Genomic DNA, 56,319 nt, shown 5'->3' with positions numbered 1-56,319 from the left:
TGACTGGCACCTCGTAGGTGGCGAGCTTTTCCAGACGTTCCTTGGGAAGGTAGGAGCGGCCGGGGTCGCCGACGAGCACGTCAGCGCCGCGTTGGCGCAGGGCCGAAAACCACGGCACAAGACGGTCGGCGAAGGGCTTTTCGTAAAAGACATCGCCGGCGAGCACGACGTCCCAGCCATCGTTGCGCCCGACCTGGTCTGCGCCCATGAAATGGACTTCAACCGCGTTGGCATCGGCATTGAGCCTGATCGCGGCCTCGCAGAATGGGTCGATGTCGGCGCCGACGACTGAAGCAGCACCCGCCTGCATGGCGGCGATGGCGACAAGGCCGGAGCCCGAGGCGAAATCCAGCACGCGCTTGCCGGCAACCGTATCAGGCTGGTCGAGCACATAACGCGCCAGCCCCTGTCCGCCGGCCCAGGCAAAGGCCCAGAAGGGCGGCGGCAGGCCGATCTCGGCCAGCTGTTCTTCGGTGCGATGCCAGAGATCATGCGCCTCGTCGGCGAGATAGAGCGCAACTTCAGGCACATGCGGCGGCCGCATCAGTGCCGTGTTGGCGCGGATGAAGTTTTCCGCGCTCTCGGGTGTGAGTTTTGCCACGGAACCTGTCGTCACGGCGCCTTGTTGAGCCCGGCCATGCGGCAGACTTCCTGCCATTCGTCCGGGGTCACCGGCTGGACGGAAAGACGCATCGAGGTGACCAGCGCCATCTTCTCAAGCGCTGGATTGGCCTTGACGTCGACAAGGGTGACGGGTTGGGGAATGTCGCTGTGGTAGCGGATGTCGACGCATTCCCAGCGTGGATCGTCGGTGGTGGTGTCGTGATGCGCCAGTGCGCAGACTTCGGCGATGCCGACGACCTCCAGCCCCTCATTGGAGTGGTAGAAGAAGCCGAGATCGCCAATCTGCATGGCGCGCATGTTGTTGCGCGCGAGATAGTTGCGCACGCCGTCCCACTCTGTGCCTTCCTTGCCCTTGGCCTTCAGCATCTCCCAGGAGAATTTGAACGGCTCGGATTTGAACAGCCAGTAATTCTTGTCGCTCATTCGTTGCGTCCCCTCGATCTGCTCGGCTTGAATCAGGCGCTGGCCGGATTGTTGAAGACCCAGTTCCACGGCTTGATCTGGACGTTCTCAAACAGGCCGGCCTTGGCGTAGGGATCGGCGTCGGCGATCGCCTGGGCTGCTGATGCGTCGGCGGCCTCGATGACCACCAGGGATCCGTCCGGCTTACCATCGGCGTCGAGGAAGGGGCCGGCGAATTTGAGGGCGCCCTTGGCGTTCAGATCGTTGAGGAAGGCGACGTGATCGGGACGCGCATCGAGGCGAACCTGAAGATGGCCCGGCTTGTCCTTGCAGATCAGTGCGAAAAGCATGTTTGCATATCCTCTTTGGTTCAGGAGTTCAGTCGGCTTCGGCGCGCAGCGGCCTGGTCATCAGGCCGGCGACGGCCTCGTTGATGGTGATGGCGCGATCGAGCAGGGCAGCGACCGCTTCGACGATCGGCGCGTCGATGCCGCGCTCGCGGGTGAGGCGCGCGGCGATGTAGGCGGTGGCAACACCTTCGGCGAGCGGCCGGCCGGAAAGTTCCTCGCCTTTGCCGAGCGCCACGCCATAAGCGAAGTTGCGCGATTGCACCGACGAACAGGTGAGCATCAGGTCGCCGAGGCCGGACAGGCCCATCAGCGTTTCTGGACGGGCGCCGAAGGCCGCACCTATGCGGCGCAGTTCGACGAAGCCGCGCGTGACAAGCGCTGCCTGGGCGCTGGCGCCGAGGCCAGCACCCGTGACGGCACCGGCGGCGATGGCGAAGACATTCTTCAGCGCGCCGCCGATCTCGACGCCGATCAGGTCGTCAGTCGAATAGCAGCGCAGATTGGCGGCTGAGAAGCGCAAGGCGAGTGCCGAGGCCCGGGCTTCGTCTTCCGAAGCAACCACAACGGCCGTCGGCAGGCCCCGCGCCACGTCGGTGGCGAAGCTTGGACCGGACAATGCTGCGACGGGATTTTCAGGCAGGATCTCGGTTGCGATGGCCGACAGGAGCCTGCCGGTATCGCGCTCGATGCCCTTGGCGCAAAGCACCAGAGGCACGTGGGCTGCGACATGCGGCTTGACCTGGGTCAGCACGGCACGCAGCGCCTGCGCCGGGGTGACGACCAGCACGCAGTCGGTGCCGGCAAGGGCCACGGCGAGGTCCGTGGTGGTGGCGATGCCGGCTTCGAAGCTGATGCCGGGGAGATAGCGCGGGTTGGTTCCGCTGCGAATGGCTTCGACGCTTTCGCTGTCGCGGGCCCACAAGGTGACGGCATGGCCCGCGTGCAGCATGGCGAGCGCCAGGGCCGTGCCCCAGGCGCCACCGCCGAGAACAGTGGCCTTGTATGCGTTCATGCCTTGGCTCCTCGCCTGCCGGAGCCGACGACCGGTGCTGAGACGCTGTCCAGCGGCCAGCGCGATCGCGGCACAAAATCGAATGCGTCCGGTTCCACGAGATCGGCGCGCAGCCGCTCGATGCCGGCCCAGGCGATCATCGCTGCATTGTCGGTGCATAAGGCCATGGGTGGCGCGACAAAGCCAAAGCCGTGATCGGCGCAGAGCTTTTCCAAGAGAGTGCGGATCTGCTTGTTGGCGGCGACACCGCCGGCAACGACGAGGGCAGGTGCCTTGCTAACGGGGAATTCGTCGCGGAAACGCGCCAGTGCACGCTTGACGCGGTCGCCGAGTGCGTCGGCTACGGCCGCCTGGAACGAGGCGCAGATGTCGGCGACATCCTGATCGCTCAGAGGTGCCACGGCAGTCGCTGCCTGGCGCACGGCGGTCTTGAGGCCGGAAAACGAGAAATCGGGCTGAGCCGAACCCTTCATCGGGCGTGGGAAGATGAAGCGGGTGGCGTCGCCCGACTGGGCAGCCTTTTCGACATTGGGACCGCCGGGATAGGGCAGAGCCAGCATCTTGGCGGTCTTGTCGAATGCCTCGCCAAGCGCGTCGTCGATGGTGGTGGCCCAGCGCTGATAGTCGCCGACACCTTTGACCAGAACGATCTGGGTGTGGCCACCCGAGACCAGCAAGAGCAGATAGGGGAAGTCGAGCCCGTCGGTCAGCCGCGCGGTCAGCGCATGGCCTTCGAGATGGTTGATGGCAATCAGCGGCTTGCCGGCGGCTGCGGCAATCGCCTTGGCCGTCATCAGACCGACGATCAGCCCGCCGACGAGGCCCGGGCCGGCGGTCGCGGCAATCGCGTCGATGTCGGCAAGCGACAGGCCCGAATCCTCAAGGGCTGCCTCGACAATGCCGTCGAGCGCTTCGACATGGGCGCGCGCCGCGATCTCGGGAACGACGCCGCCAAAGGCCGCATGTTCCTCGATCTGGCTGAAGACCGTGCTCGACAAAATGCGCGGCGTTTTGCCTGCTTCAAGCGCAACGACGCTGGCCGCGGTTTCGTCGCAGCTCGTCTCGATGCCCAGAACACGGATCAATTGGTCGCTACCCTGCATGATTGCCCGGTGGTAAATTCCTAGATAGGAGGTACGGGACCGCCCCGCCAGCGCGGGGTTATCACGGACCAAGCGCTATGCAAACAAGAGCCTTGAGAATCGGAACACGCGGCAGCCTGCTGGCGCTCGCGCAAGCCCATGAGACGCGCGAGCGGCTGATGGCGGCGCACGCCTTGCCGGAAGAAGCGTTCGAGATCGTGACGATTTCGACCAGCGGCGATCGCATCCAGGACCGGCCGCTGTCGCTGGCCGGCGGCAAGGGCCTTTTCACCAAGGAACTGGAAGAAGCGCTGTATTCGGGCGAGATCGATTTCGCCGTGCATTCGTCCAAGGACATGCCGACGCAGCTGCCCGACGGACTCGAACTGTCGGCGTTTTTGCCGCGCGAGGACCCGCGCGATGCGTTCATCGGCCGCGCCGCACCCAAGATCATGGACCTTCCCGAGGGCGCAGTCGTCGGCTCGTCGTCGCTGAGGCGCCAGGCACTGATCCGGCGCATGCGGCCCGACCTTAACGTTGTGATGTTTCGCGGCAATGTGCAGACGCGGCTGCGCAAGCTCGATGAAGGCGTGGCGCAGGGCACCATCCTTGCCAATGCCGGCCTGCGGCGTCTCGGACTTGCCGAAATCATCACCGACCTGATGCCGCTGGACGTCTTCCCACCAGCACCGGGGCAGGGCGCGATCTGCATCGAAAGCCGCATCGGCGACACGGATGTCACCGCCAAGCTTGCTGCAATCGACCACAGGCCGACCGGCCAGGCGCTGGCCTGCGAGCGGGCCTTTCTCGCAGCGCTCGACGGCTCGTGCCGGACACCGATTGCCGGATACGCTATGATCGATGGCGACAGGCTGTCATTTTCCGGCCTGATCCTGACGCCTGATGGTACCTTGTGGCATGAGGCCAAGGCCGAGGGCGCTGCTGCCGATGCCGCAACGATCGGCCGCAAGGCTGGCGAAGACGTCAGGGCGCGAGCCGGCGAGAAATTTTTCGAGGGGTGGAGCTAGATGGCACGCCGTGTGCTGGTGACGAGGCCGGATCCCGGCGCCACCCGCACCGCGCGGCGCCTTGAAGCGCTCGGCTTCGAACCGGTGCTTCTGCCGTTATCCGAAACGCGTGCCTTGCCGGTGGTGCGCGGAATCGTTCCAACCGATGCGACGGCAGTGGCTGTGACCAGCGCCAATGCCTTGCGCCACGCGCCAAGCGGGCTGATCGAGCGGCTGCGGCAACTGCCATGCCATGCAGTGGGCGTACGGACCGCTGAGAGCGCGCGCAAAGCCGGCTTTTTCTCCGTCAACGAAGGCCCCGGCGATGCCGCCGCCCTTGCCGACATGATTGCAATCGAACTTGGCAAGGCAACGCTTGCCTATCTCTGCGGTCGCGTGCGGATGCCGGAGTTCGAACGCCGCCTTGGTTTGAATGGCACCAAGGTGGTGCCGATCGAGACCTACGACACGATCGCGCTCGCACCTGATCCGACTTACGTGCGCCAACAGCTTGGTGGGCAACCTATTGACGCGGTGCTGCTCTATTCGGCGCGCTCGGCTGCGGCCTTCGGCACCTTGATGGAAATGCATGCGGAGGCTGATCTGCTGATGCGCGGCGCAACCTGTTTTTGCCTGTCCGGGCGCATCGCCTCGGCGCTGGTCGAGGGCCTGCGCGTCGCGGTTGCGCCGGATCCCAACGAGGATGCGCTGCTTGATCTTCTCGGTGAGCCGGATTGACGTTGGAGTGACTGCGCCATCACGCGGCCTTTTTTCGCGGGACGGTGGGTGTTACTGATTTTGATCTTCGACCCCGCACCGCTTGCGGGACCTGTGCCAATGAAATCGCGGAGCCCCAAGCATGGTCAAGACGCCGAATACGCGCCATTCGAAGACGCATCGCGACCCGGTGACCATCGAGCTGGAGCCGGGCGCGGTTTCGCGCGTCGAAGACGCAGCCAAGACGGAAGCTGCGCACGAGCCCGTTTCGGAAGCGACGGGCGACGAGGCATTGGCGGCGGCGGACCAAGCGGCAAAGCCAGAGTCGAGCGAGACGGCTGCCAAGGCCGATTCGGGATACACGTCCTACGACTACAGCTTCGACAATGCACAGCCGACGCGACAGCCTGAGGCCGAAGCGCCGACCAATGCTGCGTCGTCGAGCGCCAGCAGTTCAAGCGCCTCACGCGCAGCATCTCCTGCGCCGGCGCCGCGGCAGTCCACTTCAGGCATGTTGCCCGGCCTGGCTGGTGGCCTGATCGCCCTTCTGGTGGCGGGCGGGCTGCAATATGCCGGCGTGCTTGGCGCGCCCGGTGGCTCAACCGGGCCGGCTGGCGGCGGCGAGCAGATGCAAAGCGAAATCGCCTCGCTGAAGTCACAGATTGCCGATCTCGGCGCTTCGAGCGTTGGCAGCGAGCTCAAGGGCGAGCTTGACGGGCTCAAGACCGAAGTCGGCCAGGTGAAAAGCGAAGTCGAGGCGCTGAAATCGTCAACCGGACAGGCCGGATCGAGCGACGCGCTTGCCGGGCTCGACGAGCGCATCAAGCAGATCGAGACGGCTATCTCGTCGCTGAGCCAGGCTGGGGCGACGTCCTCCGAGATGACCGCGCTGAATGAGCGCATTGCCGGGCTCGACGCGGCGATAAAGGCGACGACGGCCGACGATGGCAAGATCGCGACGCTGGAGCAGTCTATTTCTTCGCTTGAGACCAAGGTCGAGGCACAGGCGTCGCAGCCCAAGATCGCGATGGCGATTGCCGCCTCGGCGCTCAAGGCGGCGGTCGAGCGGGGAGCCGGATTCGGTGCCGAACTCGAAACTTTCGCTGCCATTTCGCCCGACGCGCCGGAACTGGCGGCACTCAGGGCGCAAGCCGAAAAGGGCGTGCCGACGCGCGCCGAGATCGTGGCTGCGACCGATGCGGCCGCCAATGCGATGATCGCCGCGGCCAAGCCTGTCAACGAGAACGCCGGCATCTTCGAACGGCTGGTTTCGAGCGCAGAGCAGCTGGTTCAGGTGCGCCCGATCGGCGCTGTCGAAGGCGCTGGCGTACCGGAAACGGTGGCGCGCTTGGAAGTGGCGGTCAATCAGGGCGATTTCGCCAAGGCGCTTGCCGAATACGACACGCTGCCGGAGACGGCGAAAGCCGCAGGCGCGGACTTCATTGCCAAGCTCAAGGCGCGGCTGGATGTCGAAACGCTGGTCGACAAGCTCGTCGCCGGCGCGATGAAGGCATGAGGGGCACCAGATGATCCGCATCCTGTTCTTCCTCGCCGTCGTCTTTGCGCTCGGGCTCGGCTTTGCCTGGCTGGCTGATCGCCCCGGCGACATGGTCGTGACCTTCAGCGGCTATCAGTACAAGGTCAGCCTGATGGTGGCGGCGGTGACGGTCACCGCCATCGTCGTGGCGGCGATGCTATTGTGGTGGCTGACCAAGTCGGTGTGGAACAGCCCCTATACGATTGCCCGGCATTTCCGCGCCCGTAGGCGTGATCGGGGCTATCAGGCGCTGTCGACCGGCATGATCGCGGCCGGTGCCGGCGACGCCGCCCTGGCGCGCAAGAAAAACAAGGAAGCGGCCAAGCTCATCCGTTCCGACCAGGAGCCGCTAATCCATCTGCTCGACGCCCAGGCCTCGCTGCTGGAAGGTGACCATGATGGTGCCCGCCAGAAGTTCGAGACGATGCTCGACGATCCCGAAATGCGCTTGCTTGGCCTGCGCGGGCTTTATCTTGAGGCCGAGAGGCTGGGCGACCGGGCAGCGGCGCGCCACTATGCCGGACGTGCTGCCGGGCTTGCGCCGCAGCTCGGCTGGGCGGCGGATTCGACGCTTGAGGAAAAGACCGAGCGCGGCGACTGGGACGGGGCGCTGGCTCTTGTCGATGCCCAGAAATCGACGCGCCAGATCGAGCGCGACGTGGCTAACAACAAGCGTTCGGTGCTTTTGACCGCCAAGGCGATGTCGCTGCTCGACAGCGACTTCAACACCGCGCGCACCGCGGCACTCGAAGCCAACCGCCTGCGGCCGGAATTTGGCCCGGCGGCGATCATTGCCGCCAAGACGCTGTTCCGCCAGAACGACGTTCGCAAGGGTTCTAAGGTGCTGGAGGCTGCGTGGAAAGCCGAGCCGCAGCCCGATATCGCCGAGCTCTACGTCCATGGCCGTTCCGGCGATGCCGTGCTTGACCGGCTGGCGCGGGCAAAGAAGCTGCAGTCGTTGAAGCAGAACCATCCCGAATCCTCGCTCGCCGTCGCACGGGCGGCATTGGAGGCGCAGGACTATGCGCTTGCCCGCAGCGAGGCCGAAGCAGCTGCGAGGATGCAGCCACGAGAGGGCGCCTATCTCTTGCTCGCCGACATCGAGGAAGCTCAGACCGGCGACCAGGGCAAGGTGCGGCAGTGGCTGTCGCGTGCCGTGCGGGCGCCGCGCGACCCGGCCTGGGTCGCCGACGGCGTGGTGTCAGAGCGCTGGGCACCGTTTTCGCCGGTTACCGGCAGGCTCGATGCCTTCGAATGGCGCGCACCCGAGGAGCGGCTTGGCCATCTGATCGAACAACATGACGATGAACCTGCCGAACGCGTCGCGATCCCGGCGATCCGGGCGGCGCAGCCCGCCGGCGACGATATCGTTGATGTGACGGTGGAAAGCGATATCGAGCCGGAAAAGAGCGCTGAAGCGGAGAAGGTTGTGGTGCCAGCGCCTAACCCTGTCGCAGGGCTCGTGGACGACGACAAGGCCGAACCGATCCGCCTGCCCGACGATCCGGGTGTCGATCCTGAGGTGGCGCGGGAAAACGCTCAGAAGCGGTTCCGTTTGTTTTGATGTTCCACCGAACCTAGATCTAGGCTTGCTCAAACAGGATTCGGCTATGTTCGAACGCATGATCTCGTTTCTGAAAGACCTGCCCGCCGCAGGTTCCAGGCATTCGCCCGACGACGATACGCGCGTGGCGGCAGCGGCGCTGATGTATCATGTCATGAATGCTGACGGCGACCGGCAGGACGTCGAGTGGGAGCGCGCCAAGCAGCTTCTGAGCCAGAGTTACGGCGTTTCGGGCGTTGAACTCGACCGGCTGATCAAAGCGGGTGAGCAGGCCGACAACGAGGCAATCGATCTCTACGCCTTCACCAGCGTGCTCAAGCGCAGCCTCGATGAGGAGGCGCGCAAGGACTTCATCGGCATGATGTGGGAGATCGTCTATGCCGATGGCGAATTGCATGAGATGGAAGACAACACCATTTGGCGCATCGCCGAATTGATCGGCGTCGACAGCCGCGACCGCATCGAGGCCAAGCGCCAGGCGGCGCGAAAGGCGGCGCTTCCCGGCGAATCTGAAACAGACGAGTAGGGGGTTCGATGCCGGGGAGGGCGAGGGCAAAGATCCTGGTGGTGCTGCATCAGGAGCATTCCAGCGCCGGTCGTGTCGGCCATGTGCTGATGGAGAACGGTTTCGACCTCGACATCCGCCGGCCGCCGCTCGGCGACCACCTTCCTGAAACGCTCGACGGACATGCCGGGGCTGTTGTGTTTGGCGGGCCGATGAGCGCCAACGATCACGACGAGTTCGTGCGCCGCGAAACCGACTGGCTGGCCGTGCCGCTTAGGGAAAACCGGCCGTTCCTCGGCATTTGCTTGGGTGCGCAGATGCTGGTCAACCATCTCGGCGGCAAGGTCGAGGGCCATGGCGAGGGGCTGGTCGAGATCGGCTGGTATCCGATCAAGGCGACCGAGGAAGGCCGCAAGCTGATGCACTGGCCCGAAATGGTCTATCAGTTCCACCGAGAGGGTTTTTCGCTGCCAAGCGATGCGGTCCTGCTGGCATCGTCCGACACCTATCCAAACCAGGCCTTCCGCTATGGCGACAACGCCTGGGGCATCCAGTTCCATGCCGAACTCACCCGCGTGATGATGCAGCGCTGGGTGGTGCGCGGGGCCGAGCGTTTCGTTTTGCCCGGTGCCCAACCCGGCCGCGACCATCTCGGTGGCCGGCTGATCTGGGATATGCATCTCAAGCGATGGCTTGATGAGTTTCTCGTTACGATATTTGGCAGGGGGGATGGCAGTGGGGCAAGGCAATAGGGCAGTGAAGGTTGCATACTGCCCTATTGCCTTACTCCCCTACTGCCCTCGTCACACCCTTCCGTCGAGACGCCTGACCTTCCGCAGCGCAGGGAACGTCCAGGCCCAGATTCCGGCGACAGCCACGGCGCCTATGCCGCCAAAGACGACGGCAGGCGCTGTGCCGATGAGTGCGGCCATGGTGCCGGCGCGGAATTCGCCAAGCTCGTTGGACGCGCCGACAAAGACGCCGTTGACCGCGTTGACGCGGCCGCGGACATGGTCGGGCGTCCAGAGCTGGATCAGCGTTTCGCGGATGTAGACGCTGACCATGTCGGTGGCGCCGATGAAGGCAAGGCAAACGATCGACAGCCACGGAGTTGTCGAAAAGCCGAATATCGCGGTGAAGACGCCAAACAAGGCGACGAAGAAAAACATGATCCGGCCGGCGTGGTCGCGGATCGGATGGCCTGCGAGCCAGACGGCGACCATGAGGGCGCCGACGCCCGGGGCCGCGCGCAAGAGGCCGAGGCCCCATGGCCCAAGCTCGAGGATATCGCGGGCGTAGATCGGCAACAGGGCGACAGCACCCGACAACAGCACCGCAAACAGGTCGAGCGAGATAGCGCCGAGCACGATCTTTTCGCCCCAGATGTAGCGGAAGCCGGCAAACAGCGTCTCGACCGATGGCTTGCTGGTCTCGCTGCGCTGCCTGGGCTTGGGGATCGAAAAGATCAGGACCGCCGAGGCGAGCATCAGGCAGGTGGCCGCACCATAAGCGGCGGAAGGCGAGATGCCGTAAAGCAGGCCACCGGCGACCGGGCCGACGATGGTGGCGGTCTGCCAGGCCGACGAATTCCAGGCAACGGCATTGGCGAAATCCTCAGTCGGCACAAGATTGGCAACCAGCGAGGCCGAGGCCGGGCCGAAGAAGGCGCGCGCAATGCCGAACACCGCGAGTACACCGAAAATCGGCAGCGGACTGGCAAGGCCGTGGTAGATCAGCGCGAGCAGGGCAGCAGCACAGGCTGTCTCGACAAGGGCTGCCAGACCCATGATGAGCCTGCGGCCGAAACGGTCGGCCACAACGCCGGTGACCAGCACCAAAAGAAGCGCTGGCGCGAACTGGATGACGCCGACAAGGCCGAGGTCGAAAGGGTTGCGGGTGAGGTCATAGACCTGCCAGCCGACACCGACCGAGATGATCTGGGTCGAGAAGGTGGCCAGGAAGCGCGCGATCCAGAAACGCGCGAACGCGCCATGGCGAAAGGCGGCGAAACGCTGTTCGGCTGCTGTTGCGGGCTGGGATGTCATGGGGGCGGGCAAAAGCACCTGTTGCAACGCCGGCCCAGATCGCTTCGAGCCGACGGCGCTGCAATAGCGCAGTTTCCAGCGCAGGGGGCGATTTTGTGTGGCTGGATCAAAGCTTTTGCCTTTCATAGCCAGAGACAGGACCCAGCCGCTGGATATGCCGGCGCGCTGCCGGCAAGAAAATTCCGGCTGCGCGTTACGGAATGGAGAGGCCGCAACGCCCCTGTTTGCAAGGTATCAGGGCTGATCGCCCGCCGGTCGGCATATTGCATTGCAACATAGTTTGAATTGTCCGGTCGCCTCACGTCACCGATCTTGCCGGCATGTTCAAAAGGCTCTCCGGTGAAGGCATCAGCGCATCCAACTCGACGTTTCGGCCCGATATCGAAGGCCTGCGCGCCATTGCCGTGGGCGGCGTGGTCGCCTTCCATTTCGGCATGTCCGACCTGCCTGGCGGCTTCATCGGCGTCGATATCTTCTTTGTCATCTCCGGCTACCTGATCACCAGGCATCTGATGCAGGAGATCGGCCGTAGCGGCACGGTTGACCTCTGGCGCTTCTATGGACGCCGGGCGCGCCGCCTGCTGCCGGCATCGCTTTTGGTGATCGCGGCAACGCTTGCGGCCGGCTATTTCATCCTGGCGCCATCGGAACAGCAACTTTATGCCAAGGGCGCGCTGTTTGCCTCCAGCTATGTCATCAATCTGTGGCTGCTGAGATGGTCGTTCGACTATTTCGCCGCCGATACCGCAAACAACCCGTTCCTGCATTTCTGGTCGCTGTCGGTCGAGGAGCAGTTCTACCTGTTGTGGCCGGCGTTGCTGCTTTTGGCCGCGCGGTTTCGACCGGGCGAAAAGGGCATGGTGCTTTTCCTTGGTGTGGCTGCGGTCGTGTCATTTGCGGCCAGTGCCTGGATGACCGTGGTTTCGCAGCCCTGGGCCTTCTATTTCTCGCCGCTGCGCGCCTGGGAATTCGCCGTCGGCGGCCTTGTCTCGCTCGCGGTCGCCCAACGATGGGCCTCGGGTTTTCGTTTCTCGCCTGCTATGGGCTGGGCCGGCATCGGGTTGATCGCAGCGACCTATCTGACGGTGTCGGAAACCGATCCCTTTCCAGGTTTCATTGCGTTTATTCCCGTTTCAGGCACGGCGATGCTGCTGCTTTCCGGCGCCCGCCAAAGTGCCGCCGGGCCGGCGGCACTCCTGTCGCTGCCACCGTTCCAATGGACCGGAAGGCTGTCTTATTCGCTGTATCTTTGGCATTGGCCCGTTATCGTCTATGCAACGATCCTTTGGCCCGACCTTTCGCTCGCCGGGCGGCTGACGTGCCTGCTGGTGACGGTTGCCTTGTCCTATCTCAGCTATCGTTTCGTCGAGAACCCGGTGAGGCTGAATGGCTGGCTTTCAGCCGGCTCGGTGCGCTCGCTGGGGCTTGCGGCACTGCTTACCTCTCTTGGCGTGACGTTGTCTTATGGCGCTTCCCAGCTCGCGGGACGAAGCATCGATCCAGACCAGAAGCTCATCGCGGACAGTGCGGCGCGCTCCTCGTCGGCGCGCCAGTTCGACGCGAGTTGCGTCGCCAGCCTGGAGCAAACCAAGCCGCGCAGCTGCAGTCTCGGCGCGTCGCAGCCACGAAAGACGATCGTTCTTTTCGGCGATTCGCATGCAGACCATTGGTCGACGCCGCTGGCAAAGATCGCCGAGGCGAACAACTGGCGCGTGGTGACGTACCTCAAATCCTCCTGTTCGGTCGCGGCGGTGCCGACATGGAACGTGCGCCTGATGCGGGCCTATGCCGAATGCGACGCGTGGCGGAAATCAGCGATGAAGGAAATCGCCGAACTGAAGCCCGACACGGTGATCGTTGCGCAGTTTTCGTACAGCTATGTCGAAAATGACGTGAATGGCGGTCTGGACCATCTGGTCAGCCGCAATGTCTGGGCCGAGGGCCTGCGGGCGTCGCTAAAAGCACTTCGCGACACAAACGCCGAGGTCGTTCTGCTCAGGGACGTTCCCGTACACAAGTCGTATCTCGACCGCTGCGTCGCCCGCTCGTTGTGGCAGGGCAGGCATTCGAGCGTCTGCGACACGCCGAGAGACGAAGCGATCGACGAACGGGTGTCCCAGGCCGAACAGGCGGCGACAGCCGGCCTGGCGGGCGTCAGATATGTCGATCTTACAGAACTATTCTGCAATGACGTCACCTGTCCGGCGATGATTGGCGGCAAGCTGACCTTCCGCGATCGGCACCACATCGCCACGCCCTATGCGGCGACGCTGGCCGGTTCGATGCAGCGCGCGATCTTCGGCAACCAGGTGGCGGCGCATTGGCGGTGAGCCTCGGCGCGCACGCCTTGATTGCAGCGTCAAATCGCTAGAGCTGGATGCCGGTGGTGGCGAGGCCCCGTGTGATGCTGCCGGTGGTCGGCAAAAGCGGGATCAGGCAGGCCTGGAGCGCGTGGTAGATGTCGGGCTTGCCGTAGAACGGGCCGGCATTCGGCTTGAGATCATTGTCGAGCTGGGCGTGCCAGCCGCCATTGGCGCGGTCGATGAAGCGGGTGGCGCAGAAACTCCAGATGCGCCGGTACCACTCCTCGTAGGCCTTGTCGCCGTCAATGGCGTTGAGCACGGAAGCCGCACCGATCGCCTCGCAGCATGGCCACCAGTAGCGGTCCTTGATGCGGGCCGAGCCGTCCCATTCGAGCGTGTAGTAAAAGCCGCCCTTTGCAACGTCCCAGCCATCTGATGTTGCCTGGCCGAACAGGTTCTTGGCGGCGTCGGGCAGCCAGGCGAGCTTGCGGCCGCCGAGTTCCCAAAGCTGCAGCAAAAGCCGCGCCCATTCGAGCGAGTGGCCGGGCGTGGTACCAAAGGGGCGGAACATCGGGTCGCCGGAATAATCGCGGTCGACTTTCCAGTCGGCGCTGAAATGTTCGGGCAGGCGCCAGCCGGCGGCGGCTGAATGGCGGCGGATGATGAGGTCGGCGATGCGCTCGGCCATCGACAAATAGGTGCTGTCGTCGGTTGCTTCGAACGCGGCCATCAGCGCCTCGGTCAGGTGCATGTTGGAGTTCTGGCCGCGATAGCTGTCGAAGGGTTTCCAGTCGCGGGTGAATTCTTCCGCCACCGCGCCATGCGCCTCTTCCCAGAATTTCTCGGAGAGGATTGTCGAGATGTCGGTCAGCAGGCGGTCGGCGTCGGGATGGCCGGCGACCTTGGCGCTCGAGGCGGCGAGCAGCACGAAGGCGTGGCCATAGGCCTGCTTGGTGTCGTTGGTCGGCCCGTCATAACCGACGCCCCAGAAATAGCCGCCATCGACCGCGTCGCGATGACCGTTCCACAGGAAATCCATGCCGTGGTCGACAAGTGTGTCGGCGCCGGGGCGGCCAAGCAAATGGGCGATGGAAAAGCAGTGGACCATGCGGGTGGTGACATGGATCTGGCGGCCGGCGAATTTGCCTGGAACTGCCCCCGGCGCCAGCGGGCGTCCGTGATCGTCGAGGTCATGGAAGCCGCCGAGCGGATTGAGGCTTTCGCGCTCAAAGAAGGAAAACAGCGCGTCGGCCTGCTGCATCAGCCACAGGCGATGGCTTTGGAGCGTCGTCCATTTGGCCGAGCCGGCGGATATTTCCAAAGAAGCCATGGATCAAGTTCCTCTGCGGCAGATGGTCCACCCTGACTGATACCTGCGACCTAAGACGTAATGGCTCAAGCACTCAACAGGAAAACGCCATGATTTGCGTGCAGCGGTGCATGGACGCTGGATTCAGCAAATATGCCACGGTGGTGCCACTAGCCATGGCGCTTGCCGCGCTTTATGGACAATTGGCGCGCTTGACCGAGTTGGCAGCGAGATTTCGGGGACTAAATGACGAAATTGATGTCGTCCACGGCGGACGACCTGCCTACAGGGTCTGCACAGGCTGCAGGTCATGCTGCTGAAAAAGCGCTGGTTCGCCGGCTTGCATCGCATTGCAATCGCTTTCGCGATCCAGACGACCGCCGTGCGGCGTTCGAATTGGCGGTGACACTGGTGCCGTTCCTGGCCATGGGCGCGGCCCTTGTCTGGCTCGCCGCTTATGCCGAGCCAGTGCTCGGCGGATGGCGTTGGCTTTTGCTGGCCCTTGTGTCGCCGGTCTGTGCCGCGTTCCTGGTCAGGCTGTTTGCGATCCAGCACGATTGCGGCCATGGCTCGTTCACCAGTTCGCGCGAAGCGAACCGGATGATCGGCCGGGTGCTGAGCGTCTTCACCTTCACACCTTACACGCTGTGGCAGAAGGCGCATGCCGTGCATCACGGCTCGTCGGGCAATCTCGACAAGCGCGGCATCGGCGACATCGATACGCGCACCGTGGCCGAATATGAGGCGATGACCACAAGCCAGCGGCTGATGTATCGCATCTACCGCAATCCGTTCATCCTGATCGTGATCGGCGTGCCGATCTATTTCCTGATCATGCACCGGCTGCCCTACAACGAAGCCATTCCGCGCGTCGAAGCCTGGCGCAGCGCTGGCGGGCTCAATGTGGCGCTGGTTGTCGTCTATGGCGGGCTTGTGCTTCTGGCCGGCTGGGCTGTGATGCTGGCGGTACTGCCGGTCGTGGTGATGGGTGCCTGGGTCGGCGGCTGGCTGTTTTATGTCCAGCATCAGTTCGAAGAGACGCGCTGGGATGCCGGCGATGCCTGGGACCTTCATGTCGCGGCATTTGGCGGCAGCTCGTGGTATGCCTTGCCCGCGGTGCCCCAGTGGCTGACCGGGTCGATCGGCCTGCACCACATCCATCATTTGTGCAGCCGCGTGCCGTTCTATCGCCTGCAGGCCTGCTTCGACAGCAACGCCGAGCTTCGCGATGCGAGCAAGACCGTCAAGCTGACCTTCTGGAAGAGCGTTGGCTGCATCAATCTCGCGCTTTGGTGCGAGAACCGCCGGCGCCTGGTCACCTTCGCTGAAGCGCGGGTGTAGGCTCAAGGCGCCTGCGCCAGCACTCTGCGGCCTGACGACGGGCATCGTCGAAGGCCAGCATCGGGCTTAACGTCACAAGAGCGGCAGCGGCGGTATCGACGACAATTCGTTCCGCCGTTTCGTCCCTTGCTTTTCCAAGCCATACCGCGCGCCAGTATTCGTAGCTGGTGAGGCCTGTCGGCAGCTCGGCCTTGGGCCGAAGTTGCGAGGCAATGAGTAATTCGCCGGCTTTGCCATTGTCGAGCGTAAACATGGTTGTCGCCCGAAAGGGCGTGGCCTGCGCCACATCGCGGCTGTTGCCCAGAATGCAGAGCCTTGGCCAGTCGAGCAAAGCGGCAGCATCCCGGTGAAGATCGCGGTAGTTGGGCCGGAATGCCGCAAGCAGGCTGGCGCGGGCGTTGAGCGGGTTGAGCAGGTGCACGACGGCACTGAGCGGTGAGCGCATCTCCAGAAGACTGTATATGCCGAGCAAACCATGAAGCTGCGCTGACATCGCTGCGAGCGGCAGATAGGCGATGCGCTGTGCCTGCAGGACTTCTTTCGCTTGGGTGATGTTTGCCGCGACAGGAATGCCAATGGCGCCTGCGGCCATCTGGATCGTGCCTCTTGCCGCCCCGTTGCCGCTGTTGCCGTGCAGGAGAACGCGGTAGCCAGCATCCGCCACAAGCCGGGCGGCCTGGAGAAACCAAGGGGCAGATCTCGACTTCGGCGACACATAGGCGGGCCAGTCGAGATCGGCAAAACTTGGTGGACTCGTGGAAGGATCGAGATGGCGCCGACTTGCCCTTGTCAGGCCCGCAAGTTCGACTGCCGTCAGTCCGCGATACTGCAAGACGACCAGCAGTGCCCCCACCTGGATGGGGTCGGCCTCGCCGGCAAGCAGCAGCGAGAACGCCTCGTCTGCCTCCGCAAGGGATAGCGGCCGGGCGCCACTGGAACCGGCGCCGATCGTTGCGATATGTCTGGCAAGCCTTTGCCGAGGGGCGGCGTCCTCGCCGATCGATGCCAGCTTGCGGGCAAAGTCGGCCGGCAGGGGCTCTCCTTCCAGATAGAGGCTGGGACGCATGGCGAGCGGCGGCGCATCGATGATCGTGGCATGGACCCAATCGGGCGCGCTTGAAGCCGCCACGCCAGTATCTGCGTCCCGTTTCGGGTCAAGCAGATGTTCGGTCTCCGCCGCCACCGCCCGCAGCCGCAGGCGCAGCGTTTCGGCGAAGGGCGTGGGCACCATGCCACGTGCGCTCCTGACCAGGATCGGATCGCCATAGAGCTCGCGAATCTGCTTCAGGAGCCGGCTCATGGCGGGAGCGCCAAGGCCCAGCCTTGCGGCGGCCTTGCCGACGCTGCCCTCAACCAAAAGCGCGTCCAGCGCCACCAGCAGGCGGAGCTGACCAAGACGCGGCTCGCTCGCGTCGGCGGTCGGTCTCGCCGACTTTTGCGGCAGGTCCTTATGCAGGTCGGTACTGTCCATGCCCACTCGTCATCGAACGCGAAGAACCCAGGCGAGATGCCCGCGCGGGTCCAAATTGCGTTTTTCTGAATTTGGAATCGCTCGCAAACACCGGAGTTGACCGTCCCTATTCGATAAATAAGAAGACTTTTACACTCAAGTTTAAGTGATGGGGCGCTTTCATGAATAATTTCAACCGTCTGGATGCGGTCCGGCCAGGCTGCATGGGCTTCGGTCGAGAGCGTGTCAGGCAGGCCAGGTCACCTCGGGTCCACATGCTGCTTGCCTGCACCTGCCTGTCGGGCATGGCATTGCTCGTGTCTTCCGCCGCCTTCGCGCAGACCTCGCAAAAGCGGGCTGCGGCCAGCGAAACCACGGTCCTGCCCCAGCTTGTGGTGACCGCGTCCGGCTTCGAGCAGAACGTCAAGGATGCCCCGGCGAGCATTACTGTTGTCTCGCGCGAGGAACTGGAGAGGGGTACGTTTCGCGACCTGACAGATGCCTTGCGCGACGTCCAAGGCGTCACCGTGACCGGTCCGGCCAACGAAAAGGATATTTTCATCCGGGGATTGCCGGGCCAGTACACGCTGATCCTCGTCGACGGCAAGCGCCAGAGCACACGTGAGGCGCGCGCCAATGGCAATGCCGGTTTCGAGCAGAGCTTCTTGCCGCCTCTTGCGGCGATCGAGCGGATCGAGGTCGTTCGCGGACCGATGTCGTCGCTTTACGGCTCGGACGCGATGGGCGGCGTCATCAACATCATCACCCGCAAGGTAGGCGAGACGTGGTCCGGCTCGTTCACGACCGACGGGACCGTGCAGCAGCACAGCGAGTTTGGCGATACCGGCCAGGGCACATTCTATCTCAACGGGCCTGTTCTCAAGGACACGCTTGGCCTGCAGGTCTGGGGCCAGGGACTGAAGCGCGGTGAGGATTCGCTGCTCGGCGGCATCACCGGCGCCAAGGAAGGCACGCTTGGCGGGCGGCTGACTTTCGTGCCGAACGAAAATCACGAGTTCCGGCTTGAGGGCGGCACGTCGCGGCTACGGCGCGAGGCAAACACCGGCCAGACAATCGCTGAAAACGGCATTTCGACATACAACAACAACGATCGTGATCACTGGTCGCTGACGCATATCGGCGACTGGGGCTGGACGACCTCAGAATTCTCGTTCCAGCAGGAATGGGCCGAGCGCAGCAACTTCAACTGGGACAAGAAGCGCCGTGACTTCGTGGAAAATCCGCGCTCGCCCGAAATCCGCAACTCCGTCCTCGACGGCAAGTTCACCACGCCGTTCGAGCTTCTCGGCTCGCACACGCTGGTGACGGGCGGCCAGATGTTCGACGCATTGCTGACCGACCAGAACCCCGGCCGCAGGACAAGCCGTGACGAGCAGTTTCAGATCCTGCAGTGGGCGCTGTTTGCCGAAGACGAATGGAGGCTCTCCGACAGCTTTGCCCTGACCGGCGGGCTCAGGCTGGACAATCACCAGGAATATGGCTCGCACCTGAGCCCACGGCTCTACGGTGTGTGGAATCCCACTGATCAGCTAACGCTGAAAGGCGGTGTCTCGACGGGCTTCCGCGCGCCCGATGTGCGGGCGATTTCGCCCGGCTATGCCTACACGACCGGTGGCGGCGGCTGCACCTATGGCCCGAACGGCTCCTGCGGCGTCATCATTGCCGACCCGAACCTCAGGGCGGAGACCAGCACCAGCTTTGAATTGGGCGCGCTGTGGGACAGCCATGATGGCATCACCTTGGGGGCGACGTATTTCTACACCGATTTCAAGGACAAGATCGCCAATGCGCCGGTGCTCGACAGCACCGGCAAGCCGGTGCGCTGGAGCGAAGACCCCAACTACCGGCTCTGGTACAATTACAACATCGACGACGCCATCATACAGGGGCTGGAACTGACAGCGGGCTGGGAGGCGACCGATGCGGTTTCGATCCGTGGCAGCTATACCTACACCCATTCCGAACAGCAGACAGGCGTCTATGCCGGCTTCCCGCTCTCCCGCACGCCTGAGCATACGGCCAATCTGCGCCTCGACTGGATAACGCCGATGGATGGGCTTTCGGCCTGGGCGGCAGCGAACTATCACGGCGCCGAGATCAATTCTGGCCCGCGCATCGGCACGATCGGCAAGCCGGTGGCGATCAAGGGGGTGGTTGGGCGCAAATATGATGCCTATGCCACCGTCGACCTGGGCGCCACCTACGCGTTCACCGAAAACTTCGTGATGAACGCCGCTGTCTACAACCTGCTGGACGAGAGGGTCGAGACCGCCGAACACAACGCGGTGATGGAAGGCAGGCGCTTGTGGGTGAGCCTGACCACGAGTTTCTGACCCTGTCGGCTCCTGTCGCGCCGCTTACTCGGCCCGAACAGGCGAGGGCACGCCGACGCGGATGAGCTGGGAAAATTCAGGGGTCAGCCCGGCAGCCAGCGCGCGCTCGGCGATATGGGCGCGCGCCCGCAGTTCCTGCATGGATAGCTGGCTATCGAGCGCGCCTTGATCATAGGCGTATTCGGGAAGGTAGCCGTTGACGATGAGGCGCCAGTCGAGCGGGATCATGTCGCCGACCGCGCGGATCATCTTGACGATGACGGTGGTGCAATTGGTGGTGATGGAATTGTAAAAACGCGGTGTCTCGGCCAGCTTGTTGGCATCAGCGACATATTCGAGCAGCAATGCCTTGGCGGCTTGCGGCGAAGCCCTGAGGCGATAAAGCTGGACGTCTTCGCCTCGGACGTTCGACCGGACGCCGACGACGTCGCGCTCATCGGCTGCGATGATGACAAGGGCATTGCTTTTGAACAGATCGGCGAGCGGCGAGAATGCGCCGCCGTTGAGCCGCCGCACTTCGATCGACCAGGCAAGATAATCGCCACCTTCGAAACCGAAGCTCATGATGACATGGGCCATTTCCGGCCCGGCCCAATAGGACATGAACAGGTCGAGCGTCTGAAGCTTGGTCAAATCGTAGGTTCTGGTCGTCCAGAGCTCGGTGAAGTCGGTTTTTGTCCGCCATTCGAAGTCGCGAACATTGGTCAGCGTCAGCATGTCGCCGTCGCGCGTTCCTGTTACCTGGCGCGCGACATCGGGCGCGAAATCGGCGTGTTCGGGCGGATGGATGGTACTCCACCACAACAGCATCGCGGCGAAGGCGACTGCGAAAGGCACAAGCGCACGAAGATGCCAGCGGCTGAACAGGGCAATGGCGGTGGCGATGCCGAGCAGGGCAAACAGGCATGCAGCGAGCCCTCGGACCAGTTCTGGCAGAGGCAGCCGGTACCACAGGGCGAGAGCGGCCCAGGCTGTCGCAACGACGATGACGAATACGAGAATGATCGCGGAAACGATCCGCAGGGTGCTTCGCAATCTCACGTCCAGCCAGCTTTCCATGTTTGACGGCGGCTCAGGGCAGCCGATCAAGCCCCTTCGCCAAGCGCTACCCGAGAGAAGTCGACGAGTCGAGAGTGGGTGGCCTGTCGAACATGACGCGAAGAGGGCATTGGGACGCTAGGCGCGCTTCCTCGACAGCGACATCAGTGTCCATCCGAACCCCATGCGTTCCTTCATCCTTTCGACGCGATTGCCAAAAACAGCGCGGACGGGCGCATTCAGCTTCCAGGAATGCGCTCGGGCGGTCGCGCAATGCTTTTGATTTTGGGAAAATCAGCCAATTGATCCGCTGGTGGAGCTGAGGAGGATCGAACTCCTGACCTCGTCATTGCGAACGACGCGCTCTCCCAGCTGAGCTACAGCCCCGTCCAGCGGATGGCCGCATTTATTGGCTGTGCGCGGCGTCTGTCAAGCGAGCAGTTGACGTAGGGGCGATATAGCGCTGGGGCGAAGGTGCTGACCGAGATGCCGGCTCTGCAGGCAGGTGCGGCCGCCAAATCTGAGAGGCGGTGCAAAAAAATCCGTGGCGTGTCCCCGTCGCGGCGCGTACGCAGGAGGCGGCGGGGCTTGCCGCTCAGGCGTGCAATGGCTAAATGTCGGAAATTCATTGGAGAACGGCATGCTCGCCCTCATTCAGACGATCGTTCTGGCCCTCGACCTGTATTGGTGGATCATCATCGCTTCGGCGATCTTCTCCTGGCTCTATGCTTTCAACGTGGTCAATCCGCGCAACCAGGTCGTCGGCACCATTGGCAACATGCTGTTCAGGCTGACCGAGCCGGCGCTGCGGCCGATTCGCCGCTTGATGCCCGATCTCGGCGGCATCGACATTTCGCCGATCATCCTGTTGCTGTTGCTGTTTTTCGTGCGCCAGTTCATCTTGACCACGGTGGCGCCGCTCGTCATCTGACGCGCCATGTCCGGCTTCTTCAGGGAGCGTGACGACGGCGTCGATCTGTTCGTACGGCTGACGCCGCGCTCCTCCAGGGATGCCGTCGAGGGCGTTGAAATGACGGCCGACGGGCGCCGTCATCTGGCAGCACGGGTGCGCGCCGTTCCCGAAAAGGGCGAAGCAAACGCGGCGCTCGAAAAGCTGCTCGCTGCGGCACTCGGCATTCCCAAAAAGTCGATCTCGGTGGTTGCCGGCGGCACCTCGCGGCTCAAGACCGTGCGCATCGCAGGCGATGCCGGCGAGCTGGGCAGGCTGGTGGCGGGGCTGGCCAAGGGCTGAGCGTGCACGCTGCCGGCGAGCCGCCGTTCAATTAGGTCGATGAGACACAAAATGAGGGCGCGGCCAGCTGAGCCGACCGCGCCCCGTGTCGATTGAACCTGTCAGTTCGAAAGGACTCAGGCCTTGAGCTGCTTGGCGCGCTCGATGGCTTCCACGATCATCTTCTTGGCGTAGGCCGCGTCGTGCCAGCCGCCGATCTTGACCCACTTGCCGGGCTCGAGATCCTTGTAGTGGGCGAAGAAGTGCTCGATCTGCTGGAGCGTGATCTCGGGCAGGTCGGTGTGGTTGAAGACGTTTTCGTAGCGGCGGGTCAGCTTGGGCGAGGGCACGGCGATGACCTTCTCGTCCTGGCCGGCATTGTCTTCCATCACCAGCACGCCGATCGGGCGCACATTGATGACGCAGCCGGGGATGAGCTGACGGGTGTTGCAGACCAGAACGTCGATCGGGTCGCCGTCGCCGGACAGCGTGTGCGGCACAAAACCGTAGTTACCGGGATAGTGCATCGGGGTGTAGAGGAAGCGGTCGACGACGAGCGTGCCGGCTTCCTTGTCCATCTCATACTTGATCGGCTGCCCGCCAACGGGCACCTCGACGATCACGTTGACATCTTCGGGCGGATTCTTGCCGATCGAAATGGCGTCGATGCGCATTGGGAAAGCTCCAGATTAAAGGTGCCTCCCGATAAACGCCTTGGGCCGCGTGTGCAATGCAATATTGATTCGACCAAAGGCGTGGCGCTTTGGTCAGCCAGGGGTCACTCCCAGACGAAGGCGACCTTTTTGAGCGCCTTCTGGTCGAAAACCTCGACGCCTTCGGCGATGTCGCGGCCGCCAGCACCGGCGTAGAACGACAGCGCGTTCTCGTTTTCCTCAAGCGCCCAAACCACCATGCCCTTGAGGCCGTGGTCGGCAAGGCGCTGGCGGGCAGCGGCGAACAGGCGGCTGCCGAGACCAATGCCCTGGCATTCGGGGCGGAGGTAGAGTTCGTAGATCTCGCCTTGCTGCTTGAGCTCGCGGGCGCGGTTGCGGCCGAGCGTGGCGTAGCCGGCGATCTTGCCGCCGATCTCGATGACCAGGACGGTGGCGGCGCGGCGGATCGCATTGGCCCACCATTCACCGCCACGGCGGTTGATCATGGTGGTCAGCGCGCGATGCGGGATGATACCGGAATAAGCACCGCGCCAGGCCTCGTGATGGACCTCGGCGATGGCGTCGGCATCGCGCGGCTCGGCTTTTCTGATGTCGATGGTCAGCGTGTTCATAGTTTCTTAACCATAAACCGCGTTTCGACCGTTGCAAAGAGTCCGCCAGCGGGCGGAGAGGCCTTTCACACGATTGGGAACGAGGATCACGCCAAGGTGTGTCCAAATGGACTCACTCTTTGCGGCAAGCTAGATTTCGACGAGGTGATCGTCGAGTTCGTTGACGTCGTCCGACGACACCGGGAAATGCTCGGAAAGCAGGGCTCCGACAGTGGCGATGGCTGAAACAAAGCCATCGGCGAGGCGGTTTTCGCGGGCCTGTTCGATCAGATCGCGGACGATTCCGTCCCAGGCATGTTGCGGAACCTTGGCGTTGATACCGGCGTCGGCAACGACCTCAGCATAACGCTCGGCCAGCGAGACGAAGATCAGCACGCCGGTGCGCGACGTCGTGAGATGAATGTTGCGGGCATAGAACTGCCTGAGTGCATTGGCGTGGGCGGCGCGCCAGAGCAGGCGGCTGGGCACAAGCCAGATTCGCAGGCCAGGTGCCCACCACAAAAGCGCGCAGGCGGCCGCGACCGCAAGCAGCTGGACGATGACAAAATGCGGCAGCCGCACTTCGACCCACCAATATTCAAGCGCAAGAGCGGCCGCCAGGCTGACGAGCAGGACGCCTGCAGTGACGGCAAAGGCTGCGGGGAAGAAATAGCCGTCGCTGCGGTGGGCGACCACGCAGTAGATCTCGCCAGCCGTTTCGGCCTCGGCGGCGCAGATGGCGGTGGCGATGCGTTCGCGGTCGCCGGGGTTGAGCATGGTTTGGGTCATGTCGTTTTACCAGCTCCCCGAAGAACCGCCGCCGCCGGACGAACCGCCTCCACCCGAGAAGCCGCCGCCGCCTGAGGACCAACCTCCGCCGCCACCGGACCAGCCACCGCCGCCTGAACTCCACCCGCCACCGCCGCCCGAGCCTTGGGCGTAGTTGAAGGTCATGCCGAGCCAGATGTAGCGGCCAGGCCCGAGCTTGCGACCGTAGATGCGCGGCAGGACCGCCATCGCCATGCCGCCGAAGAACAGGGCTATCCACAGCGCGACGAAGACGAAGAAAATGATGTCGTCTTCGCTCATGCCCGTCAGGCTGGTCTGTTCGTTGCGCTTGGCGCGGGCCTCGAGCTCGGCGCCGTCGCCCTCGACCACCATAACGATGTCGTCGACGGCCTTGGAAATGCCGCCGGAAAAATCGCCGGCGCGGAAGGCCGGTACCATGGTGTTTTCGATGATCAGCTTGGTGTGCAGGTCAGTCAGCACGCCTTCCAGGCCATAACCGACCTCGATGCGCATGCGCCGCTCATTGGGCGCGACGACCAAAAGCACGCCGTTGTCCTCGCCGGCCTGGCCGAGCTTCCAGGCGCGGTACAGGCGATTGGCGTAGGGCTCGATCTCCTCGCCGTCGAGGCTGGGAACGGTGGCGACGACGATCTGGTCGGAGGACTTTTTTTCGAAATCGGCCAGCTTCTGGACGAGTGCGGCTTCGGTTGCCGGGTCGATGATGCCGGCATCGTCGACGACGCGGCCGGTGAGGGCGGGGAGCTCGGCGGCGAGGGCGGGTAGGGCAAGGAACCAGCCGATAACCGCCAGAGCGACCAAACAAAGTGTCCATGCGCGGAAAGCTTCGCGCCGCCCCTCATCCGCCTGCCGGCACCTTCTCCCCGTGAACGGGGAGAAGGGACAAGCGGGGGCGCTGACGCCCCCCTCGCCCCGTTTACGGGGAGAGGGTAGGGGTGAGGGGCATGGCTTATCCATCCGCGAGAAAAGCACTGCCTTAGCGCCTGACCGCGACTGTTACCCGCCCTGCTTGGTGCCGAAATTGACCTTAGGTGCCTCGAGCTTGTCTTCGGCGACGGTGAAGTTCTGGAATGGCTGGTTGCGGAACCACAGCGAGTTCCACAGCATGGCGGGGAAGGTCTTCAGCGAGGTGTTGTAGACGCGAACGGTCTCGATGTAGTCGCGGCGGGCGACCGCAATGCGGTTTTCGGTGCCTTCGAGCTGGGCTTGCAGCGCCATGAAGTTCTGGTTGGCCTTGAGGTCGGGATAGTTTTCGACGACGGCGAGCAGGCGCGACAGCGCGCTGGTCAGCCCGGCCTGGTTGTCCTGGAAGGCCTTGAAGGCATTGGGGTCGGTTAGCGTCTCTGGCGTGACGGTGACTTGCGTTGCCTTGGCGCGGGCCTGGACGACGCCTTCGAGCGTGTCCTGCTCGTGCGTGGCATAGCCCTTCACCGTTTCGACGAGGTTGGGGATGAGGTCGGCGCGGCGCTGATACTGGTTCAGCACTTCGCTCCAGGCAGCTTTTGCCTGCTCTTCCTGGGTCGGGATAGTGTTGTAGCCGCAGGCCGAAAGCAACGGCATGACGATCGTCAGGAAGACGAGGGCCGGAAGCAGGCGAAAAGCAGGAAGTGCCGGCGAAGCTTGCATGCGCATCGGATTGTCCTCGACAAAGCAACTGATGCCACAGCATTATCACAAACACGGTCGGAAAAAACCGGCGTTCGATGGGCGATGATGCCGGGAGAGCTTTGACGATGACGTCGCCGAGAGACAGCGACAGCGAAAAGGAATCGCGCCGTATCCTCGACCGCATAGCGCGCGAGAGCGAACCCGGCGGTGGCTCTTTCGTTGCGCGCAAGACCAGCGAGATGCGCAATCATCTCGCTGCTGCCGACGTCGACAAGGCCGACCCGATCGAGCATATCGGCACGCGCATCGGTCGCATCTTGGGTTTCGTGCTGACCGTCGGCCTGATTCTGTGGCTGATCAACTATCTCGTTCGAGGCGGATAACTTCATGACATCTCAAGCCGAGACAGCCGCGCCACGCGCGGTGATCGTCGTGTCGAGCCATGTCGCGCGCGGATCGGTGGGCAATCGCGCGGCGGTTTTTGCGCTGGAGACGCTCGGCCATCCGGTCTGGGCGGTGCCGACGGTGATTTTGCCGTGGCATCCGGGCCATGGCAAAGCGACGCGCATCGTGCCGCCGACGGAGCAGTTCGCCGCCTTCATGGCCGATCTCGAACGGGCACCGTGGCTGGGTGAGGTCACGGCGGTGCTGTCGGGCTATCTCGGCGAACCCGGTCAGGTGGAGGCCGTGGCCTCGCTGGTCGAGACCGTGAAGGCGAAGAACTCGAAGGCGCTTTATGTCTGCGACCCTGTCATCGGCGATTCCGGCGGGCTTTATGTCGCCGAGGCGCTGGCTGCCGGCATTCGCGACAGGCTGCTGCCCTTGGCCGATATCGCAACGCCCAACCGCTACGAGCTGGAGTGGCTGGCGGGCGCAAAGGCTGACGATATGCGCGCAACGATGGCGGCAGCACTTGGGCTTGGGCCGGCAACGATGCTGGTAACCTCGGCGCATGCGATGATGGCGGGCGGCACCGGCAATCTGCTGGTCACCCAGACGCAGGCGCTGCTGGCCGAGCATCGCACCGTCGAGCGTCCGCCGAACGGTCTTGGCGACCTCAGTGCCGCGGTGTTTCTGGCGCGGCTGCTTGCCGGTGAGACAGCTGCCAAGGCGCTGCAAACGACCACTGCCTCGGTCTACGAGATCCTCGCCCGCACCTCCAAGCGCGGCGGCGACGAGCTGCAGCTCGAAACCGATGCGCAAAGCCTGTCGCATCCGATGGCGATGGTCGAGCTGCGGACTCTGATCCACCCATCGCGAAGCCGCAAGGCGTGACGGTGCTCGACAGCAATGTGCCAGTGGTTGGCGTCGATGGATGCCGCAAAGGTTGGATTGCGGTCGTCAGATTGCCAGGAAAAGCCCCGCACATCGAAGTCGCAGGTACCTTTGAAGCCTTGGTCCAAAAGCACACCAAGGACGCGGTCTTTGTTGTTGATATGCCAATTGGCCTCCCAGAGGTGCAAGAAGCTGGTGGCAGGGCTGCGGAGCGAACTGCGCGACAGGCGCTTAAGCGTCGAAGGTCCAGTGTGTTTCCTATCCCGTCTCGCAGTGCGGTTTATCTGGAGCCTGGAGAATTCGATTCTTTTGATTTGAGAAGGGCTGCACGTGCCAGGGCCAGTGCACACGCCCTGACGACGTCAAATCCACCGCGAGGTATTACGTTTCAAGCCTTTTCTATTTTCCCGAAGATTCGCGAGATTGACGGCTTGCTGCGAGATGATTTGACGCTTTGCGAGCGAGTGATCGAATCCCACCCGGAACTGGCCTTCCAAGCATTGAATGCCAATCGCGAAATGGTGTGGCCAAAGAAGAAGGCTGCGGGAGCAATCGAGCGCAAGACTGTCTTGGAGTTGAACGGATTTGACCGTGCCTTCCTCGATCAGGTGCCGCCGCGCGGTGCTGCAGCGGACGATTTTCTCGATGCTTGCGCGATGATGCTGATCGCCGAGCGGCATTATCGCGGCGAAACTACAAGTTTTCCCTCGCCGCCGGGGCGGGATAATCATGGCATTCCTGTTGCAATCTGGGTTTAATGCCTGGATCCAACACGGAGGCGTGCGATGAAGCCCATTCGTGCAATGGCGGCAGCGGTGGTGCTGCTGGTGGCAATGCCTACACATGCGCAGGAAAGCGTTGTCGAGCGCTGGTATGCAGCACTGCTCAAGGTCGACCGGGCTGCCCTTTCAGACCTTCTCACAGACGATGCGACGATCAAGCTGGACGATCTCGGCGTGACCCAGACCAAGGCCGAGTTCATCGGCTCGATGGACGAGTGGCAGGCAGCCGCGAAGGGCGCCAACATCCGCCACAAGGTTGAAAGCCAGACCGCGGAGACGACCACCGTGCTGACCTGCTACGATTTCCCAGAAAACGACCTTTTGGCGCGCGAGACCTTCACCACCAAAAACGAACGCATCGTCGCCAACACGCAAGTGACGGTTGGCGACGGCTGCATGGATTTCTGAAGCCTATTTCAAGCGGGTCATCAGTGTCGGCTCGGGCAAGATGCGCCATCCGAGCCAAGACAGGATGGCGATGAGGCCCATTGTGGGGATGACGGTGGCAAGGGCGGTTACCGGATCGCCCATCCATGCCGCCACCGCGCCACCGACCATACCTGCACCCATCTGGAAGAAGCCCATCATGGCGGAGGCGGCACCAGCATTATTGGGGAAGGGCGCCATTGCCGCCGTCATCATCGCCGGCGAGATCATGGCGATGCCGAAGGCGTAGATGCCGACCGGGACCATGACGAGCAGGAAGCTGGGCTCGTACGTCCTGAGCAGGACGGCCATGGCGATGGAGCCGATGGCGACGAAGGTCAGGCCGACCGGTACCATGCGCGCGGCCCCGTAACGCTGCATGAACATGCGCATGACGACCGCTCCGGCCATGAAATTGGCCGTCTGCATCAGCATGCCGATGCCGAATTGGGTGGGGCTCAGGCCGACGCGTTCCATCAGGATGAAGGCCAGCACCGTGGCCTGGGTGTAGATAGCGCCCGTCGTGCCGGCGATGACGAGGCAGCACAGCACGAAATAGGGGCTGCGAAACAGCGATCCGTAAGACGTGATGAGGGCCTTCGGGCGAATGCGGCTGAGGTCGCGCGTCACCGTCTCGCGCAGGGCGAAAATGGCGACCAGCATGACGACGATGCCGAGCAGCACCATGACGATGAAGATGGCGTGCCAGCCGAAGAACTCCATTGTCAGGCCACCAAGCGTTGGTGCGACTGCCGGCCCGAGTGCCAGAAGGATGCCGATCATGTTCATGATGCGGGCCGAGCGTTCATGGGTGAAGACGTCGCGGACAACCGCGCGCGCCACCGACACGCCGACAGCTGCACCGACGCCCTGGAGGAAGCGGGCGGCGATAAGCGTTTCGATGTTGGGCGCGACCAGCGCCAAAACGCTTGCGGCGAGATAGATCGCCATGAAGACGAGCGTGATCGGGCGGCGGCCGAAACCATCGGAAAGCGGACCACAGACCAGCTGGGCAAAGGCGAAACCGCCGAAATAGAGCGACAGCGTCATCTTGACCGCGGCCTCGGTGGTGCCGAAAGCCTGGACGATCTCGGGCATGGCTGGGGTGAACAGCGCCAGCGAGATCGGGCCGATGGCGACCATCAGGCCGCCGATCATCGAGACCCGACGTTCGCTCATGATTGGTGCGGCGGTCGCTTCCAGCGGTTCGGCCATGGCAATATCAGTTCGCATGTTCATGCCGCCGCATCCTCGCTCGAAAGCGCTTCGACGCGGACGGCGAGCAAGTTCGCGCGGGCAGTCCTCAGCGAGACCAGCAGACGCTGCCAGTCGTCGGGGTCGATGCCGTGGGCGGCTTCGCTGCGGATCGATGCGGCGATTGGCTCGATCTGGGCTACCACCTTCGAGCCAGCTTCGGTCAGCGTGACAAGCTTGGCGCGGCGGTCGGCGGGATCGGGATTGCGTTCGACAAAACCCTTGGCCTCGAGCCGATCGATAAGACCGCTCAGCGTCATCGCTTCGATGCCGAGGCGCTCGGCGAGGGCGGTCTGGCGGATCGGGCCTGCGCGCCGGACGTTGAACAGGACGCGGCCCTCGCCGGTGGTCAGCCCAAGGCCGGCTTCGGTTGTGCGGCGGTCCATCTCGGCACGGATGATGCGCGAGAGATCGTTGACGATGAAGCCGAACGTGTCGGTGTCGAGACTGGCGGCCATATTGCTAAGTAATCCTTATTATACGGTTCACTTAGTTTACCGTGGGCGATGAGTCAATCCGGTTGCACGGCCCCCGGTCCGGCCCTACATCGGGGCTGTCCGCAGTTATCAAGGAAGCTCTTCATGTCTGCTCAGATCGATCTCGCGCGTCATCCACTGACCCATTGGGCCGGGCCGCTTGGCCTGCCGGATTTCACCAGGATCGAAGACGGCGATTTCGGCTCAATGTTCGATGCCGCCCTTGCCGCGCATGCCGCCGAGGTCGAGGCAATCGCCAACAATGTCGAGCCGGCAACGGTTGCCAACACACTCGAAGCGCTGGAGCTTGCAGGCGAGCCGCTCGACCATGTCTCGTCGATCTTCTGGTGCCGCGCCGGTGCCCACACCAATGACGCGATCCAGGCGATGGAGCGCGAAATTTCGCCGAAGATGGCCAGGCATTTCTCGGCGATTTCGATGAACGAGAAGCTGTTTGCCCGTATCGATGATCTCTACGCACGCCGGGCCGAGCTCGGCCTCGATGCAGAGGCGCTGCGCGTGCTCGAAAAGACCTGGAAGGGCTTTGTCCGCTCGGGTGCCAGGCTCGACCCCGAGGGCAAGAAGCGGCTTGCGGATATCAACGAGCAGCTCGCCTCGCTCGGCGCCAAGTTCGGCCAGAACGTGTTGGCCGACGAGAAGGAATGGGTGCTGTTTCTCGACGAGGGCGATCTCGCCGGCCTGCCGGAATTCGTGCGCGGGGCGATGGCCCAGGCAGCGGAGACACGGGGACAGAAGGGCAAATATGCCGTCACCTTGTCGCGCTCGATCTATGAACCCTTCACGACATTCTCCGAGCGGCGCGACCTGCGTGAAAAGGCGTTCAAGGCCTTTGCCGGTCGCGGCGAGAGCGGTGGCGAAACCGACAATGCCGGCGTGGTGCGCGATACGCTCAGCCTGCGTGCCGAAAAGGCCAGGCTGCTCGGATATGGCAGCTATGCCGCCCTCAAGCTCGACGACACCATGGCCAAGACGCCGAAGGCGGTGATGGAACTGCTTGAGCCGGTGTGGAACAAGGCACGCGAAAAGGCCGCCGCCGACGAGACCGAATTGCAGCGGCTGGCGGCCGCCGCCGGCAGCAACGACAAGCTCGCCGCCTGGGACTGGCGCTTTTATCAGGAGAAGCTGCGCGCCGAGAAATACGCTTTCGACGAGGCCGAGCTGAAGCCGTATCTGCAGCTCGAAAAGATCATCGACGCGTGCTTCGACGTGGCGACGCGGCTGTTCGGCATTAGCTTCAAGGAAAAGACGGGCATCACCGCCTGGCACCCCGACACCAGGGTATTTGAGGTGTTCAACGCCGATGGCAGCAAGCGCGGGCTTTTCCTCGCCGACTATTTCGCGCGGCAGTCGAAGCGCTCGGGCGCCTGGATGAGCGCGCTCCAGTCTGGCTACAAGCTCGGCAAGGGTTCGACGCCCATCATCTACAACATTATGAACTTCGCCAAGCCGGCGGAAGGCGAGCCGGCGTTGCTGTCGCTCGACGAGGCCAAGACGTTGTTCCACGAATTCGGCCACGCGCTGCACGGCATGCTGACCGACGTCACCTGGCCGTCGGTGGCGGGCACTTCGGTCAGCCGCGATTTCGTCGAGCTGCCCTCGCAGCTCTACGAGCACTGGCTGACGGTGCCGGCGGTGCTGGAAAAGCACGCGCTGCACTACAAGACCGGCAAGGCGATGCCAAAGGAACTGCTCGACAAGATGCTGGCGGCCAAGACCTTTGGCGCGGGCTTCGCCACCGTCGAGTTCACCTCGTCGGCGCTTGTCGACATGGCCTATCATGCCCGTCCAGACGCCCCTGCCGATCCCGTGGCTTTCGAAGCCAAGACGCTCGACGATCTCGGCATGCCGGAAGCAATCGTCATGCGCCACCGCACGCCGCACTTCCTGCACGTGTTCTCGGGCGAAGGCTATTCGGCCGGCTATTACTCCTACATGTGGTCAGAAGTGCTCGACGCCGACGCATTCGCCGCCTTCGAGGAGACGGGCGATGCGTTCAACCCCGCCATGGCCGAAAAGCTGCGCAAGCACATCTATGCCGCCGGCGGCTCGGCCGATCCGGAAGAGCTCTACAAGGCCTTCCGTGGCAAGATGCCTTCGCCTGAAGCGATGATGGAGAAGCGCGGATTAGTTTAAGGGCACTTCGGGGGCGAGTTCCTTCCCACTCCCCTCTGCCCGCCGGACATCTCCCCCGCAAGGGGGGGGAGATTGGCCGTCATGTCCGCTTTCGCCAATTGCTGAAGTTGCAGAAATGCGCCGGCGGCGGAGCTGCTAATCTCCCCCCTTGCGGGGGAGATGCCCACAGGGCAGAGGGGGGTGCCAAGGGGGCGCCGCTTGAGGTTTGAATAGATGGAACTACCAGCAACATTGAGGGCGGCGGTCGACCGGCAGCTTGAAGGCGTGCCGCTCGCCGAGCTGCAGCGCGCTGCCGACATGCTGTCTTCTCGCTACCGGGCTGAGACGCGGGATGGCAGGCTGCATTTGTCCGACGAGATGTTTGCGTGCGCTTATTTGGCGACGCGGCTGCCGGCGACATTCGCGGCGGTGCGGGCGAGCCTCGAAAGTGCCGCTGAGCTGTTGCCGGATTTCGAGCCGAGGAGCCTGCTTGATGTCGGCGCCGGTCCCGGCACGGCCCTTTGGGCGGCTGCCGACTGCTGGCCGACGGTAAATTCGGCGCTGATGCTCGAAGCTAGCCAGTCGATCCGCAAGGTGGGCGTGGACCTTTCTGCGCATTCGGGCGTCGAACACGTCGAATGGCGCGCGGTGGATGCCTCCAAGAGCTTCGAAGCAGCCAAAGCCGACCTGGTGACACTTGCCTATGTGCTCGACGAATTGTCGCCGGCCGAAGGGCTGGCGCTTGTCGAGCGGCTGTGGGTGGCAACGAACGGCCTGCTGATGGTGGTCGAGCCTGGCACGCCGGCCGGCTGGCGGCGGATGATGGCGGTGCGGTCACGGCTCATCGAACTGGGCGCGCATCTGGCTGCACCTTGTCCGCACAGTGAGGCTTGTCCGATCGTCGAACCGGACTGGTGCCATTTTTCGCGGCGCGTGGCGCGCTCGCGCCTGCATCGGTTGACCAAGCGTGGCGACGTGCCATGGGAAGACGAAAAATACATCTTCCTCGCGGCATCGCGGACGCGTGCCGAAACATTTGGCGCCCGGGTTCTGGCGCCGGCGCGCGGCGGATCGGGAAAGATCCAGCTGAAGCTATGCCAGGAAAATGGCTCGATTGACGAAAAGATGCTAACCAAGCGCGATGGCGAGCGGTTCAAGACGGCGCGCCGTGTCGACTGGGGCGACATTTTGTAGTCTTGCCCGCTGGCAGAAAATCAGTCGATTTGGCCGCCCCCCTTTCGCATTTGCGAAAAAACCTGTAAGAGCCGCCCACACGAAACGCGGCGCGTCGACAGGCAGTGCCCGCAACGCTCCCGAGAAGACATATGAACCTCCGCAATATCGCGATCATCGCGCACGTCGACCATGGCAAGACCACGCTCGTCGATGCGCTTCTCAAACAATCCGGCTCGTTCCGCGAGAACCAGCGCGTCGCCGAACGCGCGATGGACTCAGGCGACATCGAAAAAGAGCGCGGCATTACCATCCTGGCCAAGGCGACCTCGGTCGACTGGAAGGATACCCGCATCAACATCGTCGACACCCCTGGCCACGCCGATTTCGGTGGTGAGGTCGAGCGCATCCTGTCGATGGTCGACAGCGCCATCGTTCTGGTCGACGCCGCCGAAGGCCCGATGCCGCAGACCAAATTCGTGGTCGGCAAGGCGCTCAAGGTCGGCCTGCGTCCGATCGTGGTCATCAACAAGATCGACCGTCCCGACGCCCGCCACCAGGAAGTCATCAACGAGGTGTTCGACCTTTTCGCGGCGCTCGACGCCACCGACGAACAGCTCGACTTCCCGATCCTCTATGGTTCGGGCCGCGATGGCTGGGTTTCCGAGAATCCGGAAGGCCCCAAGGACCAGGGGCTCGCGCCGCTGTTCGACCTCGTTCTCAAGCATGTTCCCGCGCCGACGGTTAACCCCGGCCCGTTCCGCATGATCGGCACCATCCTGGAAGCCAACCCGTTCCTCGGTCGCATCATCACCGGCCGCATCGAAGCAGGCACGCTGAAGCCCAACCAGCCGGTCAAGGTGCTGCACCATGACGGCACGCTGCTGGAAAACGGCCGCGTCACCAAGATCCTCGCCTTCCGTGGTATCGAGCGCCAGCCGATCGAGGAAGCCCATGCAGGCGACATCGTCGCCATTGCCGGTCTTTCGAAGGGCACTGTCGCCGACACCTTCTGCGATCCGTCAGTGAACGCGCCGATGGCCGCCCAGCCGATCGATCCGCCGACCGTCACCATGTCCTTCATCGTCAACGACTCGCCGCTGGCCGGCACCGAGGGCGACAAGGTGACCAGCCGCGTCATCCGTGACCGTCTGATGAAGGAAGCCGAGGGCAACGTCGCGCTCAAGATCGAGGAATCGCCTGACAAGGATTCGTTCTTCGTGTCGGGCCGTGGCGAGCTTCAGCTTGCTGTTTTGATCGAGACGATGCGCCGCGAGGGCTTCGAGCTCGCCGTGTCGCGTCCGCGCGTGGTCATGCAGAAAGACGAGAACGGCGAACTGCTGGAGCCCGTCGAAGAAGTCGTCATCGACGTCGACGAGGAGCATGCCGGTATCGTCGTGCAGAAGATGTCGGAGCGCAAGGCTGAGATGGTCGAGCTGCGTCCTTCGGGCGGCAATCGCCAGCGCCTGGTCTTCCATGCGCCGACGCGTGGCCTGATCGGCTACCAGTCCGAGCTTCTGACCGATACGCGCGGCACAGCGGTGATGAACCGTCTGTTCCATTCCTACCAGCCCTACAAGGGCGAGCTGCCCGGCCGCACCAACGGCGTCTTGATCTCCAACGATCAGGGCGAGTCGGTGGCTTTCGCCATGTGGAACCTCGAAGATCGCGGCCCGATGGTCATCGACGCCGGCGTCAAGGTCTATCAGGGCATGATCATCGGCATCCACAGCCGCGACAACGACCTTGAGGTCAACGTGCTGAAGGGCAAGAAGCTGACCAACATCCGCGCCGCCGGCAAGGATGAAGCAGTGCGCCTGACGCCGCCGATCCGCATGACGCTGGAACGTGCTCTTGCCTGGATCCAGGACGACGAACTGGTCGAAGTGACGCCGAAGACCATCCGCCTGCGCAAGCTCTATCTCGACCCGAACGAGCGCAAGCGCTTCGAGAAGTCCTCGAAGACCGCGTAAGTCGCGCGGCTTGAAACAAAAAAGGGCGTCTCCGATGGAGGCGCCCTTTTTGTTTACGGCCTGAGGTCTATTGCTTACATATCGATGATTGGTGCGACCTCGACGGAACCGCCTGCCACCAGGATTGGGCAACCTTTGGCAATCCGCGCGGCATCGGCTGGGTCTTTCGCGTCGACGACCGTGTAGCCGCTGGCCGGATTTGAGCCGCCGTCATTGGTGACCGCTCCATTGGCGCCGACCGTCTGCGACTTGCCGACGGGAGCCCCACCATCGACAACAGCCGCGCCGAGCGAAGCGAACCAGTCCATCCAGGCCTTCATCACTTTCGCGCCTTCGGCTTCGGATGCCGGTTTGCCGCCGCCGTGATAGACGAAGAGAAACTTGGTCATGACATCTCCTCCTTGGCGTGCCGACATGCCGGCCACCCGGCATTGAGCCAGCGCGCGGGCTATTCATTCGCCGATCGTCTGTCACGGGCAACCCGTGTCGGCGCCTGTCGCGGAAAGTTGATGTGGGGCAGCCGTCTCGTACGAGATTGGAGGTGGGGCATCCCTGGTGTTTGCCGCAGCACAGGAGTGCAAGTTTGCGGGGCAAGCGGGCGGTGGGAATCGCGAATCGGGTGAGCAAGACGACAGGGGCAGGCTCTGCTGCTGCGATTGCCGCTAGGTAAAGGCGAATTTTTTAATCAGGCTTTGGAATTGCCGCCCCTTGGGGACGCTGCGTCAGCTTAATTCGTGGGCATTTTCTGCCTATTGCCTAGGCGTTTTTGCCAACCTTCCGTCAAACCTTTGTCGCTAAAGGCGGGCCATCTGCTACGATAGTCGCAAAAGCATGTGACGGGACGGGAGAAACTAGCGTCATGTCCGAATCAATGAAGTCGACAGCGAAATCCGCCAAGACTGCATCCGCCTCCAAATCCTCCGACAGACCTCCCCAGCTCCTTGAATTGCTGCTCGCCCGGGCCCCGGCCGAAGATGTGGCCGACTACGAGCCCGGCATGCTGGAACGTGCGGCGGAGTTGGCCGAACAGGCCGTTCTCAAACACCGCAAGGGCTCATCTGTCATCAACATCGACACCGATGCCGGCATCCTTCGCCACGGCCGGCCGGTAACTGTCGTCACCGTCGTCAACGACAACATGCCGTTCCTGTTCGATTCGGTGCTCGGCGAGATCACCGAGGCCGCCGGCGAGCCGGTCCTTGTCACCCATCCGGTCATCATGGTTCGCCACGGCCGCACCGGCGTCGACGAGATTCTGACTGACGGCAGCTCGCACAAGGGTGAGGATGCCGCCGACAAGGTCAGCGTCATCCATGTCCACATTCCAGCGCAGGGCAAGGAAGCAGCCGAGGCACTGCGCGAACGGCTGAACAAGCTGCTCGACCAGGTGCGGTCGTCGGTGACCGACTGGAAGCGCATGCTGGCGCGGCTCGATCAGGCGATCTCGGAATTCCGCTACGCGCCGATCCCGCTCGACAAGAATCTGGTGACCGAGGCGATCGCTTTCCTCGAATGGCTGCGCGACGACAATTTCACCTTCCTTGGCATGCGCGAATTCCAATATTCGGGCGGCGAAAAGAGCGGCATGCTGGAGCGCGCCGACAAGCCCGGTTTAGGCATTCTCGCCGACCCCGACGTGCTGGTGCTGCGCCGCGACACCGTCGATGCGACGTCGACGACGCCGGAAATCCGCGCCTTCCTGCATGGCCCGGAACCGTTGATCGTGACCAAGGCGAACGCCAAGTCGGCTGTCCATCGCCGTGCCTATCTCGACTATATCGGCGTCAAGACCTACGACGCCCAGGGCCAGCTTTCGGGCGAGCTGCGCATCGTTGGCCTGTTCACTTCGACCGCCTACACGCGTTCGGTGATGAAGATCCCTTACCTGCGCTCCAAGGCGGAGACGGTGATCCAGAAGTCGGGCTTCGATCCCGCAGACCATTCGGGCAAGGCGCTGACCAACGTGCTCGAGTCCTATCCGCGTGACGAGCTGTTCCAGATCGCCGTGCCGACGCTGCGCAAGCATGCCGAGGCAATCCTCGGCCTGATCGAGCGGCCCCGGGTGCGGGCGCTGGTGCGCGTCGACCAGTTCGACCGCTTCGTCTCTGTACTCACCTTCGTTCCGCGCGACCGCTACGATTCGGTGGTGCGCGAAAAGATCGGCGCTTATCTCAAGAACGCTTTCGATGGCCGGTTGTCGGCATATTATCCGGCATTCCCGGAAGGCGGGCTGGCGCGCGTTCACTTCATCATCGGGCGCTCCGGCGGCAAGACGCCGAAGGTCGAGCAGGCGGCGATCGAGGCGGCCATTCGCGACATCGTCACGACCTGGGAAGACGGACTGCGCGAAGCTTCGGCCGAAGCGGGCTCACCGGCGGCACTGGTCAGCGTCGCCATGCATTTCCCACAGGACTATCAAAACAGCTTCTCGCCGGCGGCGGCGCTGCTCGATGCCGAGCGGATCACCACGATCAGCCCGAGCAATCCGATCGTCATCGACTGCTATCGCGACACCGGTCAGTCACAGCAACAGGCGTCGCTGAAGATCTACCACCATGGAGCGCCGGTGGCGCTGTCGCGGCGCGTGCCGCTGCTTGAGAACATGGGCTTCCGCGTCATCAGCGAGCGCACCTTCGAACTCGGCGAGAAGGGCGAAGACCAGATCTTCATCCACGACATGGAGCTGGAGAACGCCTACGGCCAGTCCATCGACCTGGCTGATGGCGGTCTGCTGTTTGAGGAAGTGTTCCTGTCGGTGTGGAACGGCGACGCCGACAATGACGGCTATAACGCGCTGGCCCAGACGGCGGGGCTCGGCTCCGACCAGATCGTGATCCTGCGCGCCTATGGCCGCTATCTCCAGCAGGCGGGCATTCCGCAGAGCCAGGATTTCATCGCAGCCGCACTCAATCGCTACCCCGATATCGCGCGCGGCCTGCATGGGCTGTTCCTGGCCCGGCTCGATCCGGCGCAGGAGAAAGAGGGGCTGGTTACCGCCAAGCACCTCAAGGCCAAGATCAAGGATGCGCTGGACGCGGTTCCAAACATCGACGACGACACGATCATCAGGCGCTATGTCAACCTGATCGAGGCGTCGCTGCGCACCAATCACTTTGTCGCGGGCAAGAAGGAACGGGGCCAGTCGCTGGCGATCAAGTTCGATTCGCGCAGCGTCGAAGGCCTGCCCGAGCCGCGGCCGTGGCGCGAGATTTTCGTCTATGGCTCCGAGGTCGAGGGCGTGCATCTGCGCTTCGGCCCGGTGGCGCGCGGCGGGTTGCGCTGGTCGGACCGGGCGCAGGACTACCGCACCGAGGTGCTGGGACTGGTCAAGGCGCAGCAGGTCAAGAATGCCGTGATCGTGCCCGTTGGCGCCAAGGGCGGCTTCTTCCCCAAGCGCCTGCCTGTCGGTGGCAGCCGTGACGCCATCTTCGAGGCGGGCAAGGCGGCCTATGTCAATTTCATTTCCTCGATGCTGTCGATCACCGACAATCTCGACGGCGACAAGGTCGTGCCGCCGAAGGGCGTGGTGCGGCGCGATGTCGACGACCCCTATTTCGTCGTCGCCGCCGACAAGGGCACAGCGACCTTCTCGGACACCGCCAATGGCATCAGCGAGGCGCATGGCTTCTGGCTCGACGACGCCTTTGCCTCGGGCGGCTCGGCCGGCTACGACCACAAGAAGATGGGCATCACCGCGCGCGGTGCCTGGGAGGCGGTAAAGCGGCATTTCCGCGAGATGAACCGCGACATCCAGACGACGCCCTTCAGCGTCGTCGGCGTTGGCGACATGTCGGGCGACGTGTTCGGCAACGGCATGTTGCTGTCGGAGCAGACACGTCTGATTGCAGCGTTCGATCATCGCGATATCTTCATTGATCCAAATCCCGACATGGCGGCGTCGTTTGCCGAGCGCAAGCGCATGTTCGACCTGCCGCGTTCGAGCTGGCAGGACTACGACAAGTCGAAGCTCTCGGCGGCTGGCGTGATCGTCTCGCGGGCACAAAAGTCGGTGACGTTGCCGGCTGCGGCTGCTGCCGCCATCGGTCTCGACAAGACCACCGCTTCGCCGACCGAGATCATGAGCGCGATCCTGCGTGCGCCTGTCGACCTTTTGTGGTTCGGCGGCATCGGTACCTATCTGCGCGCCAGCGGCGAAACCAACCAGGAGGTGGGCGACCGCGCTAATGACGCGATCCGCGCCACCGCCAGCGAGGTTCGCGCCAAGGTGATCGGCGAAGGCGCCAATCTGGGCACCACCCAGCGGGCACGCATCGAGTTTGCGCTCAAGGGCGGGCGCTGCAACTCGGATGCCATCGACAATTCGGGCGGCGTCAACTCCTCCGACGTCGAGGTCAACATCAAGATCGCGCTGGCGTCGGCCATGCGTAGCGGCGGGCTTCAGCGCCCGGCGCGCAACAAGCTGCTCGCCGAGATGACCGAGGAAGTGGCGGGCCTGGTGCTTGCCAACAACTACGAGCAGACGCTGGCGCTGTCTCTTGCCGCAAGGCGCGGCATCCAGGATATCGCGCATCAGGGGCGCTTCATGAGCGCGCTCGAGGCGCGTGGCCTGCTCGACCGTGCGGTCGAAAACCTGCCAAGTGCCGCTGCACTTGCCGAGCGCCAGACGCGCGGCGAGCCGCTGACCCGGCCTGAGCTCGGCGTGCTCCTGGCCTATGCCAAGATCGTTCTGTTCTCCGACATCGTCGCCAGCGACCTGCCTGACGACGCGCAGTTCGCCCGCGACCTGATGGGCTACTTCCCCGACCGCATGTCGAAGAAGTACGCGGCCGAGATCGACGGTCACCGGCTGCGTCGTGAGATCATCACACGTGTTCTTGTCAACGATCTTGTCAATCGCGGCGGCCCCTCCTTCGTCAACCGCTTGCAGGAAGCAAGCGGCCGCTCGGCTGCGGATGTGGCGCGCGTCTTTGCGGTCGTTCGTGACGGTTTTGCGCTGCCCGCGCTCTATGCTGAGATCGATGCGCTCGACAATATCGTCGACGGCATGACGCAGCTCGACCTCTACCAGGCGGTGAGCCGGCTGCTTTTTGCCGTCAGCGGCTGGTACCTCCGCAACGACCACGGCGATGCCCCGCTGTCGAGCCGCATAGCCGAGCTGCATGAGGCGCGCGCAGCCCTCGAACACAAGTTCGCAGGCATGCTGCCCGCCTTCACCCAGGAACGCATCCAGAAGCGCAAGGCGGGCTTCACAGCCGCCGGCGCGCCGGAGAAGCTGGCCGGGCGGCTGTCGCTGCTCGAAGTCGGCGAACTGGTGCCTGACATCGCGCTGGTGGCCAAGACGGCAAAGGCCGACATCGTTGCCGCCGCCAAGGCGTTCTTCGGGGTCAGCGAGGCGTTTAGGATTCCGCGCATAGAAGACGCCGCCAATGCGATATCGAGCTCCGATTATTATGAGGGGCTGGCGCTGTCGCGGGCATCGGACACGATCGGTGCGGCACGTCGCGGCATCGCGGTTGCAGCCCTCACCGGTTTCGGCAGCGCTGCCGATCCTGTCGCGGCCTGGCTCGAAGCGGGTGGTGAACGCATCAACCGCACCCGCGAAAGGCTGCAGGCGCTGACCGAAGGCGGCGACATCTCCGTGTCGCGGCTGACGGTTGCTGCCGGGCTGATGAGTGATCTGTCTGGCCGATAACGGCTTTTCGATCTCGCCTGCCGCCGTCGAGACGGCAGGCATTTTTCCCGGAAGATCGGACGACCGAACTGCGCTATAGCTCCAAGCCACGCCGATGCGGCGTGAGCGGAGGGATGATGGCTGATACGATGGTGGTTCAACGTACGCCACGGCGTGGCGTCTGGGGCTGGATGTTCTTCGACTGGGCAGCACAGCCCTTTTTCACGGTTGTGACCACCTTCATCTTCGGTCCCTATTTCGTTTCGCGCATGGCGACCGATCCGGCCATGGGGCAGGCGGCCTGGGGCTACGGCATCGCCGCCGCAGGCTTCGTCATCGCCATATTGTCGCCGGTGCTCGGCTCGATCGCCGACCAGACCGGCCCGCGCAAGCCATGGATCGCCTTCTTCGCGGCGATCAAGATCTCCAGCCTGTGCCTGCTTTGGTACGCTGCTCCGGGCTCGCCGCTCGTGCCGGTGGTGCTGCTGTTTTCGCTCGCCTCGGTGGCGGCAGAATTCTCGATCGTGTTCAACGATTCAATGATGCCGCGCCTGGTGGCGAAAGACGAGATCGGCAAGGTCTCCAACATCGCCTGGGGTCTCGGCTATCTCGGCGGCATGATCGTGCTGATCTTCGTCGTGGCCTTCATGGCGGCATCGCCCGAGACTGGCAAGACCATCATCGGCGCGGCACCTGTGTTCGGCCTCGACCCGGCATTGGGCGAAGATGCGCGCGCCACGGGCCCGATTTCGGCAATCTGGTATTTCATCTTCATCTTGCCGATGTTCTTCTTCACGCCTGACAGCGGCAAGGGCATCGCCATCCGCCCGGCCGTGCGCCTGGGCCTCAACGAACTCAAATCGACGCTGGGCGAAGTGCGAAAGCGCACCGGCATCTTCCGCTTCCTCGTTGCCCGCATGATCTACCAGGACGGCGTCAACGCACTTTTGGGCCTTGGCGGCGCCTTTGCGGCGGCGATGTTCGGCTGGTCGATCACCGAGATCGGCATCTACGGCATCATCTTGAACGTTATCGCCATCTTCGGCTGCCTCGTCGCCAGCCGGCTCGATACGAGCTTTGGCTCCAAGGTCGTGGTGGTCGTTTCGCTGGTGCTCTTGACGATCGCCACCATAGGCATCGTCTCGACCGGCCCGGGCTATACGCTCTTTGGGCTGTGGCAGATGTCGGGCCCTGATACGGGCGGACTGTTCGGAACACCGGCGGAAAAGGCCTACATCGCTTTCGGCCTGCTGGTCGGTATCGCCTTTGGGCCGGTGCAGGCGTCGTCGCGCTCCTACATGGCACGTAGCGTTTCAGCCGACGAAGCAGGGCGCTATTTCGGGCTCTATGCGCTTTCGGGCAGGGCGACGAGCTTCGTCGCACCCTTTACGGTCGCCACAGTCACCGCATTGAGCAGCTCGCCACGCCTTGGCATGGCGACGATCATCATCTTCTTCGCCGTCGGGCTGGCCATGCTCTTGCGCACGCCCTATCCGGCTGACGAGGTGAAGTAGCTTTTTACCCTCCCACAAGGGGAGGGTAAAATCTCAGTGTCGGAAATGCCTGACGCCGGTGAAGACCATGGCGATGCCGTGCTCGTCGGCAGCGGCGATGACGTCGTCGTCGCGCATCGATCCGCCTGGCTGGATGACGGCGGTGGCACCTGCCTCAACCGCCGACAGCAGACCGTCCGCGAAGGGGAAGAAGGCGTCGGAAGCAACGACCGAGCCCTTGGTCAGCGGTTCTGCCAGGCCGGCTGCTTCAGCCGCGTCGAGCGCCTTGCGGGCGGCGATCCGGGCCGAGTCGACGCGGCTCATCTGGCCAGCGCCGACCCCTACCGTGGCGAGGTCGCGGGCATAGACGATGGCGTTCGACTTGACGTGCTTGGCGACGCGGAAGGCAAACTTCAGGTCTTCCAGCTCGCCCTGGGTCGGCTGGCGCTTGGTCACCACCTGGAGTTCCAGTGCGTCGACAATGGCGTTGTCACGCGACTGGACGAGCAGGCCGCCGGCCACCGACTTGACGGCCACGCCAGCGCGATCCGGATCGGGCAGGCCGCCGGTGACAAGCAGGCGCAGGTTCTTCTTGGCGGCGATAATCGCCTGTGCCTCAGGCGTGGCGTCCGGCGCGATGATGACTTCGGTGAAGATCTTGACGATCTCCTCAGCGGCCTCGGCGTCGAGGATACGGTTGAGCGCGACGATGCCGCCGAAGGCGGAAACCGGATCGCAGGCCAGCGCCTTGGCATAGGCCTCGGCGAGGGTAGCGCCTTCGGCGACGCCGCACGGATTGGCGTGCTTGATGATGGCTACCGCCGCGGTGCGTACCGGATCGAACTCGCCGACGAGTTCGAAGGCGGCATCGGTGTCGTTGATGTTGTTGTAGGAAAGCTGCTTGCCCTGCAGCTGGGTTGCGGTGGCAACCCCGGGACGCTTGTCGCCGGTCAGGTAGAAGCCGGCCGACTGGTGCGGGTTTTCGCCATAGCGCATGACGCTTGCAAGCTTGCCGCCGAAGGCGCGCCAGTCGGGCGTTTCGATTTCGAGTGCTTCAGCGAACCAGCCCGAGATCGCCGCGTCATAGGCGGCGGTTCGGGCGAACGCCTTTGCCGCGAGCTTCTTGCGGAACTCGTAGGACAGGCAGCCATTGTTGGCGACGATGGAGTCGAGCACGTCCTTGTAATCAGCCGGATCGGTGACGATGGCGACATAGGCATGGTTCTTGGCCGAGGCGCGGACCATGGCCGGACCGCCAATGTCGATGTTCTCAACGATCGAGGCGTAATGCGCGCTGGAATTGCGCACCTCCTCGAAGGGATAGAGGTTGACCACGACCAGGTCGATCGGCTGGATTCCGTGCTCGGACATGGCGGCCACGTGCTCTGGGTCGTCGCGGACGGCGAGAAGTGCGCCATGGACCGAGGGATGCAGCGTCTTGACGCGACCGTCCATGATCTCGGGAAAGCCGGTCAGCTCGGATACATCGCGGACGGCGATCCCTTCGGCGGCGATGGACTTGGCCGTGCCGCCTGTGGAGACGAGCTCGACGCCGACATTGGCAAGGCTTTGGGCGAAACCGATCAGGCCGGTCTTGTCGGAGACCGACAGCAAGGCGCGGCGGATCGGCACGAGATCGGGCGCGGGGATCTTCTTGGAAATGACGGCCATGGGGTGTGGGCCTTTCACGGCAAGGTGGGAGATGCAGCTTGCGGGCGGCGTACCATATGAGGCCTCAAAATCAAGGCGCACAGCGCCCTTCAATCAGTTTTCGAGGCGGCTGATGATGCGTGTGCGCGAGAACTGCCAGTGCACCTCGGAGATTTCCGATGCCTTGAAGGACAGCACGATCTGGCGCGAGCGGCGCGGTCCGCCGAGACCGGCGAAATAGATCGATTCCTCGACCTCGGCTGGAATGTCGGGCGAGATGAAGACCCAGGTGTCGATATCCGGGCCGGTCAGCACCAGCCGTTCCTTCTGGTCGCGAAACAGCTGGACGTCGGGATGGACATGGAAGCGGACCGTGACGAGGTCGCGGCCTTTCTTGATCGGCGTGTTGCCTGCGCGAAGGATGCGGTCGCAGCCCGACAGGATGCTGCCTCCTGCCGCAAGACTCAGTTCGCGCTCGTGGTGGAGGCCGAAACGCTGGGCGTAGCCGTCATGTCGCGCGGTGAAACCATGGATGCCGGGCTTGTCGGTCCGTTGCGACGGCACCGACTTCGGTCCGCCGAAAAGCGGGCTGCCGAGAAGGCCGGAGATGCGATGCGAATGGGCGAAACTCGCCGACGACGTGTCGTTGATGGTGACGGTGGAGTGGGCGGCTGTGGCGCGCGCAAGCGGCTTGAGTTCGGCCAGGCCATAGGTGTCGACGCCGGCATTGACGATGTAGTGCTGGCGTCCCGACGACATCTCGAAGGCCAGGCAGCCCGCGTGGGCATAGTTCGACACCTCGATGGGCGGGGCTGTGCCCGTGTCGGCAATGACAGTCGTTCCGCCCATCGCCAGGCGCTCGTAGCCGGAATGGGTGGCATGCAAGGGCGGTGCGCCGGCAGTGTCGTCATGGCGCAGGATCGCGGCGATGCGGTCGTGGATGGTGGCGCCCATGCCGTTGAAGCGGGCAAGGCTGCCGTCCTGGTGGCGGAAGAAGCGCAGCGCAGGCAACATGCGCTCGACGGCGTTGATCAGCGCCAAGGGCGGCTGCTCGGCCTGGTTGGCATAGGTGTGGCGCAGCGGCAGGAGGTCGGCGAGGATTTCCAGCACCGCCATCGGGTTGCGCGAGACATGCCCGCCATCGGGCAGGATCTGGCGGTCGAGCTCGTCGGCGAGATTGCGGGTCGCCGAGCGCAGCGCGGAAACGGGCGCGGGCAAGGAGAGGGCGGCAAAGGCGAGCGCGATGCGCGCCCTGAGACGGTCCTTGCCAGCCGGCATTTCGCGCGCCATCGACCTGAGATAGCGGATCTGCATTGCCAGCGAGCGGAGGAACGCGCGGTAGAAGGCGAATTCAGCACCCTGCAGCACGACCGAGGAATGCTGTAACCAGGCGATGACACGTTTGGCGGTGGTCGCTGGCTCCCAGGCCGTGCCGGAGATGCGGTTGCCGTGCATGGCGATCCAGTCGGAAACCAGCGCGCGGGCATTCGCTGCGGCAAGTTCGGTGCCGGCGGCGCGCATATGGCGCAGCCAGCGGAAGCCATGCAGGCTACGCTGCCAGCCGCGATTGGGAACATCGACGAGGAACGGCGACTGGCCGCCGGTCTCGACAAGATGGCCCGACAGCGGAAAGCGGCCGTAGTAGATTTCAAGCGCGATCTGGGGATCGGCCAGGCGCAGGTCGGGCGGGGCGATCAGCACGCGCTCGGGCGTGCGCCCGGAGTAGCGCCAGCGATAGGCTGGACCGGCGCGCAGGCGTCGGCGCGCCTTGCGCCAAAACTCCTTGGCGACGAGTGCCCAAAGGCGCGTCGTGTTGTCCGCCGCGATTGACAAGAACCCTCCTGACGCAACCTACGTCGTGGTCAAATTAGGTTGTTTCAATGGCGGGCGCGAGGGTGAATTTTTCGTAAACACCGGTTCGTCACCTCAGGTGAGACGACGAAACCTCGCGGCAAAGAAACCATCCAGACCGGAGATGGCCGGATTGCCGAGGTCGAGGCCCGCTGGCGTGGTGCGCAAGAAGCCTGTGGCGGTGACGAAATCGTCGATGCCAGCAATCTCGCCCACGCGAATCGGGTCAAGCTCGACCTTGCCCTTGTGGTCGGCGAGGAAGCCGGCGACGAGCGCCTCGCCTTCCTCGGGATCGAGCGAGCAGTTGGAAAAGACGATTCTGCCGCCTGGCTTGACCAGCTTCAACGTCGCGTCGAGCAGGCTGCGCTGCACGCCGGCGAGCTTGGTGATGTCGGCCGGCGACTTGGTCCACAACACGTCGGGGTGGCGGCGCACGGTGCCGGTCGACGAGCAGGGCGCGTCGAGCAGTGCTGCGTCGAACAGTTCTTCAGGCTTATACGCAAGGATGTCGGCGTTGACCTTGTCGGCGTCGAGGCCAAGGCGCTCGAGATTGCCTGCAAGGCGAACGAGGCGGTTCTTGGATGCCTCGACGGCGGTGACCTTGGCGCCCGTGAGCACGAGCTGGGCGGTCTTGCCGCCGGGTGCAGCGCAAAGGTCGGCTATTCGCTGGCCGCTGACGTCGCCAAACAATCTTGCTGGCAAGGCGGCGGCGGCGTCCTGGACCCACCAGGCGCCCTCGGCGAAGCCCGGCAGCTCGGCGACGGGTCCTGCGAGGCGCTCGATGCGCACGGAGCCGGTAGGCAGCACTGTGCCGCCCAGTTGCTCTGCCCATCTGGCGGGATCGGACTTGGCGGTGAAGTCGACGGGCGCCTCGGTGCGGTGCGCAGCGAGGATCTTCTTGGCCTCCTCGGCACCATAGGCAGCGGTCAGGCGGTCGACGAACCAGTCGGGTGCGTCGTTTGTCGTGGCCAGCATCTCAGGCAGTTCGGCAGCCTTGGCGCGCGCAAGAGTGCGCAGCACGCCGTTGACCAGGCCGGAGAAACGCACGGTGCGAGGGTCGGCCTTGGCGTGGGTGACTGCAAGGTCGACGGCAGCGCTGTCTGGAATGTCGAGAAACAGGATCTGGGCTGCCGCGACATGCAGGATGTGGGTGAGCACCGTGGCGTTGGCCGGCAGCGGCTTTTCCAGCCGACGCGAGATCAGCTTGCCGATGGTGACGCGATGGCGAAGGGCGGTGGCCAGGATCGCGCGGACGAGGCCTCGGTCGCGCATGTCGAGGGCGCGGAATTGCGGATGGCCGTGCTCGTGATCGGTCAGGCCATCGAGCGGTGTCTTGGCGTCGATGGTCGCGGCAAGCAGGCGGGCGGCCGCCATGCGCGCGGCGATTCCGGGAACGTCAGGAACGACAGGCGACCGGTTGCCCTTGTTGCCAGAGTTGCGTGCGCGGTTTCGCTTTTCGTCGCGCTGATCGGCACTCACGACCTAGGGCCTTTCGGCCCGGATGGATTGCGTCCCCAGGGGCCAGCCGGACGCGGCTTCTCGGGCTCCTGCTGATCGGCAGGACGACCGCCCCATGGACCTTGCTGGCTCGAAGGTGCGGCACGCTGCGCGGTCGGCTGCTGTGCCGTGCGCGGGGCAGGACGACCGACACCCTCATTCGCCATCGCCTGCAGGGCGGCGATGCGGTTTTCGGTGTTGGGGTGGGTCGAAAAAAGATTGTCCATGCGCTCGCCGGAAAGAGGATTGATGATGAAGAGGGGAGCCATGGCAGGATTGCGCTCGGCTTCGGGGTTGTGGATGCGTTCGACGTTGCGGGCGATCTTGTCAAGGGCGGAAGCGAGCCAGAGCGGATTGCCGCAGATCTCGGCGCCGCGCCGATCGGCCGAATATTCGCGCGTCCGACTGATCGCCATCTGCACCAGCATGGCGGCGAAAGGTGCGACGATCATCGCCACGAGCACGCCGATGAAGCCGAGCGGATTGTTGTTGTCGCGGTTGCCGCCGAAGAAGAAGGCGAAGTTGCCGAGCATCGAGATCGCGCCGGCAAGGGTCGCGGTGATCGTCATGATCAGCGTGTCGCGGTTTTCGATATGGGCCAGTTCGTGCGCCATGACAGCTGCGACCTCTTCGTGGCTGAGGCGCTGCAACAGGCCGGTGGAGGCGGCGACGGCGGCATTTTGCGGATTGCGGCCGGTGGCAAAGGCGTTGGGCTGCGGACTGTCGATCAGGTAGACCTTGGGCATCGGCAGGCCGGCATTGGCGGCAAGGCCGCGCACGATGGCGTAATATTCGGGTGCGTTGCGCTCATCGACCTCGACGGCGTGGTTCATCCGCAGAACCATCTTGTCGGAGTTCCAGTAGCTGAACAGGTTCATGCCCGCCGCCATGAAGAAAGCGATGGTCATGCCGCCGGTACCGCCGATCAGGTAGCCGACGCCCATGAACAGTGCCGTCATGGTCGCCAGAAGCATCGCCGTCCGCATCATGTTCATCGTTTAGTCCGTCCTTTTCCTTGCGCCAGGGTCGATCCTCGTGCCACGCTTCGCTATATGATGGGAGAGACGAGGGTGCGTTTCAATCATTTCCGAGGAATCCCATGAACGACGCCACACGGCAAACCGAGCTGGAGACACCCGCACCGAAGGAGCTTTCGCCGGCTGCCAAGCGCGCATTGGCGGAAGCCGAGGCGCGGCGCGAGGCCTATGAGGCTCAGCAGGCCAAGCTCCCCCGGGAGATCGGCGGGCGTGGCGGCAAGGAGCCCGGGCGCTATGGCGACTGGGAAATCAAGGGCCTGACCAGCGATTTTTGAGGCGCCTATCCTGCGATTGCTTGTCCGAGCAGCGGGTGGCTGGATCGAAATCCCGAGCTGATCGTTTGGCTCGGATTTGCAGAAGGAGCGACCATGACGAAATCGGTGATTGCAGGACTGTTGTTTGCATCTCTGCTGGGAGCCCTGCCGGCGCAGGCCCAGACCAAAGAGCCGGCGACACCGCCGGAGAAATCGCTCAAGCTTTCCGAAATCATCGCCAAGATCGAAAAGCGCGACCAGTTCCGCTACATCTCCGAGATCGATTGGGAGAGCGAAGGCTACTACGACGTGGTTTACTACACGTTCGACAAGGCCAGGGTGGAGATGAAGATCGACCCGGTCAGCGGCGAACCGAGGCTGTAGTCCATGCTGGCTTTCGGCAATTGCCTATTGGTTCAAATAGGAATAAATACCTTGAATGGAATCAAGCTCCTTCAAGGTCGTGACGGTGTTGGCGCTGGTCTTTTCCAGCCTCTGCCTTTCATCCGCTGTGGAAGCCAAGCGGCGTAACAACAACTTCGCGGGGCCAGTGACTGCGCGCGTGGTCGAGGTGCTCGACGGCGACACGTTCCTGGCCGAGGCCGAGATCTGGCCCGGCCAGACGTTGCGGGTCAACATACGCGTGCGGGGCATCGATGCGCCTGAAATGAAGGCGCGATGCCGGGCGGAACGCGACGCCGCACATACAGCACGTGCAGCCTTGGCCCGGCTCGTCGCCAACGGCCCTGTGTCCCTGTCGAACATAGGCGGTGCCAAATATTACGGCCGCGTGTTGGCCGACGTCAGCACCGAGACAGGCGCGGCAATCGCTGTGACCATGCTCGAAGCCGGCCTGGTACGCGCCTATGGCGGCGGCAAGCGCGCGGGCTGGTGCGGGTAGCGATGGCCATTGTGAAGGCGCGCTAGGGAAAAGAGTTTACCAAGGAAAAGGCCGCTCCCCTTGCAGGGAACGGCCTCCGTGTTTCCGTCCATGGCGCGGCTCAGGCTGATTTGAGTCACCAGCCGCGCATCTCGCGCCTTAACGGGAAGACTGCTTCCCGAAAGGGCAATCCGCTGAGGCCACGTTTAGGAAAACGAAATCACTCGACATCGGATCACCTCCTTTCAGTTCGTTGAACACGAACACCAAGGTGGGGTGTTTCCGACGTTTTGACAAGTACGACCATCGCACTATGCGCCCGGTACGTATTTATGCCGCCATTGTGTGCTTCGTCTCAAACACATCCTTGGCCGCGAACAGGCCGTTGAGCGCTGCCGGAAAACCGGCGTAGACCGCCATCTGCATGATGACCTCCGTGATTTCATCGCGGCTAAGGCCGACATTCAGCCCGGCCTGGATGTGCACCTTGAGCTGCGGGGCAGCGTTGCCGAGTGCTGTCAGCGCGGCAATCGTTGCGATCTCGCGTGACCTGAGGTCGAGGCCGGGGCGCGAATAGATGTCGCCGAACGGAAATTCGATGATGTAGCGGGCGAAATCGGGTGCGATGTCGGCGAGCGAATCCACGACCTTCTGGCCGCCTTCGCCATCGATCTCAGAGAGTGCGCGCGCGCCCCGCTCGAAGCGGCTTTCGGTCTGATTGGTCATTTTGTGTCTCGATCCTTTTTTCTGCGTCGGCGTAGCCGGCAATCTTGGCGTCGAGGACGAGGAGGTTGGCCTGAAGATCGGCGACATGGGCCGCCACTTTTTTTCGGTGCGCCACAAGCAAGGCGCGGCGCTCGGCGTCGGTGCTCGCACCTTGTTGGCGAAGAGCGGCGTAGCGCAGCATCTCGCGGATCGGCATGCCGGTTGCCTTGAGGCGACCCAGAAATTCGATCCATGTAAGGATCGAGACGTCATAGTCCCGCTGCCCCGACGCATCCTTGTCGGGCACAGGCAGCAGGCCGATCTGCTCATAGTAGCGGATCGTATAGGCGGTCAGGCCCGAGCGTCTTGCGAGTTCGCCGATCTTCATGGTCAACCCTGTCTCGTTACGACGCTCGCAAGGCTAGGAGTTCGAGTGCACTCTAAGTCAAGGCATTTCGACAAGTGGGTTGCGAACGGCCGGCCAATTGGTCAACATCGCGTTCTGGACCACGCTGTCGTTAAGTGCACTGGGGGGCGGGAATGGATGCAGCAGACAAAGCGGCACGGATCGTGCGAACCGTTGTCGAAAGCCTGGATCCGGGATTTGCGGTCAGGTTGTGGACCGGAGAGCGGATCGGCCCCGCCACGGGTCCAGTGCTCGCCATCAACGATCAGGACATCGTCTGGCAAGTGATCCGTCGCCCCTCGCTGTCGACACTGATCGAGATGTGGATTGCCAAGACGATCGACGTGGAAGACGGATCGCTGTTCGATTTCTACGCGCTGCCTTCGGGCAAGCTGAAGACCAAGCTCAAGTCCCTGCCGAAACTTGCGATCCTGCGCGACCTGCCTGCCGTGCTGTTTTCGCGAAAACAGATGGCCGCGCAGGCAGGGCTTGCCGGACGCAATCCCTACGTCAGCGGCTCAAGCAAGGAAGCGATCCAGCACCATTACGACATTTCCAACGCCTTCTACCGGCTCTTCCTCGACGAGCGCATGGTCTACAGCTGCGGCTACTTCACGGACTTCGCCAACAGCATCGACCAGGCGCAAGCCGACAAGCTCGACCATATCTGCCGCAAGCTGCGGCTGAAGCCGGGCGAGAGATTGCTAGACATTGGCTGCGGCTGGGGGGCGATGCTCATCCATGCCGCCAAACACTACGGTGTTGTCGGCCACGGCGTCTCGCTGTCGGAAGCGCAGACAGCACTGGCTCGCGAGCGCATCCGCGCCGAGGGGCTCGAAGATCGCATCACCATCGAGATCAAATCCTACACCGAGCTCACCGGCTCGTTCGACAAGATATCGTCGATCGGCATGTTCGAGCATCTGGGCCTTGCCAATCACGATGCCTATTTCTCGGCCGTCCAGCGCCTGCTCAAGCCAGGCGGCATCTACCTGCATCACGCCATCACCAAGCGCAGCAAAGGCAGCTTGAAAAAGACGCTGCACAAGGGGGCGGAATTCAAGGCGCTGGTCAAATACATCTTTCCCGGCGGCGAACTCGACACGATCGGCATGACGCTCGGCAATCTCGAGGCCCATGGCTTCCTCGTCTACGATGCCGAGAACCTCAGGGAGCACTATGCGCAAACGTGCCGCCTGTGGGCCGAGCGCCTGCATGCGCGCTTCGACGAGGCGATCGCCGAGGTCGGCGAAGCCAGGGCACGCCTTTGGCTGCTGTATCTGACTGGCTGCTCGGTGACTTTCGAACGCGGCTCGACGCAGATTTTCCAGACCGTCGTCACCAAACGGGCACGCGGGCCGAGCGGCTTGCCGCCGACTCGGGCGGATCTCTATCGCTGAAGCTTGCTTGCGAATTGCAAAGCCCCCCGCGCCTTGCGACGCGAGGGGCTTGAGGCCAAAGGCCGGTGTCGTCTATCCCGCTATTCGGCCAGATCGACGGTCTCGAAGCGATGCGATCCCAGCGGGTCCATCACGTAGCCGCTGACCTTCTTGGACATCGGCAAGGAGACGGTCGAGTGATCGAGCGTCGCCCACGGTGCCTGTTCCTTGAAAATCAACTGAGCCTGCTCGTAGAGCTTTGCGCGCTCGGCCGGATCGACCGTCGTGCGGGCTTTTTGAAGCAGGTCTTCGAAGGGCTGGTGACACCAGTTGGCCATGTTGGCGCCGCCGACGCCGGCGCAGGAGAAGAAATAAGACAGCAGGTTGTCCGGGTCGCCATTGTCACTGGTGCCGCCCAGAATGATCGCGCCATCACGCTGCTTGTCGCGGGCGCGCTTCAGATATTCGGCCCATTCGTAGGACACGACTTCGACGCTGACGCCGACCTTCTGGAAGTCGGACTGGATCAGTTCGGCGACGCGACGGGCGTTGGGCATGTAGGGCCGGCTGACCGGCATCGCCCAGATTTTCATCTTCAGGTCCTTGACGCCCGCATCGTCGAGCATCTTCTTGGCTGCGACCGGATCGTAGGGGTCGTCGACGACAGCATCGTTGTATCCCGACATCGCCGGCGGGATCGGGTTCTTGGCGACTTCGCCGAGATCCTGGAACACCGCCTGGAGAATGGCCTTCTTGTCGATCGCCATGTTCAGCGCCTTGCGCACTTCGATCTTGTCGAAAGGCGGGGTCAGCGTGTTGTAGGCGAGATAGGCCACGTTGAGGCCCGGCTTTTCCATGACGACCAGGTTGGGGTCGGCTTTGAGGCTGGGCACGTCAGCCGGCGCTGGATAGGCGGCGACCTGGCATTCGCCAGCTCTCAGGCGCTGCATGCGCGTGGTTGCATCGGTGGTGATGGCGAAAACGAGTTGGTCCAGCTTCGGTTTGGTTCCCCAATATGTCGGGTTGGCCTTGAAGCGCACCGCGGCATCTTGCTGGTAGCCGACAAACTGAAACGGCCCGGTGCCGATCGGCTCCGAGTTCAGCTTTTCCGGCGTTCCCGCGGCGGCGAGCTTGTCGGCATATTCCTTGGACAGGATCGAACCGAGATCCATAGCCAGGTTGGCGAGGATCGACGCGTTCGGCTGGCTGAGTACCAGTTTGACCGTCAGATCGTCGACCTTGGAGATGTCCTTGACCGTCGATTGCATGTCCATGCCGGCATACATTTCGTAGTTGGCGCCGGTGACGTACTGATGCCAGGGGTTGTCGGTGAGGCGCTGGCGGTCGAAGGAAAACACCACGTCGTCGGCGTTCATGTCGCGTGTCGGCGTGAAGTAGTCGGTGGTCTGGAATTTCACGCCAGGGCGCAGCTTGAACGTGTAGGTCAGCATGTCGTCGGAAACGGTCCAGCTCTCCGCCAGGCCGGGAAGCAGCTTGGTCGTGCCGTTTTCAAATTCGACCAGCCGGCCATAGATCGGCTTCGAGGACGCATCCCAGGTGCTGTTGGTCGAGTAGAGTGCCGGATCGAAGCCTTCCGGTGCAGCCTCCGAACAATAGACAAGCGTCTTGGCCGAAGCCTGGCCGCCAAGCAGGATGGCGGCAGCGGCGACAGCGGAAAAATACATGGCAGCTCGAACTGAGCTGCGTTTCAATGACTTCATCAGGCTCTCCCTATGGGTGTTCTGATTTCAAATCGGGGTTGATAGGGCCTTCGGTTCAGTCGACGCGCCCAGCGCGCGTGTCGAGCCCGCGGCCTGGCCTCCAGACCGGATCGGGCTGCGTCCACAGGATCGGGTCGACGATCAATTTGGCGAGTTCCCTGGCCTGCAGATCGAGGAAACGCTCGCCCTTTTCCGCAGTCCCCTTCGCAGGTACGCCCCACGTACCGGTGTTGGGCGCCCGTTCGGAAAACGAGTAGAAGCGATGCGCGGCATGCGGCGCCTCGTTTTTTCCAGCCTCGGCCGAGTAGGCCTCTTCGAATTTGTCGGTTTTGACGGTGTCGGGCGAGATTGCCAGCATCACCGACGCTTCGCCTTCGCAGGCATGTTTCGGGCCGTTGTCCGATTCAAACAGCGCTGCCGTTTCCTCTGGCGCAAGGTACCATGGCGTCGTGTAGACGATCGGCATGTCGTATTCGACGGCCAGTTCGCGGGTCGACATGGCCAGCGGATCGATGTTGCCGCCGTGGCCGTTGACGATGAGAAGGCGCGTAAAACCGATCGCCTTGAGCGAGCGGACAATCGACTTCAGGACATGGAAATAGGCGGTGTAGTCGAGGCTGATCGTGCCGCCGAAAGGCAAATGATGCTCGCTCATGCCCAGCCAAAGGCCAGGCAGCACCGCCAAGGGCACCTGTTCATCCACCAGGCGTGCAGCACGTCGGGCCGCGGCTTCGGCGCTCGCCGTATCCGTTATGACGGGCAGATGAGGGCCGTGCTGCTCCAGCGAACCAACCGGCAGGATGGCGATGGCGTTTCCACGTGCCGCGATTTCGCGCAATTCGGGCGCAGTCATGCGCGCCCATTCGATTTCCCGGGCCATGAAGGCCTCCTAGCTCGATGTGAAAAATATTATCCTATACGAAAATATTTTTCCTAGTTGGTCAATAGCTAGCCTGGGGTAACGCATGGACCAAGCTCAGGGGCTTGCCGGATCATGCGCAACGCTGCGCGCCGCCTTGCTGCAGCAGGCGGTGACGTCATGCGTGGCGATGGGAATGAGGGCTGGCCGATTGTGCTGGCCAAGATCGGCTGCCGAGCAGCAAGGAAATCCCCCCGCGCCCTTGCGGCGCGAGGGGATGGGCCGGGTCAGCCCCGCTTGTTCTGGCGGTTGGCGACGAGATCGTCGACGACGGCCGGATCGGCCAGCGTCGAAGTGTCGCCGAGGGCGCCAAAGTCGTCTTCGGCGATCTTGCGCAGGATGCGGCGCATGATCTTGCCGGAGCGCGTCTTGGGCAGGCCTGGCGAGAACTGGATCTTGTCGGGGGAGGCGATGGCGCCGATCTCCTTGCGGACATGGGCGACGAGTTCCTTGCGCAGATCCTCGGTGGCCTCCACGCCCGCCATCAGCGTGACGTAGCTGTAGATGCCCTGGCCCTTGATATCGTGCGGGTAGCCGACAACGGCGGCTTCCGAGACCTTGTCGTGGCTGACAAGTGCCGACTCGACCTCGGCGGTGCCCATGCGGTGGCCCGAGACGTTGATGACGTCATCGACGCGGCCAGTGATCCAGTAGTAGCCATCGGCATCGCGCCGGCAGCCGTCGCCGGTGAAGTATTTGCCCTTGTAGGTGGCGAAATAGGTCTGGATGAAGCGCTCATGGTCGCCATAGACCGTGCGCATCTGGCCGGGCCAGGAATCGGCGATGCACAAATTGCCGTCGGCAGCGCCTTCCAGCAGCTTGCCTTCGTTATCCACCAGTTCGGGAACCACGCCGAAGAACGGCCTCGTCGCCGAACCGGGCTTGAGGTCGGTGGCGCCGGGCAACGGCGTGATCAGGATGCCGCCGGTCTCGGTCTGCCACCAGGTGTCGACGATCGGCACCTTTTTCTCGCCGACGACGTTGTAATACCACTCCCAGGCTTCCGGATTGATCGGTTCGCCGACCGAGCCCAGAACGCGAAGGCTCTTGCGCGAGGTCTTAGTCACATGGTCGTCGCCAGCACCCATCAGCGCGCGGATGGCGGTGGGGGCGGTGTAGAAGATATTGACCTTGTGCTTGTCGACGACATCCCAGAAGCGCGAGGCCGAGGGGTAGTTCGGCACGCCTTCGAACATCAGCGTGGTCGCGCCATTGGCGAGCGGGCCGTAGACGATGTAGCTGTGGCCGGTGACCCAGCCGACATCGGCGGTGCACCAGTAGACGTCGCCATCATGGTAGTCGAACACGTATTGGTGGGTCATCGAGGCATAAACGAGATAGCCCCCGGTCGTGTGCAGGACACCCTTGGGCTTGCCGGTCGAGCCTGAGGTGTAGAGGATGAACAGCGGATCCTCTGCCTTCATCTTCTCGGGCTTGCACTCGGCTTTCACCGACCGGACCTCGTCGTGATACCAAAGGTCGCGGCCGTCATACCAGCTGATCTTGCCGGCGGTGCGGCGCACCACGAGCACGTTCTTGACCACAACGCCTTCGCGTCCGGCGATCGAAATCGCCCTGTCGGTGTTTTCCTTGAGCGGGATGGTCTTGCCGCCGCGCAGGCCTTCGTCGGCGGTGATGACGAAGGTCGATTCGCAGTCGACAATGCGGCCGGCGAGCGCGTCAGGCGAGAAGCCGCCGAAGACGATCGAGTGGATGGCGCCGATGCGCGTGCAGGCGAGCATCGCGTAGGCCGCTTCCGGGATCATCGGCATGTAGATGGTGACGCGGTCGCCCTTCTTGACGCCGTGCTTCTTCATCACATTGGCGAGGCGGCAGACGTGCTCGTAGAGCTC

At 63.4% G+C, this 56,319-nt stretch carries 50 protein-coding genes and 1 tRNA gene (2 of these 51 running past the window's edge); 24 read left to right on the top strand and 27 right to left on the bottom strand.

Annotated elements, in window-relative coordinates; translation table 11 throughout:
* The 5 genes in view from AC1DLV_RS12010 to tsaD are tightly spaced (at most 32 nt apart) and all read right to left on the bottom strand, a layout consistent with a single transcriptional unit that may run on beyond the window.
* Positions 1–658, bottom strand: the 5' portion of a protein-coding gene (locus AC1DLV_RS12010) for a class I SAM-dependent methyltransferase (RefSeq protein WP_476800268.1). Its footprint begins 56 nt before the window's first position; 658 of the gene's 714 nt are visible here — the first part of the coding sequence; it begins with the start codon at positions 656–658; the stop codon falls past the left edge of the window.
* Complete coding sequence (locus tag AC1DLV_RS12005; protein WP_476800267.1) at positions 613–1,047, bottom strand: EVE domain-containing protein; 435 nt, start codon at positions 1,045–1,047, stop codon at positions 613–615. Before AC1DLV_RS12005 ends, AC1DLV_RS12010 begins: the two co-directional genes overlap by 46 nt.
* Positions 1,048–1,079: 32 nt before the next feature.
* A complete protein-coding gene (locus AC1DLV_RS12000) occupies positions 1,080–1,376 on the bottom strand; it encodes a YciI-like protein (RefSeq protein ID WP_476800266.1) in 297 nt (98 codons plus the stop codon).
* A gap of 28 nt (positions 1,377–1,404) precedes the next feature.
* Positions 1,405–2,388 carry an NAD(P)H-dependent glycerol-3-phosphate dehydrogenase gene (locus AC1DLV_RS11995; protein ID WP_476800265.1) on the bottom strand — a complete coding sequence of 328 codons (984 nt, stop codon included), beginning with the start codon at positions 2,386–2,388 and terminating at the stop codon, positions 1,405–1,407.
* Positions 2,385–3,470 (bottom strand): tRNA (adenosine(37)-N6)-threonylcarbamoyltransferase complex transferase subunit TsaD, encoded by a 1,086-nt coding sequence (gene tsaD / locus AC1DLV_RS11990; protein ID WP_476800327.1) that lies wholly within the window; start codon positions 3,468–3,470, stop codon positions 2,385–2,387. The genes AC1DLV_RS11995 and tsaD overlap by 4 nt, the downstream gene beginning before the upstream one ends.
* Before the next feature lie 98 nt (positions 3,471–3,568).
* On the opposite strand from tsaD, the gene hemC reads away from it, so the two are divergent.
* From hemC to AC1DLV_RS11960, 6 genes are all read left to right on the top strand, one after another.
* Positions 3,569–4,498 carry a hydroxymethylbilane synthase gene (hemC, locus tag AC1DLV_RS11985; protein ID WP_476800264.1) on the top strand — a complete coding sequence of 310 codons (930 nt, stop codon included), beginning with the start codon at positions 3,569–3,571 and terminating at the stop codon, positions 4,496–4,498.
* Positions 4,499–5,215, top strand: a complete 717-nt coding sequence (locus AC1DLV_RS11980) for a uroporphyrinogen-III synthase (protein ID WP_476800263.1) — start codon at positions 4,499–4,501, stop codon at positions 5,213–5,215.
* Between the two features lie 121 nt (positions 5,216–5,336).
* A complete protein-coding gene (locus tag AC1DLV_RS11975) occupies positions 5,337–6,710 on the top strand; it encodes a COG4223 family protein (RefSeq protein WP_476836167.1) in 1,374 nt (457 codons plus the stop codon).
* 10 nt (positions 6,711–6,720) lie between these two features.
* Positions 6,721–8,295, top strand: a complete 1,575-nt coding sequence (locus AC1DLV_RS11970; RefSeq protein ID WP_476800261.1) for a heme biosynthesis HemY N-terminal domain-containing protein — start codon at positions 6,721–6,723, stop codon at positions 8,293–8,295.
* 46 nt (positions 8,296–8,341) lie between these two features.
* Positions 8,342–8,821: a tellurite resistance TerB family protein gene (locus AC1DLV_RS11965; protein ID WP_476836166.1), complete on the top strand. Its 480-nt coding sequence runs from the start codon at positions 8,342–8,344 to the stop codon at positions 8,819–8,821.
* An 8-nt stretch (positions 8,822–8,829) separates the two neighbouring features.
* Complete coding sequence (locus AC1DLV_RS11960) at positions 8,830–9,552, top strand: glutamine amidotransferase (RefSeq protein WP_476800259.1); 723 nt, start codon at positions 8,830–8,832, stop codon at positions 9,550–9,552.
* A 51-nt stretch (positions 9,553–9,603) separates the two neighbouring features.
* Here AC1DLV_RS11960 and AC1DLV_RS11955 read toward each other — a convergent pair whose 3' ends face one another.
* Positions 9,604–10,845, bottom strand: coding sequence for an MFS transporter (locus AC1DLV_RS11955; protein ID WP_476800258.1), 1,242 nt, complete (start codon positions 10,843–10,845; stop codon positions 9,604–9,606).
* 320 nt (positions 10,846–11,165) lie between these two features.
* Between AC1DLV_RS11955 and AC1DLV_RS11950 the strand changes: the two genes are divergently transcribed.
* Positions 11,166–13,175, top strand: a complete 2,010-nt coding sequence (locus AC1DLV_RS11950) for an acyltransferase family protein (RefSeq protein ID WP_476800257.1) — start codon at positions 11,166–11,168, stop codon at positions 13,173–13,175.
* Positions 13,176–13,212: 37 nt separating this feature from the next.
* Here AC1DLV_RS11950 and AC1DLV_RS11945 read toward each other — a convergent pair whose 3' ends face one another.
* Positions 13,213–14,478, bottom strand: a complete 1,266-nt coding sequence (locus AC1DLV_RS11945; protein WP_476800256.1) for an AGE family epimerase/isomerase — start codon at positions 14,476–14,478, stop codon at positions 13,213–13,215.
* Positions 14,479–14,703: 225 nt separating this feature from the next.
* Here AC1DLV_RS11945 and AC1DLV_RS11940 point away from each other — a divergent pair, with 225 nt between their 5' ends.
* Positions 14,704–15,798: a fatty acid desaturase gene (locus tag AC1DLV_RS11940; protein ID WP_476800255.1), complete on the top strand. Its 1,095-nt coding sequence runs from the start codon at positions 14,704–14,706 to the stop codon at positions 15,796–15,798.
* On the opposite strand, the gene AC1DLV_RS11935 is transcribed toward AC1DLV_RS11940, so the two are convergent.
* Complete coding sequence (locus AC1DLV_RS11935) at positions 15,773–17,269, bottom strand: glycosyl transferase family protein (RefSeq protein WP_476800254.1); 1,497 nt, start codon at positions 17,267–17,269, stop codon at positions 15,773–15,775. The two genes, AC1DLV_RS11940 and AC1DLV_RS11935, sit on opposite strands and share 26 nt — an antisense overlap.
* A gap of 254 nt (positions 17,270–17,523) precedes the next feature.
* Here AC1DLV_RS11935 and AC1DLV_RS11930 point away from each other — a divergent pair, with 254 nt between their 5' ends.
* Positions 17,524–19,602, top strand: coding sequence for a TonB-dependent receptor domain-containing protein (locus tag AC1DLV_RS11930; protein ID WP_476800326.1), 2,079 nt, complete (start codon positions 17,524–17,526; stop codon positions 19,600–19,602).
* Between the two features lie 24 nt (positions 19,603–19,626).
* Here the strand turns inward: AC1DLV_RS11930 and AC1DLV_RS11925 are convergent, their stop codons facing one another.
* Together AC1DLV_RS11925 and AC1DLV_RS11920 are read right to left on the bottom strand one after the other, a co-directional pair.
* Positions 19,627–20,637 (bottom strand): Lnb N-terminal periplasmic domain-containing protein, encoded by a 1,011-nt coding sequence (locus tag AC1DLV_RS11925; protein WP_476800253.1) that lies wholly within the window; start codon positions 20,635–20,637, stop codon positions 19,627–19,629.
* 314 nt (positions 20,638–20,951) lie between these two features.
* Positions 20,952–21,027: transfer RNA gene (locus AC1DLV_RS11920), tRNA-Ala, on the bottom strand.
* Positions 21,028–21,280: 253 nt separating this feature from the next.
* Between AC1DLV_RS11920 and AC1DLV_RS11915 the strand changes: the two genes are divergently transcribed.
* Together AC1DLV_RS11915 and AC1DLV_RS11910 are read left to right on the top strand one after the other, a co-directional pair.
* Entirely contained in the window at positions 21,281–21,571 is a 291-nt protein-coding gene (locus tag AC1DLV_RS11915) for a YggT family protein (protein ID WP_476783303.1), read from the top strand.
* A 6-nt stretch (positions 21,572–21,577) separates the two neighbouring features.
* Positions 21,578–21,892, top strand: coding sequence for a DUF167 family protein (locus AC1DLV_RS11910; protein WP_476800252.1), 315 nt, complete (start codon positions 21,578–21,580; stop codon positions 21,890–21,892).
* 116 nt (positions 21,893–22,008) lie between these two features.
* On the opposite strand, the gene ppa is transcribed toward AC1DLV_RS11910, so the two are convergent.
* The 5 genes from ppa to AC1DLV_RS11885 form a co-directional block, all read right to left on the bottom strand.
* The gene (gene ppa / locus AC1DLV_RS11905; protein WP_476800251.1) at positions 22,009–22,545 is read right to left on the bottom strand and encodes an inorganic diphosphatase; all 537 of its coding nucleotides are present in this window, start codon (positions 22,543–22,545) and stop codon (positions 22,009–22,011) included.
* 104 nt (positions 22,546–22,649) lie between these two features.
* Entirely contained in the window at positions 22,650–23,156 is a 507-nt protein-coding gene (locus tag AC1DLV_RS11900; RefSeq protein ID WP_476800250.1) for an N-acetyltransferase family protein, read from the bottom strand.
* A 129-nt stretch (positions 23,157–23,285) separates the two neighbouring features.
* Positions 23,286–23,924, bottom strand: coding sequence for a TPM domain-containing protein (locus tag AC1DLV_RS11895; RefSeq protein ID WP_476800249.1), 639 nt, complete (start codon positions 23,922–23,924; stop codon positions 23,286–23,288).
* Between the two features lie 6 nt (positions 23,925–23,930).
* Positions 23,931–24,743: a TPM domain-containing protein gene (locus tag AC1DLV_RS11890; RefSeq protein ID WP_476800248.1), complete on the bottom strand. Its 813-nt coding sequence runs from the start codon at positions 24,741–24,743 to the stop codon at positions 23,931–23,933.
* 195 nt (positions 24,744–24,938) lie between these two features.
* On the bottom strand, positions 24,939–25,574 hold the full coding sequence (locus AC1DLV_RS11885; RefSeq protein WP_476800247.1) for a LemA family protein: 636 nt from the start codon (positions 25,572–25,574) through the stop codon (positions 24,939–24,941).
* 101 nt (positions 25,575–25,675) lie between these two features.
* Here AC1DLV_RS11885 and AC1DLV_RS11880 point away from each other — a divergent pair, with 101 nt between their 5' ends.
* From AC1DLV_RS11880 to AC1DLV_RS11865, 4 genes are read left to right on the top strand one after another with little or no spacing between them, the layout of a single operon-like run.
* On the top strand, positions 25,676–25,933 hold the full coding sequence (locus AC1DLV_RS11880; protein ID WP_476800246.1) for a hypothetical protein: 258 nt from the start codon (positions 25,676–25,678) through the stop codon (positions 25,931–25,933).
* A gap of 4 nt (positions 25,934–25,937) precedes the next feature.
* Positions 25,938–26,825, top strand: coding sequence for a pyridoxal kinase PdxY (gene pdxY / locus AC1DLV_RS11875; RefSeq protein ID WP_476800245.1), 888 nt, complete (start codon positions 25,938–25,940; stop codon positions 26,823–26,825).
* Positions 26,822–27,583, top strand: a complete 762-nt coding sequence (locus AC1DLV_RS11870; RefSeq protein WP_476800244.1) for a DUF429 domain-containing protein — start codon at positions 26,822–26,824, stop codon at positions 27,581–27,583. The genes pdxY and AC1DLV_RS11870 overlap by 4 nt, the downstream gene beginning before the upstream one ends.
* 27 nt (positions 27,584–27,610) lie before the next feature.
* Positions 27,611–28,015, top strand: coding sequence for a nuclear transport factor 2 family protein (locus tag AC1DLV_RS11865; protein ID WP_476800243.1), 405 nt, complete (start codon positions 27,611–27,613; stop codon positions 28,013–28,015).
* Between the two features lie 3 nt (positions 28,016–28,018).
* On the opposite strand, the gene AC1DLV_RS11860 is transcribed toward AC1DLV_RS11865, so the two are convergent.
* On the bottom strand, positions 28,019–29,272 hold the full coding sequence (locus AC1DLV_RS11860) for a multidrug effflux MFS transporter (protein WP_476800242.1): 1,254 nt from the start codon (positions 29,270–29,272) through the stop codon (positions 28,019–28,021).
* Entirely contained in the window at positions 29,269–29,745 is a 477-nt protein-coding gene (locus AC1DLV_RS11855; protein WP_476800241.1) for a MarR family winged helix-turn-helix transcriptional regulator, read from the bottom strand. Before AC1DLV_RS11855 ends, AC1DLV_RS11860 begins: the two co-directional genes overlap by 4 nt.
* Positions 29,746–29,868: 123 nt before the next feature.
* On the opposite strand from AC1DLV_RS11855, the gene AC1DLV_RS11850 reads away from it, so the two are divergent.
* The 3 genes from AC1DLV_RS11850 (at position 29,869) to typA (ending at position 35,042) form a co-directional block, all read left to right on the top strand.
* Positions 29,869–31,917 (top strand): M3 family metallopeptidase, encoded by a 2,049-nt coding sequence (locus AC1DLV_RS11850; RefSeq protein WP_476800240.1) that lies wholly within the window; start codon positions 29,869–29,871, stop codon positions 31,915–31,917.
* Between the two features lie 213 nt (positions 31,918–32,130).
* A complete protein-coding gene (locus tag AC1DLV_RS11845; protein ID WP_476800239.1) occupies positions 32,131–33,090 on the top strand; it encodes a small ribosomal subunit Rsm22 family protein in 960 nt (319 codons plus the stop codon).
* 131 nt (positions 33,091–33,221) lie between these two features.
* Positions 33,222–35,042 carry a translational GTPase TypA gene (gene typA / locus AC1DLV_RS11840; RefSeq protein WP_476800238.1) on the top strand — a complete coding sequence of 607 codons (1,821 nt, stop codon included), beginning with the start codon at positions 33,222–33,224 and terminating at the stop codon, positions 35,040–35,042.
* 74 nt (positions 35,043–35,116) lie between these two features.
* Here typA and AC1DLV_RS11835 read toward each other — a convergent pair whose 3' ends face one another.
* Positions 35,117–35,431, bottom strand: a complete 315-nt coding sequence (locus AC1DLV_RS11835) for a YciI family protein (protein WP_476800237.1) — start codon at positions 35,429–35,431, stop codon at positions 35,117–35,119.
* 470 nt (positions 35,432–35,901) lie between these two features.
* On the opposite strand from AC1DLV_RS11835, the gene AC1DLV_RS11830 reads away from it, so the two are divergent.
* Together AC1DLV_RS11830 and AC1DLV_RS11825 are read left to right on the top strand one after the other, a co-directional pair.
* Positions 35,902–40,695, top strand: a complete 4,794-nt coding sequence (locus tag AC1DLV_RS11830; protein WP_476836165.1) for an NAD-glutamate dehydrogenase — start codon at positions 35,902–35,904, stop codon at positions 40,693–40,695.
* Positions 40,696–40,811: 116 nt separating this feature from the next.
* Positions 40,812–42,188, top strand: coding sequence for an MFS transporter (locus AC1DLV_RS11825; RefSeq protein ID WP_476800235.1), 1,377 nt, complete (start codon positions 40,812–40,814; stop codon positions 42,186–42,188).
* A gap of 33 nt (positions 42,189–42,221) precedes the next feature.
* Here AC1DLV_RS11825 and purH read toward each other — a convergent pair whose 3' ends face one another.
* The 4 genes from purH to htpX all read right to left on the bottom strand — a co-directional run bounded on the left by purH (position 42,222) and on the right by htpX (position 48,160).
* Positions 42,222–43,838 (bottom strand): bifunctional phosphoribosylaminoimidazolecarboxamide formyltransferase/IMP cyclohydrolase, encoded by a 1,617-nt coding sequence (gene purH, locus AC1DLV_RS11820; protein WP_476800234.1) that lies wholly within the window; start codon positions 43,836–43,838, stop codon positions 42,222–42,224.
* A gap of 93 nt (positions 43,839–43,931) precedes the next feature.
* The gene (locus AC1DLV_RS11815) at positions 43,932–45,650 is read right to left on the bottom strand and encodes a heparinase II/III family protein (protein ID WP_476800233.1); all 1,719 of its coding nucleotides are present in this window, start codon (positions 45,648–45,650) and stop codon (positions 43,932–43,934) included.
* Between the two features lie 93 nt (positions 45,651–45,743).
* Positions 45,744–47,147, bottom strand: a complete 1,404-nt coding sequence (locus AC1DLV_RS11810; protein WP_476800232.1) for an RsmB/NOP family class I SAM-dependent RNA methyltransferase — start codon at positions 47,145–47,147, stop codon at positions 45,744–45,746.
* Positions 47,144–48,160 carry a zinc metalloprotease HtpX gene (htpX, locus tag AC1DLV_RS11805; RefSeq protein ID WP_476800231.1) on the bottom strand — a complete coding sequence of 339 codons (1,017 nt, stop codon included), beginning with the start codon at positions 48,158–48,160 and terminating at the stop codon, positions 47,144–47,146. The genes AC1DLV_RS11810 and htpX overlap by 4 nt, the downstream gene beginning before the upstream one ends.
* A gap of 104 nt (positions 48,161–48,264) precedes the next feature.
* Here htpX and AC1DLV_RS11800 point away from each other — a divergent pair, with 104 nt between their 5' ends.
* The 3 genes from AC1DLV_RS11800 (at position 48,265) to AC1DLV_RS11790 (ending at position 49,357) form a co-directional block, all read left to right on the top strand.
* Positions 48,265–48,477 (top strand): DUF1674 domain-containing protein, encoded by a 213-nt coding sequence (locus AC1DLV_RS11800; protein WP_476800230.1) that lies wholly within the window; start codon positions 48,265–48,267, stop codon positions 48,475–48,477.
* 93 nt (positions 48,478–48,570) lie between these two features.
* A complete protein-coding gene (locus AC1DLV_RS11795; RefSeq protein WP_476800229.1) occupies positions 48,571–48,840 on the top strand; it encodes a PepSY domain-containing protein in 270 nt (89 codons plus the stop codon).
* Between the two features lie 55 nt (positions 48,841–48,895).
* Entirely contained in the window at positions 48,896–49,357 is a 462-nt protein-coding gene (locus AC1DLV_RS11790; protein WP_476800228.1) for a thermonuclease family protein, read from the top strand.
* A gap of 309 nt (positions 49,358–49,666) precedes the next feature.
* Here the strand turns inward: AC1DLV_RS11790 and AC1DLV_RS11785 are convergent, their stop codons facing one another.
* Together AC1DLV_RS11785 and AC1DLV_RS11780 are read right to left on the bottom strand one after the other, a co-directional pair.
* Positions 49,667–50,062: a carboxymuconolactone decarboxylase family protein gene (locus AC1DLV_RS11785; protein WP_476800227.1), complete on the bottom strand. Its 396-nt coding sequence runs from the start codon at positions 50,060–50,062 to the stop codon at positions 49,667–49,669.
* Positions 50,010–50,429 (bottom strand): MerR family transcriptional regulator, encoded by a 420-nt coding sequence (locus AC1DLV_RS11780; RefSeq protein ID WP_476800325.1) that lies wholly within the window; start codon positions 50,427–50,429, stop codon positions 50,010–50,012. Before AC1DLV_RS11780 ends, AC1DLV_RS11785 begins: the two co-directional genes overlap by 53 nt.
* Positions 50,430–50,581: 152 nt before the next feature.
* Here AC1DLV_RS11780 and AC1DLV_RS11775 point away from each other — a divergent pair, with 152 nt between their 5' ends.
* The gene (locus AC1DLV_RS11775; RefSeq protein ID WP_476800226.1) at positions 50,582–51,847 is read left to right on the top strand and encodes a class I SAM-dependent methyltransferase; all 1,266 of its coding nucleotides are present in this window, start codon (positions 50,582–50,584) and stop codon (positions 51,845–51,847) included.
* A gap of 80 nt (positions 51,848–51,927) precedes the next feature.
* Here AC1DLV_RS11775 and AC1DLV_RS11770 read toward each other — a convergent pair whose 3' ends face one another.
* The 3 genes from AC1DLV_RS11770 to acs all read right to left on the bottom strand — a co-directional run.
* Positions 51,928–53,511 carry an ABC transporter substrate-binding protein gene (locus AC1DLV_RS11770; RefSeq protein ID WP_476800324.1) on the bottom strand — a complete coding sequence of 528 codons (1,584 nt, stop codon included), beginning with the start codon at positions 53,509–53,511 and terminating at the stop codon, positions 51,928–51,930.
* Positions 53,512–53,602: 91 nt separating this feature from the next.
* Positions 53,603–54,427 carry a creatininase family protein gene (locus AC1DLV_RS11765; protein ID WP_476800225.1) on the bottom strand — a complete coding sequence of 275 codons (825 nt, stop codon included), beginning with the start codon at positions 54,425–54,427 and terminating at the stop codon, positions 53,603–53,605.
* Positions 54,428–54,693: 266 nt separating this feature from the next.
* Positions 54,694–56,319, bottom strand: partial view of an acetate--CoA ligase gene (gene acs, locus AC1DLV_RS11760; protein WP_476800224.1) — the 3' portion only. Its footprint extends 330 nt past the window's final position; 1,626 of the gene's 1,956 nt are visible here — the last part of the coding sequence; the start codon falls outside the window, past its right edge; its stop codon occupies positions 54,694–54,696.

Source organism: Aminobacter sp. 01T433 (assembly GCF_056398585.1).
The sequence above is the reverse complement of the archived record's forward strand: the minus strand, read 5'-3'. Positions and strand labels throughout refer to the sequence as shown.

Coding starts and splice junctions, on each gene's coding strand:
- AC1DLV_RS12005 (WP_476800267.1), bottom strand. CDS start 1,047: ATGAGCGACAAGAATTACTGGCTGTTCAAATCCGAGCCGTTCAAATTC.
- AC1DLV_RS12000 (WP_476800266.1), bottom strand. CDS start 1,376: ATGCTTTTCGCACTGATCTGCAAGGACAAGCCGGGCCATCTTCAGGTT.
- AC1DLV_RS11995 (WP_476800265.1), bottom strand. CDS start 2,388: ATGAACGCATACAAGGCCACTGTTCTCGGCGGTGGCGCCTGGGGCACG.
- hemC (WP_476800264.1), top strand. CDS start 3,569: ATGCAAACAAGAGCCTTGAGAATCGGAACACGCGGCAGCCTGCTGGCG.
- AC1DLV_RS11980 (WP_476800263.1), top strand. CDS start 4,499: ATGGCACGCCGTGTGCTGGTGACGAGGCCGGATCCCGGCGCCACCCGC.
- AC1DLV_RS11975 (WP_476836167.1), top strand. CDS start 5,337: ATGGTCAAGACGCCGAATACGCGCCATTCGAAGACGCATCGCGACCCG.
- AC1DLV_RS11970 (WP_476800261.1), top strand. CDS start 6,721: ATGATCCGCATCCTGTTCTTCCTCGCCGTCGTCTTTGCGCTCGGGCTC.
- AC1DLV_RS11965 (WP_476836166.1), top strand. CDS start 8,342: ATGTTCGAACGCATGATCTCGTTTCTGAAAGACCTGCCCGCCGCAGGT.
- AC1DLV_RS11960 (WP_476800259.1), top strand. CDS start 8,830: ATGCCGGGGAGGGCGAGGGCAAAGATCCTGGTGGTGCTGCATCAGGAG.
- AC1DLV_RS11955 (WP_476800258.1), bottom strand. CDS start 10,845: ATGACATCCCAGCCCGCAACAGCAGCCGAACAGCGTTTCGCCGCCTTT.
- AC1DLV_RS11950 (WP_476800257.1), top strand. CDS start 11,166: ATGTTCAAAAGGCTCTCCGGTGAAGGCATCAGCGCATCCAACTCGACG.
- AC1DLV_RS11945 (WP_476800256.1), bottom strand. CDS start 14,478: ATGGCTTCTTTGGAAATATCCGCCGGCTCGGCCAAATGGACGACGCTC.
- AC1DLV_RS11940 (WP_476800255.1), top strand. CDS start 14,704: ATGACGAAATTGATGTCGTCCACGGCGGACGACCTGCCTACAGGGTCT.
- AC1DLV_RS11935 (WP_476800254.1), bottom strand. CDS start 17,269: ATGGACAGTACCGACCTGCATAAGGACCTGCCGCAAAAGTCGGCGAGA.
- AC1DLV_RS11930 (WP_476800326.1), top strand. CDS start 17,524: ATGCTGCTTGCCTGCACCTGCCTGTCGGGCATGGCATTGCTCGTGTCT.
- AC1DLV_RS11915 (WP_476783303.1), top strand. CDS start 21,281: ATGCTCGCCCTCATTCAGACGATCGTTCTGGCCCTCGACCTGTATTGG.
- AC1DLV_RS11910 (WP_476800252.1), top strand. CDS start 21,578: ATGTCCGGCTTCTTCAGGGAGCGTGACGACGGCGTCGATCTGTTCGTA.
- ppa (WP_476800251.1), bottom strand. CDS start 22,545: ATGCGCATCGACGCCATTTCGATCGGCAAGAATCCGCCCGAAGATGTC.
- AC1DLV_RS11900 (WP_476800250.1), bottom strand. CDS start 23,156: ATGAACACGCTGACCATCGACATCAGAAAAGCCGAGCCGCGCGATGCC.
- AC1DLV_RS11895 (WP_476800249.1), bottom strand. CDS start 23,924: ATGACCCAAACCATGCTCAACCCCGGCGACCGCGAACGCATCGCCACC.
- AC1DLV_RS11885 (WP_476800247.1), bottom strand. CDS start 25,574: ATGCGCATGCAAGCTTCGCCGGCACTTCCTGCTTTTCGCCTGCTTCCG.
- AC1DLV_RS11880 (WP_476800246.1), top strand. CDS start 25,676: ATGACGTCGCCGAGAGACAGCGACAGCGAAAAGGAATCGCGCCGTATC.
- pdxY (WP_476800245.1), top strand. CDS start 25,938: ATGACATCTCAAGCCGAGACAGCCGCGCCACGCGCGGTGATCGTCGTG.
- AC1DLV_RS11865 (WP_476800243.1), top strand. CDS start 27,611: ATGAAGCCCATTCGTGCAATGGCGGCAGCGGTGGTGCTGCTGGTGGCA.
- AC1DLV_RS11860 (WP_476800242.1), bottom strand. CDS start 29,272: ATGAACATGCGAACTGATATTGCCATGGCCGAACCGCTGGAAGCGACC.
- AC1DLV_RS11855 (WP_476800241.1), bottom strand. CDS start 29,745: ATGGCCGCCAGTCTCGACACCGACACGTTCGGCTTCATCGTCAACGAT.
- AC1DLV_RS11850 (WP_476800240.1), top strand. CDS start 29,869: ATGTCTGCTCAGATCGATCTCGCGCGTCATCCACTGACCCATTGGGCC.
- AC1DLV_RS11845 (WP_476800239.1), top strand. CDS start 32,131: ATGGAACTACCAGCAACATTGAGGGCGGCGGTCGACCGGCAGCTTGAA.
- typA (WP_476800238.1), top strand. CDS start 33,222: ATGAACCTCCGCAATATCGCGATCATCGCGCACGTCGACCATGGCAAG.
- AC1DLV_RS11835 (WP_476800237.1), bottom strand. CDS start 35,431: ATGACCAAGTTTCTCTTCGTCTATCACGGCGGCGGCAAACCGGCATCC.
- AC1DLV_RS11830 (WP_476836165.1), top strand. CDS start 35,902: ATGTCCGAATCAATGAAGTCGACAGCGAAATCCGCCAAGACTGCATCC.
- AC1DLV_RS11825 (WP_476800235.1), top strand. CDS start 40,812: ATGGCTGATACGATGGTGGTTCAACGTACGCCACGGCGTGGCGTCTGG.
- purH (WP_476800234.1), bottom strand. CDS start 43,838: ATGGCCGTCATTTCCAAGAAGATCCCCGCGCCCGATCTCGTGCCGATC.
- htpX (WP_476800231.1), bottom strand. CDS start 48,160: ATGAACATGATGCGGACGGCGATGCTTCTGGCGACCATGACGGCACTG.
- AC1DLV_RS11800 (WP_476800230.1), top strand. CDS start 48,265: ATGAACGACGCCACACGGCAAACCGAGCTGGAGACACCCGCACCGAAG.
- AC1DLV_RS11795 (WP_476800229.1), top strand. CDS start 48,571: ATGACGAAATCGGTGATTGCAGGACTGTTGTTTGCATCTCTGCTGGGA.
- AC1DLV_RS11790 (WP_476800228.1), top strand. CDS start 48,896: ATGGAATCAAGCTCCTTCAAGGTCGTGACGGTGTTGGCGCTGGTCTTT.
- AC1DLV_RS11785 (WP_476800227.1), bottom strand. CDS start 50,062: ATGACCAATCAGACCGAAAGCCGCTTCGAGCGGGGCGCGCGCGCACTC.
- AC1DLV_RS11780 (WP_476800325.1), bottom strand. CDS start 50,429: ATGAAGATCGGCGAACTCGCAAGACGCTCGGGCCTGACCGCCTATACG.
- AC1DLV_RS11775 (WP_476800226.1), top strand. CDS start 50,582: ATGGATGCAGCAGACAAAGCGGCACGGATCGTGCGAACCGTTGTCGAA.
- AC1DLV_RS11770 (WP_476800324.1), bottom strand. CDS start 53,511: ATGTATTTTTCCGCTGTCGCCGCTGCCGCCATCCTGCTTGGCGGCCAG.
- AC1DLV_RS11765 (WP_476800225.1), bottom strand. CDS start 54,427: ATGGCCCGGGAAATCGAATGGGCGCGCATGACTGCGCCCGAATTGCGC.